This window comes from Streptomyces sp. NPDC086023, from assembly GCF_044540325.1.
Taxonomy (GTDB): domain Bacteria; phylum Actinomycetota; class Actinomycetes; order Streptomycetales; family Streptomycetaceae; genus Streptomyces.
This window is the reverse complement of sequence record NZ_JBITRX010000005.1, coordinates 292569-346593: the sequence shown is the minus strand read 5'-3', so window position 1 is coordinate 346593 and position 54025 is coordinate 292569. Positions and strand designations below refer to the sequence as shown.

At 72.4% G+C, this 54025-nt stretch carries 57 protein-coding genes and 1 riboswitch (2 of these 58 only partly in view); of the genes, 29 read left to right on the top strand and 28 right to left on the bottom strand.

All coding sequences use genetic code 11. The features are described 5' to 3' along the window. The 4 genes from ACIF6F_RS13185 to ACIF6F_RS13170 form a co-directional block, all read left to right on the top strand. On the top strand, nucleotides 1-380 hold the 3' portion of the coding sequence (locus ACIF6F_RS13185) for an NADP-dependent malic enzyme (RefSeq protein ID WP_399945341.1). The gene continues 820 nt to the left of window position 1, outside the view; the window shows 380 of its 1200 coding nt (coding positions 821-1200); its start codon lies off the left edge, out of view; the stop codon is at nucleotides 378-380. 172 nt (nucleotides 381-552) lie between these two features. Beyond that, nucleotides 553-1515: a zinc-binding dehydrogenase gene (locus ACIF6F_RS13180; RefSeq protein WP_399945338.1), complete on the top strand. Its 963-nt coding sequence runs from the start codon at nucleotides 553-555 to the stop codon at nucleotides 1513-1515. A gap of 68 nt (nucleotides 1516-1583) precedes the next feature. Next, complete coding sequence (locus ACIF6F_RS13175) at nucleotides 1584-1793, top strand: helix-turn-helix domain-containing protein (protein WP_037851906.1); 210 nt, start codon at nucleotides 1584-1586, stop codon at nucleotides 1791-1793. Further along, a complete protein-coding gene (locus tag ACIF6F_RS13170) occupies nucleotides 1793-2320 on the top strand; it encodes a Clp protease N-terminal domain-containing protein (RefSeq protein ID WP_399945335.1) in 528 nt (175 codons plus the stop codon). Before ACIF6F_RS13175 ends, ACIF6F_RS13170 begins: the two co-directional genes overlap by 1 nt. A gap of 48 nt (nucleotides 2321-2368) precedes the next feature. Here the strand turns inward: ACIF6F_RS13170 and ACIF6F_RS13165 are convergent, their stop codons facing one another. The 3 genes from ACIF6F_RS13165 to ACIF6F_RS13155 form a co-directional block, all read right to left on the bottom strand. After that, a complete protein-coding gene (locus ACIF6F_RS13165) occupies nucleotides 2369-3325 on the bottom strand; it encodes a helix-turn-helix transcriptional regulator (RefSeq protein ID WP_399945332.1) in 957 nt (318 codons plus the stop codon). A 1-nt stretch (nucleotide 3326) separates the two neighbouring features. Then, nucleotides 3327-4214 (bottom strand): DUF4097 family beta strand repeat-containing protein, encoded by an 888-nt coding sequence (locus ACIF6F_RS13160; protein ID WP_399945329.1) that lies wholly within the window; start codon nucleotides 4212-4214, stop codon nucleotides 3327-3329. Between the two features lie 525 nt (nucleotides 4215-4739). Next, nucleotides 4740-5675, bottom strand: a complete 936-nt coding sequence (locus tag ACIF6F_RS13155) for a LysR family transcriptional regulator (RefSeq protein WP_399945327.1) — start codon at nucleotides 5673-5675, stop codon at nucleotides 4740-4742. Nucleotides 5676-5925: 250 nt separating this feature from the next. On the opposite strand from ACIF6F_RS13155, the gene snpA reads away from it, so the two are divergent. After that, complete coding sequence (gene snpA, locus ACIF6F_RS13150) at nucleotides 5926-6606, top strand: snapalysin (protein ID WP_399945324.1); 681 nt, start codon at nucleotides 5926-5928, stop codon at nucleotides 6604-6606. A gap of 18 nt (nucleotides 6607-6624) precedes the next feature. Here the strand turns inward: snpA and ACIF6F_RS13145 are convergent, their stop codons facing one another. The 5 genes from ACIF6F_RS13145 to ACIF6F_RS13125 all read right to left on the bottom strand — a co-directional run bounded on the left by ACIF6F_RS13145 (nucleotide 6625) and on the right by ACIF6F_RS13125 (nucleotide 10868). After that, complete coding sequence (locus ACIF6F_RS13145; protein ID WP_399945321.1) at nucleotides 6625-6831, bottom strand: hypothetical protein; 207 nt, start codon at nucleotides 6829-6831, stop codon at nucleotides 6625-6627. Nucleotides 6832-6871: 40 nt separating this feature from the next. Next, nucleotides 6872-7456 carry a dihydrofolate reductase family protein gene (locus ACIF6F_RS13140; RefSeq protein WP_399945318.1) on the bottom strand — a complete coding sequence of 195 codons (585 nt, stop codon included), beginning with the start codon at nucleotides 7454-7456 and terminating at the stop codon, nucleotides 6872-6874. A 124-nt stretch (nucleotides 7457-7580) separates the two neighbouring features. Further along, nucleotides 7581-8174, bottom strand: coding sequence for a GNAT family N-acetyltransferase (locus tag ACIF6F_RS13135; protein WP_399945316.1), 594 nt, complete (start codon nucleotides 8172-8174; stop codon nucleotides 7581-7583). A 217-nt stretch (nucleotides 8175-8391) separates the two neighbouring features. Then, entirely contained in the window at nucleotides 8392-9459 is a 1068-nt protein-coding gene (locus ACIF6F_RS13130) for a family 2 encapsulin nanocompartment cargo protein polyprenyl transferase (RefSeq protein ID WP_399945581.1), read from the bottom strand. Further along, a complete protein-coding gene (locus ACIF6F_RS13125; protein WP_399945314.1) occupies nucleotides 9456-10868 on the bottom strand; it encodes a family 2B encapsulin nanocompartment shell protein in 1413 nt (470 codons plus the stop codon). The genes ACIF6F_RS13130 and ACIF6F_RS13125 overlap by 4 nt, the downstream gene beginning before the upstream one ends. A gap of 261 nt (nucleotides 10869-11129) precedes the next feature. Between ACIF6F_RS13125 and ACIF6F_RS13120 the strand changes: the two genes are divergently transcribed. The 4 genes from ACIF6F_RS13120 to ACIF6F_RS13105 all read left to right on the top strand — a co-directional run bounded on the left by ACIF6F_RS13120 (nucleotide 11130) and on the right by ACIF6F_RS13105 (nucleotide 14633). Beyond that, nucleotides 11130-11591, top strand: a complete 462-nt coding sequence (locus tag ACIF6F_RS13120; protein ID WP_399945312.1) for an RrF2 family transcriptional regulator — start codon at nucleotides 11130-11132, stop codon at nucleotides 11589-11591. A gap of 144 nt (nucleotides 11592-11735) precedes the next feature. Then, entirely contained in the window at nucleotides 11736-12935 is a 1200-nt protein-coding gene (locus ACIF6F_RS13115; protein ID WP_399945309.1) for a globin domain-containing protein, read from the top strand. Nucleotides 12936-13105: 170 nt separating this feature from the next. Next, on the top strand, nucleotides 13106-13696 hold the full coding sequence (locus ACIF6F_RS13110) for an N-acetylmuramoyl-L-alanine amidase (protein WP_399945306.1): 591 nt from the start codon (nucleotides 13106-13108) through the stop codon (nucleotides 13694-13696). Nucleotides 13697-13718: 22 nt separating this feature from the next. Next, nucleotides 13719-14633, top strand: coding sequence for a 1-aminocyclopropane-1-carboxylate deaminase/D-cysteine desulfhydrase (locus ACIF6F_RS13105; protein WP_399945303.1), 915 nt, complete (start codon nucleotides 13719-13721; stop codon nucleotides 14631-14633). A gap of 174 nt (nucleotides 14634-14807) precedes the next feature. Here ACIF6F_RS13105 and ACIF6F_RS13100 read toward each other — a convergent pair whose 3' ends face one another. Next, nucleotides 14808-16403 carry a Na+/H+ antiporter gene (locus ACIF6F_RS13100; protein WP_399945301.1) on the bottom strand — a complete coding sequence of 532 codons (1596 nt, stop codon included), beginning with the start codon at nucleotides 16401-16403 and terminating at the stop codon, nucleotides 14808-14810. A gap of 62 nt (nucleotides 16404-16465) precedes the next feature. On the opposite strand from ACIF6F_RS13100, the gene ACIF6F_RS13095 reads away from it, so the two are divergent. The 3 genes from ACIF6F_RS13095 (at nucleotide 16466) to ACIF6F_RS13085 (ending at nucleotide 18300) form a co-directional block, all read left to right on the top strand. Further along, nucleotides 16466-16726: a UBP-type zinc finger domain-containing protein gene (locus ACIF6F_RS13095; protein WP_399945298.1), complete on the top strand. Its 261-nt coding sequence runs from the start codon at nucleotides 16466-16468 to the stop codon at nucleotides 16724-16726. A 189-nt stretch (nucleotides 16727-16915) separates the two neighbouring features. Continuing rightward, complete coding sequence (locus ACIF6F_RS13090) at nucleotides 16916-17329, top strand: anti-sigma regulatory factor (protein WP_399945296.1); 414 nt, start codon at nucleotides 16916-16918, stop codon at nucleotides 17327-17329. A 26-nt stretch (nucleotides 17330-17355) separates the two neighbouring features. Next, on the top strand, nucleotides 17356-18300 hold the full coding sequence (locus tag ACIF6F_RS13085) for an RNA polymerase sigma factor SigF (protein ID WP_399945293.1): 945 nt from the start codon (nucleotides 17356-17358) through the stop codon (nucleotides 18298-18300). A gap of 63 nt (nucleotides 18301-18363) precedes the next feature. Here the strand turns inward: ACIF6F_RS13085 and ACIF6F_RS13080 are convergent, their stop codons facing one another. Then, a complete protein-coding gene (locus ACIF6F_RS13080; protein ID WP_399945291.1) occupies nucleotides 18364-18807 on the bottom strand; it encodes a hypothetical protein in 444 nt (147 codons plus the stop codon). Between the two features lie 75 nt (nucleotides 18808-18882). On the opposite strand from ACIF6F_RS13080, the gene ACIF6F_RS13075 reads away from it, so the two are divergent. Together ACIF6F_RS13075 and ACIF6F_RS13070 are read left to right on the top strand one after the other, a co-directional pair. Beyond that, the gene (locus tag ACIF6F_RS13075) at nucleotides 18883-19851 is read left to right on the top strand and encodes a diacylglycerol/lipid kinase family protein (protein WP_399945288.1); all 969 of its coding nucleotides are present in this window, start codon (nucleotides 18883-18885) and stop codon (nucleotides 19849-19851) included. A 316-nt stretch (nucleotides 19852-20167) separates the two neighbouring features. Further along, nucleotides 20168-20425, top strand: a complete 258-nt coding sequence (locus ACIF6F_RS13070) for a WhiB family transcriptional regulator (RefSeq protein ID WP_003953983.1) — start codon at nucleotides 20168-20170, stop codon at nucleotides 20423-20425. Between the two features lie 209 nt (nucleotides 20426-20634). Here ACIF6F_RS13070 and ACIF6F_RS13065 read toward each other — a convergent pair whose 3' ends face one another. Both ACIF6F_RS13065 and ACIF6F_RS13060 read right to left on the bottom strand, forming a co-directional pair. Further along, the gene (locus ACIF6F_RS13065; RefSeq protein ID WP_399945578.1) at nucleotides 20635-22104 is read right to left on the bottom strand and encodes a sensor histidine kinase; all 1470 of its coding nucleotides are present in this window, start codon (nucleotides 22102-22104) and stop codon (nucleotides 20635-20637) included. Between the two features lie 412 nt (nucleotides 22105-22516). Continuing rightward, the gene (locus tag ACIF6F_RS13060) at nucleotides 22517-23110 is read right to left on the bottom strand and encodes a TetR/AcrR family transcriptional regulator (protein WP_399945285.1); all 594 of its coding nucleotides are present in this window, start codon (nucleotides 23108-23110) and stop codon (nucleotides 22517-22519) included. An 80-nt stretch (nucleotides 23111-23190) separates the two neighbouring features. Here ACIF6F_RS13060 and ACIF6F_RS13055 point away from each other — a divergent pair, with 80 nt between their 5' ends. Further along, on the top strand, nucleotides 23191-23952 hold the full coding sequence (locus ACIF6F_RS13055) for an SDR family oxidoreductase (protein WP_399945282.1): 762 nt from the start codon (nucleotides 23191-23193) through the stop codon (nucleotides 23950-23952). Between the two features lie 48 nt (nucleotides 23953-24000). On the opposite strand, the gene ACIF6F_RS13050 is transcribed toward ACIF6F_RS13055, so the two are convergent. Beyond that, nucleotides 24001-25029: an SIS domain-containing protein gene (locus tag ACIF6F_RS13050; protein WP_399945576.1), complete on the bottom strand. Its 1029-nt coding sequence runs from the start codon at nucleotides 25027-25029 to the stop codon at nucleotides 24001-24003. Nucleotides 25030-25226: 197 nt separating this feature from the next. Here ACIF6F_RS13050 and nagB point away from each other — a divergent pair, with 197 nt between their 5' ends. After that, nucleotides 25227-26012 (top strand): glucosamine-6-phosphate deaminase, encoded by a 786-nt coding sequence (nagB, locus tag ACIF6F_RS13045; protein WP_399945573.1) that lies wholly within the window; start codon nucleotides 25227-25229, stop codon nucleotides 26010-26012. A gap of 213 nt (nucleotides 26013-26225) precedes the next feature. Here the strand turns inward: nagB and ACIF6F_RS13040 are convergent, their stop codons facing one another. The 4 genes from ACIF6F_RS13040 to ACIF6F_RS13025 form a co-directional block, all read right to left on the bottom strand. After that, nucleotides 26226-27734, bottom strand: a complete 1509-nt coding sequence (locus ACIF6F_RS13040) for a glycoside hydrolase family 3 protein (protein WP_399945279.1) — start codon at nucleotides 27732-27734, stop codon at nucleotides 26226-26228. 8 nt (nucleotides 27735-27742) lie between these two features. Further along, a complete protein-coding gene (locus ACIF6F_RS13035; protein ID WP_399945276.1) occupies nucleotides 27743-28606 on the bottom strand; it encodes a carbohydrate ABC transporter permease in 864 nt (287 codons plus the stop codon). Next, the gene (locus ACIF6F_RS13030) at nucleotides 28603-29598 is read right to left on the bottom strand and encodes a carbohydrate ABC transporter permease (protein WP_399945274.1); all 996 of its coding nucleotides are present in this window, start codon (nucleotides 29596-29598) and stop codon (nucleotides 28603-28605) included. Before ACIF6F_RS13030 ends, ACIF6F_RS13035 begins: the two co-directional genes overlap by 4 nt. A 78-nt stretch (nucleotides 29599-29676) precedes the next feature. Further along, entirely contained in the window at nucleotides 29677-30963 is a 1287-nt protein-coding gene (locus ACIF6F_RS13025) for an extracellular solute-binding protein (protein WP_399945271.1), read from the bottom strand. Between the two features lie 288 nt (nucleotides 30964-31251). Here ACIF6F_RS13025 and ACIF6F_RS13020 point away from each other — a divergent pair, with 288 nt between their 5' ends. The 4 genes from ACIF6F_RS13020 (at nucleotide 31252) to ACIF6F_RS13005 (ending at nucleotide 35248) form a co-directional block, all read left to right on the top strand. Continuing rightward, a complete protein-coding gene (locus ACIF6F_RS13020; RefSeq protein ID WP_399945268.1) occupies nucleotides 31252-32025 on the top strand; it encodes a GntR family transcriptional regulator in 774 nt (257 codons plus the stop codon). Between the two features lie 300 nt (nucleotides 32026-32325). Then, nucleotides 32326-34482, top strand: a complete 2157-nt coding sequence (locus ACIF6F_RS13015; RefSeq protein ID WP_399945569.1) for a carbon starvation CstA family protein — start codon at nucleotides 32326-32328, stop codon at nucleotides 34480-34482. After that, on the top strand, nucleotides 34479-34673 hold the full coding sequence (locus ACIF6F_RS13010) for a YbdD/YjiX family protein (RefSeq protein ID WP_399945264.1): 195 nt from the start codon (nucleotides 34479-34481) through the stop codon (nucleotides 34671-34673). Before ACIF6F_RS13015 ends, ACIF6F_RS13010 begins: the two co-directional genes overlap by 4 nt. A 77-nt stretch (nucleotides 34674-34750) precedes the next feature. Then, nucleotides 34751-35248: a GNAT family N-acetyltransferase gene (locus tag ACIF6F_RS13005; protein WP_399945261.1), complete on the top strand. Its 498-nt coding sequence runs from the start codon at nucleotides 34751-34753 to the stop codon at nucleotides 35246-35248. Nucleotides 35249-35257: 9 nt separating this feature from the next. On the opposite strand, the gene ACIF6F_RS13000 is transcribed toward ACIF6F_RS13005, so the two are convergent. Continuing rightward, nucleotides 35258-35842 carry a Uma2 family endonuclease gene (locus tag ACIF6F_RS13000; RefSeq protein WP_399945258.1) on the bottom strand — a complete coding sequence of 195 codons (585 nt, stop codon included), beginning with the start codon at nucleotides 35840-35842 and terminating at the stop codon, nucleotides 35258-35260. Nucleotides 35843-35989: 147 nt separating this feature from the next. Next, nucleotides 35990-36066: riboswitch (cobalamin riboswitch) on the top strand. A 164-nt stretch (nucleotides 36067-36230) separates the two neighbouring features. Between ACIF6F_RS13000 and ACIF6F_RS12995 the strand changes: the two genes are divergently transcribed. Both ACIF6F_RS12995 and ACIF6F_RS12990 read left to right on the top strand, forming a co-directional pair. After that, a complete protein-coding gene (locus tag ACIF6F_RS12995) occupies nucleotides 36231-38621 on the top strand; it encodes a ribonucleoside-diphosphate reductase subunit alpha (RefSeq protein WP_399945255.1) in 2391 nt (796 codons plus the stop codon). A gap of 56 nt (nucleotides 38622-38677) precedes the next feature. After that, nucleotides 38678-39634 carry a ribonucleotide-diphosphate reductase subunit beta gene (locus ACIF6F_RS12990; RefSeq protein WP_399945567.1) on the top strand — a complete coding sequence of 319 codons (957 nt, stop codon included), beginning with the start codon at nucleotides 38678-38680 and terminating at the stop codon, nucleotides 39632-39634. On the opposite strand, the gene ACIF6F_RS12985 is transcribed toward ACIF6F_RS12990, so the two are convergent. After that, nucleotides 39586-39780 carry a hypothetical protein gene (locus ACIF6F_RS12985; protein WP_399945252.1) on the bottom strand — a complete coding sequence of 65 codons (195 nt, stop codon included), beginning with the start codon at nucleotides 39778-39780 and terminating at the stop codon, nucleotides 39586-39588. The two genes, ACIF6F_RS12990 and ACIF6F_RS12985, sit on opposite strands and share 49 nt — an antisense overlap. A gap of 81 nt (nucleotides 39781-39861) precedes the next feature. On the opposite strand from ACIF6F_RS12985, the gene ACIF6F_RS12980 reads away from it, so the two are divergent. After that, the gene (locus ACIF6F_RS12980; protein WP_399945250.1) at nucleotides 39862-40848 is read left to right on the top strand and encodes a helix-turn-helix domain-containing protein; all 987 of its coding nucleotides are present in this window, start codon (nucleotides 39862-39864) and stop codon (nucleotides 40846-40848) included. Between the two features lie 16 nt (nucleotides 40849-40864). Here the strand turns inward: ACIF6F_RS12980 and def are convergent, their stop codons facing one another. From def to ACIF6F_RS12940, 8 genes are all read right to left on the bottom strand, one after another. Beyond that, a complete protein-coding gene (gene def, locus ACIF6F_RS12975) occupies nucleotides 40865-41503 on the bottom strand; it encodes a peptide deformylase (protein WP_399945247.1) in 639 nt (212 codons plus the stop codon). A 110-nt stretch (nucleotides 41504-41613) separates the two neighbouring features. After that, nucleotides 41614-42609, bottom strand: coding sequence for a tetratricopeptide repeat protein (locus tag ACIF6F_RS12970; RefSeq protein ID WP_399945244.1), 996 nt, complete (start codon nucleotides 42607-42609; stop codon nucleotides 41614-41616). A gap of 118 nt (nucleotides 42610-42727) precedes the next feature. Continuing rightward, nucleotides 42728-44032 (bottom strand): HD-GYP domain-containing protein, encoded by a 1305-nt coding sequence (locus tag ACIF6F_RS12965; RefSeq protein WP_399945242.1) that lies wholly within the window; start codon nucleotides 44030-44032, stop codon nucleotides 42728-42730. Nucleotides 44033-44043: 11 nt separating this feature from the next. Continuing rightward, nucleotides 44044-45462, bottom strand: coding sequence for an HD-GYP domain-containing protein (locus ACIF6F_RS12960; protein ID WP_399945239.1), 1419 nt, complete (start codon nucleotides 45460-45462; stop codon nucleotides 44044-44046). Nucleotides 45463-45672: 210 nt separating this feature from the next. Beyond that, nucleotides 45673-45990, bottom strand: coding sequence for a mycothiol system anti-sigma-R factor (rsrA, locus tag ACIF6F_RS12955; protein ID WP_399945236.1), 318 nt, complete (start codon nucleotides 45988-45990; stop codon nucleotides 45673-45675). Next, a complete protein-coding gene (locus tag ACIF6F_RS12950; RefSeq protein ID WP_399945234.1) occupies nucleotides 45987-46631 on the bottom strand; it encodes a sigma-70 family RNA polymerase sigma factor in 645 nt (214 codons plus the stop codon). Before ACIF6F_RS12950 ends, rsrA begins: the two co-directional genes overlap by 4 nt. A 400-nt stretch (nucleotides 46632-47031) precedes the next feature. Further along, entirely contained in the window at nucleotides 47032-47691 is a 660-nt protein-coding gene (locus ACIF6F_RS12945) for an alpha/beta family hydrolase (RefSeq protein WP_399945232.1), read from the bottom strand. A 16-nt stretch (nucleotides 47692-47707) separates the two neighbouring features. Beyond that, on the bottom strand, nucleotides 47708-48523 hold the full coding sequence (locus ACIF6F_RS12940) for an SOS response-associated peptidase (protein WP_399945230.1): 816 nt from the start codon (nucleotides 48521-48523) through the stop codon (nucleotides 47708-47710). Nucleotides 48524-48576: 53 nt separating this feature from the next. Here ACIF6F_RS12940 and ACIF6F_RS12935 point away from each other — a divergent pair, with 53 nt between their 5' ends. The 4 genes from ACIF6F_RS12935 to ACIF6F_RS12920 all read left to right on the top strand — a co-directional run bounded on the left by ACIF6F_RS12935 (nucleotide 48577) and on the right by ACIF6F_RS12920 (nucleotide 52185). Continuing rightward, nucleotides 48577-49290: a M50 family metallopeptidase gene (locus tag ACIF6F_RS12935; RefSeq protein ID WP_399945227.1), complete on the top strand. Its 714-nt coding sequence runs from the start codon at nucleotides 48577-48579 to the stop codon at nucleotides 49288-49290. 67 nt (nucleotides 49291-49357) lie between these two features. Continuing rightward, the gene (gene aroA, locus ACIF6F_RS12930) at nucleotides 49358-50698 is read left to right on the top strand and encodes a 3-phosphoshikimate 1-carboxyvinyltransferase (protein WP_399945225.1); all 1341 of its coding nucleotides are present in this window, start codon (nucleotides 49358-49360) and stop codon (nucleotides 50696-50698) included. A 4-nt stretch (nucleotides 50699-50702) separates the two neighbouring features. Beyond that, on the top strand, nucleotides 50703-51713 hold the full coding sequence (gene rsgA, locus ACIF6F_RS12925; RefSeq protein ID WP_399945222.1) for a ribosome small subunit-dependent GTPase A: 1011 nt from the start codon (nucleotides 50703-50705) through the stop codon (nucleotides 51711-51713). 148 nt (nucleotides 51714-51861) lie between these two features. Beyond that, entirely contained in the window at nucleotides 51862-52185 is a 324-nt protein-coding gene (locus tag ACIF6F_RS12920; protein ID WP_399945219.1) for a DMT family transporter, read from the top strand. Here the strand turns inward: ACIF6F_RS12920 and ACIF6F_RS12915 are convergent. Beyond that, entirely contained in the window at nucleotides 52151-52813 is a 663-nt protein-coding gene (locus ACIF6F_RS12915; protein ID WP_399945217.1) for a TetR/AcrR family transcriptional regulator, read from the bottom strand. The genes ACIF6F_RS12920 and ACIF6F_RS12915 overlap by 35 nt on opposite strands. A gap of 141 nt (nucleotides 52814-52954) precedes the next feature. Between ACIF6F_RS12915 and hisN the strand changes: the two genes are divergently transcribed. Together hisN and ACIF6F_RS12905 are read left to right on the top strand one after the other, a co-directional pair. Further along, nucleotides 52955-53758: a histidinol-phosphatase gene (gene hisN, locus ACIF6F_RS12910; protein WP_399945215.1), complete on the top strand. Its 804-nt coding sequence runs from the start codon at nucleotides 52955-52957 to the stop codon at nucleotides 53756-53758. Between the two features lie 159 nt (nucleotides 53759-53917). Continuing rightward, nucleotides 53918-54025, top strand: partial view of a cyclic nucleotide-binding/CBS domain-containing protein gene (locus tag ACIF6F_RS12905; RefSeq protein ID WP_399945212.1) — the 5' end (the start) only. It continues 285 nt past the right edge of the window; 108 of the gene's 393 nt are visible here — the first part of the coding sequence; it begins with the start codon at nucleotides 53918-53920; its stop codon lies off the right edge, out of view.

Below are 54025 nucleotides of genomic sequence, written 5' to 3'. Positions count from 1 at the left end.
GCGGCACCGTGGCCGAGGAGGCGGTGGCCACCATGGCCAAGGACGCCTTCGTCTTCGCCATGGCCAACCCGAACCCCGAGGTCCACCCGGACGTCGCGCACAAGTACGCGGCCGTCGTGGCCACGGGCCGCAGCGACTTCCCGAACCAGATCAACAACGTGCTGGCCTTCCCCGGCATCTTCGCCGGTGCGCTCAAGGTCCGCGCCTCCCGGATCACCGAGGGCATGAAGATCGCCGCCGCCGACGCCATCGCCGGCGTCGTGGGCGACGAACTCGCCGCCGACTACGTGATCCCCTCGCCCTTCGACGAGCGCGTCGCCGAGGCGGTCACCGCCGCCGTGGCCGCCGCCGCCCGCGAGGAGGGCGTGGCCCGGATCTGATCCGCGGACACCGCTCGCGAAAGGGCCGTGCCGGGTCCCCCAGGGGACCGGACGCGGCCCTTTTCGCATGCCGGGGCGTGCCGCGCGAGCACCCGGAGTGCGACGAAGAACTCACCCTCCGTCCGCCGGAAGGTCTGGAAGCGGGCGACTACCGGGCGGTAGCGTCCGGGGCATGTTCGCCGCCTATGCCGCCCGCATCGACCGTGACCAGCCGCTGAGCGGCCTTGAGCTGGGCGAGCGCCCGGCCCCCGAGGCCCGTCCCGGCTGGGTGACCGTGAACGTCAAGGCCGCCTCGCTGAACCACCACGACCTGTGGTCGCTGCGCGGGGTGGGCCTCGGCGAGGACAAGCTCCCGATGATCCTCGGCTGCGACGCCGCCGGGATCGACCAGGACGGCAACGAGGTCGTCCTGCACTCCGTGATCGGCCAGAGCGGCCACGGCGTCGGCCCGGACGAGCCCCGCTCCATCCTGACCGAGCGCTACCAGGGCACCTTCGCCGAGCAGGTCACCGTCCCCGCCTGGAACGTCCTCCCCAAGCCGGCCGAGCTGTCCTTCGAGGAGGCCGCCTGCCTCCCGACGGCCTGGCTGACCGCCTACCGGATGCTGTTCACCAACGCCGGCGTGCGTCCGGGCGACTCGGTGCTCGTCCAGGGCGCCGGCGGCGGCGTCGCGACCGCGGCGATCGTCCTGGCCAAGGCCGCGGGGCTGCGCGTCTTCGCGACCAGCCGGGACGAGGCCAAGCGCAAGCGCGCCGTGGAGCTGGGCGCGCTGGAGGCGTACGAGCCCGGCGCGCGGCTGCCCCAGCGCGTGGACGCCGTGATCGAGACGGTCGGCGCGGCCACCTGGTCGCACTCGGTGAAGTCCCTCCGGCCCGGCGGGACGATCGTGATCTCCGGCGCGACCAGCGGCGACCGCCCCTCGCACGCCGAGCTGACCCGGATCTTCTTCCTGGAGCTGAAGGTGGTCGGCTCCACGATGGGCTCCAAGGACGAGCTGGAGGACCTTCTCTCCTTCTGCGCCGCCACCGGGGTCCGGCCGGTCATCGACCAGGTGCTCCCGCTGGACCGGGCCCGCGAGGGCTTCGAGCGGATGGCCTCCGGCGATCTGTTCGGCAAGGTCGTGCTCACCGTCTGACCTCCCCACCCCCACCCGGCCGTCAACCAGGGTTGACATCCGTCATGACGTCAACCACAGTTGACGTCATGACGGATGCGACCGATCTCGCCGAGCGGGCCGGTGACCGTGACCCGCGTGTCGGGCTCCGGGCCGTGGCCGCGCTGCGGCGACTGCTGGAGCAGCTGGAGGCCGTACAGGTCCGCAGCGCCAGGAACCAGGGCTGGTCCTGGCAGGAGATCGCGGCGGAGCTGGGCGTCAGCAGGCAGGCCGTGCACAAGAAGTACGGGAGGCAGTGATGTTCGAGAGGTTCACGCGGGAGGCCAGGGAAGCCGTCGAGGGGGCGGTCGGGCACGCCGAGCGCACCGGCTCGGCGGTGGTCTCGGAGGAGCACCTGCTGCTGGCCCTGGCCGAGCGGGCGCCCTTCACCTCCCTGGGGGTGGACGCCGGGGCGCTCGCCGCCGCACTCGCCGAGAACCGGCGGCGCGGAGGGCTCGGCAGGGCCGACGAGGAGGCCCTCGCGGGCCTCGGGATCGATCTCACCGAGATCGTCTCCCGCGTCGAGGCGGCCCACGGCGCAGGGGCGCTGGCCGGCCCCGCGCCCCGCACCCGGCGCTGGCCGAACCACCGCAGGTTCACGGCCGGGGCGAAGTCGGTGCTGGAGCAGTCGCTGCGGGTCGCACTGGGCCGGCGCGACCGGCGCATCGGCACCGAGCACCTGCTGCTCGCCCTGATCGCCCGGCCGGGCGCCGTGGGCGACGTACTGGCCGACCAGGGGGTGACGTACGCGCGCGTGGAGCACGTACTCGCGGGCCCGGAGGCCTGAGAACCGGCCCCCGTCACCGGTGGTGACGGGGGCCGGCCCCCTTTGGACTCAGTGTTCGCGGAGAAGCGCGCCGAGCCGGGCGGCCGCGGTGGAGAGGTGCTCGCGGGCCTCGCGGAGCTGCTCGTCGGTGACCCCGTGGTCCCGGGCCGCGTCCCGCACGTCGTCGCGGAAGCGGTCCAGCAGGCGGTCGAGGTCGCGGGCCTGGTCACCGGACGGCGCCAGGTCGGCGGCCCAGTCGGGGGAGCCCTCGGGCGCCCGCTCGACGTCGACGGACCAGCCGGCCTTGGCGGACCCGTCCGCCGGTTCCGTCTTCAGGAAGGCGTTGGTCGCCTCCCGGGCCAGGTCGCCGAGCTGGGTGGTGAACTCGGAGAAGCCGCCACGGACCCCGGACCGCGTGAACTGCTCCTGCAGCTGGCGGGCGATCCGCTGGACGTCCTCGCGGGCCTTCTCCTGGGCCTCCCTGGCCTGGCGGCGCGCCGTCTGCGCCTCCTCGCGGGCCCGTCGGCTCTCGTCCTTGGCTCGGCGGGCCTGCTCCTTCCACTCCTGCTTGGCGCGGCGCAGCTCCTCCTTCGCCTTCAGCCAGGCCTCGCTCTCGGCGAAGCCCTCCTCGCGGCGGTGCTCCGAGGCCGCCGCCGCGGCCTTCATCTCGCGGCGCAGGTCACCGGCGGCGCCACGGACGTCGTCGCGGATCTCCGCGGCCAGCTCGGAGACCGACTCACGGATCTCCACCTCCAGGTCGGCCAGCTCGCCGCCGCGGCCGGCCAGCTCCTCGCGGCCGGCGTCGGTGATCGAGTAGACCTTCCGGCCGCCCTCGGTGGCGTGCGTGACCAGTCCCTCGGCCTCCAGCTTCGCCAGCCGGGGGTAGACGGTGCCCGCGGAGGGGGCGTACAGGCCCTGGAACCGCTCCTCCAGGAGGCGGATCACCTCGTACCCGTGACGAGGAGCCTCGTCGAGCAGCTTCAGGAGGTACAGGCGCAGACGGCCGTGGGCGAAGACGGGCGGCATGTCAGAGCACCTTCTTGTCGAGAGCGAGGGGCGTGGCGTCGGGGCCCTCCTCGGGGGAGCGCGGGCGGCGCAGCAGCGCGATGGAGCCCGAGACGGTGGATGCCTTGAGGGTGCCGGTGCCCGCGCCGAGGGTACCCGTGATGCGCTTGGCACCCCACTGACCGGAGACCCGCAGGTCGTCGAACGAGGTGGAGACGCTGCCGGTGGCGGTATTGGCCTCCACGCGGGTGTCGGCGGGGTGCGGCAGGCGGATGGCGACCTGACCGGAGACGGAGGTCAGCGCGATGTCGGCGGGGCCTCCGGAGGGGAGGTCGAGCACCATGTCGCCGCTGACCGACTCGCCGCGTACGGAGGAGCCGGTGCCGTCCACCACGGTGAGGTCGCCGGAGACCGAGTGGAAGCGCAGCTCGCCGGCGAGCGACTGGGCCTCGACGTCGCCCGAGACGGTGTCGGCGCGCACCTCGCCGGCCAGGCCGACCAACGTGCTGTCGCCGCTCACGCCGTGCAGAACGGTGCCGCCGCGGATGCCGGACACCACGGTCGCCGCGCCGACCGCGGCCAGCTCGACCCGGGCATCGGCCGGCACCGTGAGGGTGACCACGGCGCTGCGGCGCAGCTCCGTGCGCGCGTTGCGCCATTCCTTGGGGTCGAGCCACTTCTTCAGGCCCTGGCGGGTGAGGTCCTCGTACCCGACGGTCAGGGTGCCGCCGTCCTGCGTGACCAGCAGCGGCGTGCCCTCGACCCCGGCGATCTCCAGCCGGGCGGGGGCACCGTCGTCGGTACCGACGACATTCACCGCGCCGTTGACGACGCGCACGCGGACCTGGGTCACGGGTACGTCGAAGGTGAGCTTCTGGGCTTCGGCGACCGTCCACGTCGACTGTGTCATCGTGCTGATCCTCCTCTGTCGGGTCGACGCAACATATCGCGTCTCTCGTCAAACACGATATATCGCGCCAAGGAGAAGTCAAGCAGGAGCGCCGACCGCCGCACGGGCCCAACTGGCCGCCCGCCTGCGCCCTGCAAGCCCAGGGCGGCTTCACCTCAACCACGCTCCGGCCCACTTCCCCTTGGCCGCCCTGGTGGGTCGTGTGGTGTGTGGGGAAGGTGCTTGAGGCGTCGTGGCAGGCTGGTCCGGAGGCAGGCCCGGGCCTGGGGTGGCCGAAGGCCAGGGGCGAAGCCCCCTTGCCCCCGGGGTGGGCCTGCCGCTGGGGGCACCTCCCAGCGGTAGCTGGGGGAGGCCTGCAGGCCACGAGGGGTCAAGCACCGAGGGGACCCACACACCACACGACCCACCCCCGAAGCTCCGGCGGCCGTAACAGCCGGCAGCGCCGGCGACCACCCAAACCTCCGCCGGCCGGAACAGCCGGCAGCCTCGGCGGACCCCCAAACCCGTCCCCGACAGGCCCCCGCCTCAGGCCACCCCCAACAGCGGGCTCCCCACCCGCACCAACCACGACCGGTACCCCGCAGACGTGAGGGCCGCCTCTCGGTAGGCGGCCAGCAGGTCGGCGTAGACCGCGGGGTCGGCACCGGGCGGCTGGGCCAGCAGCAGCCGGACGGCCAAGGGGTCGCCCCGCAGCGGGCGGATGGCCATGTCCTCCCGTGGCCCGGACGTCGGCTGGCACGGCGCCACCGCGTCGCCCGTCACGATGAGCGCGGCCGCGGTGTGGTAATCCGCGTGCAGGTACGGCGGATCGAGCCCGGCGGCGGCCAGCACCCGGCGCAGCCCCGCCCACTCGCCGTCCACGGACGGGTCGACCATCCACCGGTCCCCCGCGAGGTCGGCCAGGTCCACCACCTCGTGCCGCGCGGCCGGATGGTCACGGGCCAGGGACACGAACTGCGGCTCGCGCTCGACCAGCACCCGCACGTCGAGCCCAGGCGGGATCCGCAGCGGGGAGCCCTCCACCTCGTGGACGAAGGCCACGTCCAGCCGGCCCGCCGCGACCATCCGCAGCAGGGCGTTGGCGGAGACGTCCACCAGCAGCGAGGTCTCGGTGTCCGGCAGCCGCCGGCGCAGCCGGCGCAGCCAGCCGGGCAGGGCGCGGCTCGCGGTGGAGCCGACCCGCAGCCTGGGCCCGCCCGCGGCCGCCCGCGCCTCGGCGAGCAGTGAGGCCATGCCGTCCAGCAGCGGCCGCGCGCGGCCCAGTACCTCGCGGCCGAAAGGCGTCGGGCGACATCCGGTCCGGTCGCGCAGGAACAGCTCGCCGTCCAGGGCGCGTTCGATACGCCGCAGTTGCGCCGTCAGAGAGGGCTGCGTCACGCCGAGCTGACGGGCCGCCTTGTGCAGGCTGCCCGTCTCCGCGATGGCGCACAGGGCGCGCAGATGCCTCACCTCGAGCTCCATGCACCGAGCGTAGGGCTGCCCCCTGAGCCGCACCAGCCACCGGTTAACCACCACTTTCCGCCAAATTCACGGAGGTTGACGACCAGGCATACGGCGCGAAAGGCACACCGGCAGCAGCCCCCCGACCACCCGCGTCATGGCGATAACCCCGCACTATCGGCAGCCGGCATCATCCGCGCGCGCCCGGGACTCCCCCACACTCCGGTACCGGAACGACCACCCCCCGCACCGGAACGAGTAGGAGCCCCCCATGCGCCACCCCCGAAGGACCGCACTCGCCTCCGCGTTAGGCCTCGGCCTGGCCCTCACCCTGGGCGCCGTCCCGGCCACCGCCGCCGCCAGCACGACGACCACCACCAGCAGCAGCGCCTCGCACACCGCCTCGCACACCGCCTCGTACACCGCCTACGAACGCTCCCAGGAGAACGCGACCGCCAACCAGGCGTTCTTCAAGGCCGTGATGAAGTCCGTCGCCGCCAAGCGTGCCGCCCACCCCGCGGCCGCCTCGGTGACCGTCTACTACAGCACCCGCAACGCCCCGTCCTTCCGCACCCAGATAGCCCGCAGCACCCAGATCTGGAACGGCTCGGTCGCGAACGTGAAGCTCGCCGAGTCGAGCAGCGGCTACGACTTCGCGTACTACGAGGGCAACGACTCCCGCGGCTCGTACGCGAGCACGGACGGGCACGGCAGGGGCTACATCTTCCTGGACTACCGCCAGAACCAGCAGTACAACTCCACCCGCGTGACCGCCCACGAGACGGGCCACGTGCTCGGGCTGCCGGACCACTACTCGGGTCCGTGCAGCGAGCTGATGTCGGGCGGCGGGCCGGGCACGTCCTGCACGAACGCGTACCCGAACTCGGCCGAGCGCTCACGCGTCGACTACCTGTGGCGGAACGGCCTCGCCGCCACGGCCACCAAGGGCTGACCAGGAGCACCGAGCCCCTCAGTGCCGGTGCCCGGCCTCGCCCCCCGGTGCGTAAGCGGGGCAGTCCGGGTTCCGGCAGGGGCCCGGGCCCCACTCCGGCACGAAGGCGCCCAGCACCTTCCGCCGGTGGACGATCTCCTCGACGGGCCGGCCGCAGACCGGGCAGTGGCGTTCCTGCCCCGGCGCGGTCCGCGGTTCGGCCGCCCTGTGTTCTTCGCCGCGCATACCTCCACGGTAGGCCCGCGGAGGCCGGGCGGCCCCTCCGTCACCGCTTCCGGGTGTACGAGCTGATCACGGCACCCATGTCGAGCACCTTGACGCCCGTCAGCTCCAGCCCGCGGGGCGCGAAGCCGGCCCGCGACATCGGGACGCCGTCACCCGCGAAGACCGGGTAGGTCTTCACGACGAACTCGTCGATCTCGTCCGCGAGCTGCCCGGCCAGGTCGGCGCCGCCCGCGAGGTAGATCCCCAGACCGCCCTCCTCGGCCTTCAGCTCCCGGACCTTGGCGACGACGTCGCCCGCCACCAGCTCGACCGCGGGGTCGGGCGAAACCTCCAGGGAGTGGGTGACCACGTACTGCCGCAGGTGGGCGAACGGGCTGGTGATACCGAACCGGTACGCGGCGTCGTACGTGGTGCGGCCCTGGATGATCGTGTCGAAGCGCTTGGGCTCGAACTCACCCAGCCCGAGCGGCTCGTGGAGGTGGGTCGGGAGCACCTCGGGGTGCTCGGCCTTGAAGTGCTCCACCAGTTCGGGGAGCACGTACGGGTCGAAGAACTCGACTCCGCCGTCCGGGTCCGCGATGAACCCGTCGATCGTCGTGCCGATGTAGTAGGTCAGCGTGCGCATACGGATCCTTCGCGGTTCGGCGACCGCCCCCCTGGCGACCACTGCACTCAAAGTAGTATGGGTGCAGTGGTTACGCAAGGGAATTGATCACCGGCGCGTCGCGCGGCCCCGCGCCGCGACCCCGTCACCCCCGCACCTTCCGCCACATCGGCCACATCAGCGGCCCCTCGGGCAGCCGCACGGGCGTGCCGGTGAACTCGAACCCGAGGCGCTCGTACAACGGCCGGCTGCGCTCGCTGCTCGCCTCCAGGTACGCCGCGACTCCCTCCCGGTCGCAGCGGTCGAGCACCGGCTGGATCAGTGCCGTACCCAGCCCCTCGCCCTGACGGGCCGGGTCGACGGCGATCATCAACAGGTACTCGTGCTCCTCGTGCGTGGGGTGGATCTCGCCCATCAGGCGGCCCACGAGCTCACAGCGCTCGTTGTCCGGGTCGGCGGTCTCCCGCATCAGGGCGGGTACGTCGACCTCCTCCTCGTGCACGCCCGCGGGGACCCGCAGCCACAGCGCCGCGGCCGAGCCGTCCGCCAGCATGTCGATCCGACCGCCCTCCAGCGTGACGTCGACGAACACGCCCAGGAACCTGCCGTGCACGGCACGGCGGTGGGCGGGGTCCGGGAAGACCCAGCTGCTCACCGGGTCGTTCTGGAACGCCTCGTCGAGCAGCTTCGCCACCGCGTCCCGGTCCGCCGGCCCCGCCTGGCGTATCTCAACTCCCACAGCACTTGCCCCTTCACTCCACGATCACGGTCAACATCGCCCGCTGATCCTAGAGTTGGGGACACGAAGAAGGCCCGCACGCGTGACCGAAAACCGTCGCACGCACGGGCCTCCGCACCCTCGGCGTCACCGGACCCGCATCTCGGCCCCACATCCGCACCCGCGAACGTCACCGAAACCGCATCACGGCACCCCCGTCACCGCGTCCCCCTCCCCCTCACCGCGTCCGCCGCGTCACGAACTCGGCCAGCGCCAGGAGCCCCCCGGCCGCCCCGAGGTCCGGAACGGCCCGCGAGAGCTGCTGCACCGCCCGGGCCATCCGGTCCGCGGCGTGGACCTGGGCCCAGTCCCGGCCGCCCGCCCGTTCCACGGCCAGCGCGGCCCTGCCCACGTCGTCCGGGGCGAGCGGTCCCGCGTACAGGGCGGCCAGCTCCTCGCCCGCGGGGGTGCCCGAGGTGAGCGCGGCCACCACGGGCAGGGACTTCTTCCGCGCGACCAGGTCGGCACCGGCCGGCTTGCCGGTGTGCTCCGGGTCGCCCCAGATGCCGATCAGGTCGTCGATCAGCTGGAAGGCGAGGCCCGCTTCGCGCCCGAAGGCGTCCATGGCCTCGACCTCCTCGGGGCCGGCCCCCGCGTACAGCGCCCCGAGCGCGCAGGAGCACCCGAGCAGCGCACCCGTCTTGGCCATGGCCATGGCCAGGCACTCGTCGAGGGACACCTCCGCCCGTTCCTCGAAGGCGCAGTCCGCCTGCTGCCCGGCACACAGCTCGACCACGCAGGCGGTGAGCCGCGCCGCGGCCGCGGGTGCCGCCGGGTGCGGGTCCTCGGCCAGCCTTTTCAGCGCGAGGGAGAGCATGGCGTCCCCGGTCAGCAGGGCGTCCGGGATCCCGAACACCGTCCAGGCCGTGGGCCTGCCCCGGCGCCGCGCGTCCTCGTCGATGATGTCGTCGTGGAGCAGGGTGAAGTTGTGCGCCAGCTCCACGGCCGCGGCGGCCCGCACCGCGTCGCCGGCGTGGCCGCCCACCGCCTGGGCGGCCGCCAGGACCAGGGCGGGCCTGATGGCCTTGCCCGCCGGGCCGGCGGACGGGGTGCCGTCCGCGCGCTCCCAGCCGAAGTGGTACATGGCCACCCGCCGCATCGAGCCGGGCAACTGCTCGACCGTCCTCCGGAGTTCCGGGTCGACGGCCTCCCTGGTCCGGTCCAGCAGGAAAGCGGCCTCCTGCCCGTCCGCGGTGCCGGTCGCGGCCGTCGTCGCCACGGGACGCCCGCCCGCCGCCGCGCTCAGCGCCACCGGCCGATCTCGACGTTCTCCAGGATGCCGAGTGCGTCCGGCACCAGGACCGCCGCGGAGAAGTACGCGGTGACCAGGTAGGAGATGATCGCCTGCTCGCTGATGCCCATGAAGCGGACCGAGAGGCTGGGCTCGATCTCGTCCGGGATGCCCGGCTGGTGGAGGCCGATGACGCCCTGCTCGTCCTCGCCGGTGCGCATGCAGAGGATGGAGGTGGTGCGCGCGTCGCTGACCGGGATCTTGCTGGACGGGAAGATGGGCACGCCCCGCCAGGCCGGCACGTGGTGGCCGTCGATCTCCACGGGCGTGGGGTAGATGCCGCGCTTGTTGCACTCGCGGCCGAACGCGGCGATGGCCTTGGGGTGGGCGAGGAAGAACTTGGAGCCGCGCCGCATGCTGAGCAGCTGGTCCATGTCGTCGGGGCTGGGCGCGCCGTCGTGCGGCTGGATCCGCTGGTCGTATTCGGCGTTGTGCAGCAGGCCGAAGCTGCGGTTGTTGAGCATCTCGTGCTCCTGGCGCTCGCGGAGCGCCTCGACCGTGAGCCGCAGCTGCTGCTCGGTCTGGTTCATGGGCTGGTTGTAGAGGTCCGCGACGCGGGTGTGCACGCGCAGCACCGTCTGGGCGATGCTCAGCTCGTACTCGCGGGGGTGGGCGTCGTAGTCGACGAAGGTGCCCGGCAGGACGGCCTCGCCGACGTGGCCCGCGGAGAGGTCGATCGCGGCCTCGCCGTACTTGTTGGTGCGCTGGGCCGGCAGGCTGCGCACGTGCGCCACGTGCTCGCGCAGGGAGTCCACGCGGTCGGCGAGGAGCAGGAAGTCCTGGCGGGTGAGGACCAGGGCGGTGCCCGAGGTGGCGGCGCGGGCGGTGTACTCCCAGATGGCCTCGTCGTCGAGCAGGCTCTGCTCGCCGAAGTAGGCGCCGTCGGCGACCGTTTCGAGGACGGCGTCCTCGCCGTACGGGCCGGGTCCGATCTGCTCGATTCGGCCGTGGGCCAGGAGGTAGACCTCCTCGGCGCGGCTGCCGAAGGAGGTGAGCTCGTCGCCGGCGGCGAAGTCGAGCTGGCGGCAGCGCTGGGCGAGCTCTCCGAGGACGTCGAGGTCCTCGTAGTCGCGCAGCAACGGGAGTTCGCCGAGCTCGGCGGGGATCACCTGGACCCGGTCACCGGTCTTGACGAACGTCACGCGTCCGTCGCCGACCGAGTAGCTCAGCCTGCGGTTCACCCGGTACGTGCCGCCCTGTACCGAGACCCACGGCAGTTTCTTCAGCAGCCACCGTGAGGTGATCTCCTGCATCTGCGGAGCGGACTTGGTGGTGGTTGCCAAGTTCCGCGCTGCCGCGGTACCGAGGCTGCGCTGCGGCTGAGCCTGGGCGTCACGGTTTTCGGAACCTGCCTGGACCGACATCTCATTCCCTTTCGATCACGCAAACGGCCTGCGAGCAGAAGCCTTTCAGCGCGCTGCGTGATGCGACCATTACACAAAAGGGTGGGACTACTCCGTCCGGGCGTGGGCAACCTGAGGGGTTCGGGAGTCACCCACAGGGACCCCATGCGTTTCGGCCACTCGTTGACGCCCCCTCCCGAAGGGCCAGGTCCGCCGGCGATCGCCCACTCAATCTGCCCACTTAATTTGATTCCAAGATGCAAGTTTCACTAGGGTGAGGCCATGCGGCTGACCCGATTCACCGACCTCGCCCTGCGCGTGCTGATGCGCCTGGCGGTCGAGGGGGACGACCTCCCCACCACCCGGGACGTGGCGGCGACCATGCGGGTCCCGTACACGCACACGGCCAAGGTCGTCGCCAGGCTGCGGCACCTCGGGCTGGTCGAGGCGCGGCGCGGGCGCGGCGGAGGACTCGCCCTCACCGCCGCCGGCCGGGCGGCCTCGGTCGGCGGAGTGGTCCGCGAACTGGAGGGCGCGGGCGACGTCGTCGAGTGCGAGGGCGCCGAGCCCTGCCCGCTGCGCTCCGCCTGCCTGCTGCGAGGGGCCCTCCGCCGGGCCCAGGAGGCCTTCTTCACGACCCTGGACCCGCTCACCGTCGAGGACCTGGTGGGCGCCCCGACGGGACCGCTGCTGCTGGGGATCGCGGGCACGTCGGGAGGGGTGCCCGAAAGGCCCGGCCCCTGAGGGCCCAATGGCCGATATCGATCTGCCGGACGCCCTGCCTACCATCCACCGACCCACCTGCTCGGACACACGTGCGCACCGCGGCGCACCCGCGTCCGCCGTTAAATCCGCATCTGAAATTCCAATTATCGCGAGGAGCCCGCCATGCTTTCCGAGAAGTCGACCGCGACCGTACGCGCCACCCTCCCCGCCGTCGGAGCGGCCATCGGCGACATCACGGAGCTCTTCTACGGCAAGCTCTTCGAGGCCCACCCGGAGCTGCTGCGCGACCTGTTCAACCGCGGCAACCAGGCGGCCGGGCTCCAGAAGCAGGCCCTCGCCGGCTCCATCGCCGCCTTCGCCACGTACCTCGTCGAGCACCCCGACACCCGCCCCGACGTGATGCTGGAGCGCATCGCGCACAAGCACGCGTCCCTCGGCGTCACCCGCGAGCAGTACCCGATCGTGCACCGGCACCTGTTCGCGGCCATCGTCGAGGTGCTCGGCGACGCGGTCACCCCCGAGGTCGCCGAGGCCTGGGACGAGGTCTACTGGCTGATGGCCAACGCACTGATCGCCATCGAGGAGCGCCTCTACGCGGGGCACCGGATCGCCGCCGGCGACGTCTGGCGGGACTGGACCGTCTCCGCCCGCATCGAGGAGACCGCCGACTGCACCACCTTCCAGCTGGTCCCCGCCGACGGCGGCCCGGCCCCGGTCCACCTGCCGGGACAGTACGTGTCGGTGCAGGTCACCCTGGCCGACGGCGCCCGCCAGATCCGCCAGTACAGCCTCTCCACCGCCCCCGGCTCGGCCGTGCGCGCCATCACCGTCAAGCGCGTCCACGGCGGCCCCACCCCCGACGGGGAGGTCTCCAACCACCTGCACGCCCACGTGCGCGCCGGCGACACCCTGCGCGTCTCCGCCCCGTACGGCGACCTGGTCCTCCACGACGCCTCCGCCCCGGTGCTGCTCGCCTCCGCGGGCATCGGCTGCACCCCGATGGTCGCGATGCTGGAGCACCTCGCCGAGACCGGTCACACGGCGCCGGTCACCGTCGTGCACGCCGACCGCTCCCCCGCCGACCACGCCCTGCGCGCCGACCACCGCCGGCTGACCGGCAAACTCGCCGACGCCGCCGCGCACTTCTGGTACGAGGACGACGCCGAGGAGTCCGAGGGCCACCGCACCGGGCTCGTCGACCTGACCGCGCTGCCCGACCCGGCCCCGGGCACCCGGGCGTACCTCTGCGGCCCGCTCCCCTTCATGCGGGCCGTGCGCGAGCAGCTGCTCGCGCGTGGGGTCCCGGCCTCCGACATCCACTACGAGGTGTTCGGCCCCGACCTCTGGCTCGCCACCGCCTGACGCACCACCGGCCCTGCGGCCCCGTACGCCCCGGCCGCCCCGTCACGGTCCGTGTCCGAATCGGCTCGCACACGGACCGAACGGGGTTTGCCGGAAGAGGGTGTTCCGGTACATCCCGGGTACGAGGCGGAGCGCGACCGGCGCCCGTCGCGTCGTCGAAGGAGGCCGCGATGGCCCGTCCGATGTCCGCGGAAGAGTTCAGGACCGCCCTGGTCGGCGAGGGCCTGACCGTGATCGGGGTCGGCAACTGGCGTACCCACAACCGCAACCACCGGGGTCCCTGGGGGCCCGTGCACGGCGTCATGATCCACCACACCGTCACCCGCGGCACCGCGGCCACCGTCCGTATCTGCCGCGACGGCCACAGCGACCTCCCCGGCCCCCTCTGCCACGGCGTGATCGCCAAGGACGGCCACGTGCACCTCGTCGGGTACGGGCGCACCAACCACGCCGGCTCCGGCGACCCCGACGTACTCGCCGCGGTGATCGCGGAGAAGGCCCTGCCGCCGGACAACGAGCGGGGAACCGACGGCAACCGGCACTTCTACGGCTTCGAGTGCGAGAACCTCGGCGACGGCAAGGACCCCTGGCCCCCCATCCAGCTGGACGCGATCGTGCGCGCCGCCGCGGCCGTCTGCCGACACCACGGCTGGACGGCGCGCTCGGTGATCGGCCACCGCGAGTGGCAGCCCGGCAAGGTCGACCCGGTGGGCTTCACCATGGCCTCGCTCCGCGACCGGGTGCACGAGCGGCTGAAGTGAGCCCCGCCCCGACAATGGGGGCATGACCAGGCAAGCGCTCGACCTGACGGCCCTGCGGCCACGGCTGCCCTCGCCGCTGACCGCGCTCCCGACCGAGGACGAGCGCTTCGCCCGCCACGGGGTCACACTGCTGCTCAAGCGGGACGACCTCATCCACCCGGAGCTTCCGGGCAACAAGTGGCGAAAGCTTTCGCTGAATCTGGCGGCAGCGCGCGAGCAGGGGTACGGGACGCTGGTGACCTTCGGGGGCGCGTACTCCAACCACCTGCGGGCCACCGCTGCCGCGGGCCGGCTGCTCGGCTTCCGGACGGTCGGGATCGTACGGGGCGACGAGCTGGCCGGCCGCCCCCTCAACCCCTCACTGGCCCGCTGCGCGGCCGACGGCATGCGGCTGCACTTCGTGGGCCGCGGGCCGTACCGGGAGAAGGGCTCCCCGGAGGGTCTGGCGCGGCTGCTGGCCGGGGCGGGCGCGCAGGACGCGTACGTCGTACCGGAGGGCGGCAGCAACGCGCTCGCCGTGCACGGCTGCGTGGAGCTGGGCCGGGAGCTGCGGGGCGCGGCGGACGTGGTGGCGGTGGCGTGCGGCACGGGCGGCACGCTGGCCGGCCTGGCGGCGGGGCTGGCACCGGGGCAGCGGGCGGTGGGGGTGCCGGTGCTGAAGGGGGGCTTCCTGGGGGAGGAGGTCCGGGCGCTCCAGACGGCCGCGTTCGGCGGGCCGCGGGGGGCGTGGAGCCTGGCAGAGGGCTTCGACGGGGGCGGCTACGCCCGTGTCCCCCCTCACCTGGAGGCGTTCGCGGCGGACTTCGAGGCCCGGCACGGCCTTGCCGTGGAGCGCGTGTACGTGGCGAAGCTGCTGTACGCGGTGCTGGCCCTCACGGAATCCGGCGCGTTCCCCCGGGGCACGGTCCTGACCGCCGTGGTGACGGGCACACCGTAACCCCGCGAGTCCCTCCCCCGGCTACCGCTGGGAGGTGCCCCCGGTTCGGGATGGGGGTCCCTCCGGACGAAGTCCGGGGGAGGGCGGGGTGGTGAACCAGCTCCGCGCAGCGGCAACGGCCCGCGCCACGCCCGGCCCCCCACCCGGCACGGGACCCGCACCGGGGGAGGGCACTCAGTCCGCGGACTCGCGGTACGCGGCGGCTTCCTCCAGGTCCAGCCGCCGCAGCAGCGTCCGCAGCATCTCGTCGTCGATCCGCCGCTCGTCCCGCAGGGCCACGAAGACCTCCCGCTCCGCCGAGATCATCTCCCGCGACAGCCTCCGGTACGTGTCGTCCGCGGACTCCCCGGTCTCCTCGTTGACCGCCCCCAGCCGTTCCCACACGGAGTTCCGCCGCCGCTCCATCACGGTCCGCAGCCGGTCCGCCAGCGGCGCCGGCAGCGCGTTGCGCCGGTCCTCCAGCAGTTCCTCCAGCCGGGCCTCCGCCGCCGCCGAGGCCGCGTTCTGGGCCTGCGCCTCCGCCAGCGTCTCGGCCTGCACGTCCCGCGGCGGCAGCCTGAGCAGCCGGATCAGCGGGGGCAGCGTCAGCCCCTGGACCACCAGCGTGCCGATCACCGTGGTGAAGGTGAGGAACAGGATCAGGTTCCGCGCCGGGAAGCCCTCCCCGTCCTCCACCGTCATCGGGATCGAGAAGGCGATGGCCAGCGAGACCACGCCCCGCATGCCGGCCCAGCCGACGATCACGGGTGACTTCCAGTTGGTCTCCGGCTCCCGCTCCCGCACCCGCGCCGAGATCCGCGGCAGGAAGGTCGCCGGGAAGACCCAGACGAAGCGGGCCGCCACCACCGCGAGGAACACCGCCACCGCGTACCAGGCCGCGTGCATCCCCTCGTACTCGCCCAGCCCCTCCAGGACCACCGGCAGTTGCAGGCCGATCAGCATGAAGACCACCGACTCCAGCACGAAGGCGATCATCTTCCACACCGCCTCCTCCTGGAGCCGGGTGGCGAAGTCGACCTGCCAGTTCCGGTGCCCGAGGTACAGCGCGACCACGACCACAGCCAGCACCCCCGAGGCGTGCACCCGCTCCGCCGCCGCGTACGCCACGAAGGGGATCAGCAGCGAGAGCGTGTTCTGCAGCAGCGGCTCCCGCAGGTGCGTGCGCAGCCAGTGGATCGGCACCATCAGCAGCAGGCCGACGCCCACCCCGCCCACCGAGGCCAGCAGGAACTCCGCGATACCGCCCGCCCAGCCCGCACCCGCGCCGACCACGGCGGCCAGCGCCACCTTGTAGGCGGTGATCGCGGTGGCGTCGTTCACCAGCGACTCGCCCTGGAGGATGGTCGTGATGCGCGGCGGCAGCCCGAGCCGCCGGGCGATCGCGGTGGCCGCCACCGCGTCCGGCGGCGCGATCACCGCCCCCAGCACCAGGGCCGCGGTCAGCGGCAGCCCCGGCACCACCAGGTAGGCCGCGTACCCCACCGCGAGCGTCGCGAAGAGCACGTACCCGACCGAGAGCAGGGCCACCGGCCGGATGTTGGCCCGCAGGTCCAGGTACGAGCTGTCGACGGCGGCGGTGTACAGCAGCGGCGGCAGCACCAGCGGGAGCACGATGTGCGGGTCCAGCGCGTACTCGGGGACGCCGGGCAGGTACGCCGCGGCCAGTCCGGCCGCGACCAGCAGCAGCGGCGCCGGCACCGGCGTCCTGCGTGCGATCCCCGCGACGGCGGCGCTCACCGCCACCAGTGCCACCAGCGGCACTACCTCCATCGTGGCCTTCCCTCGCTCTTCACCGGCCGTGACCGGGCCGGCGCCGACGTAACCTGGCAATCATGAGCGAGTGCACGCACGTTCCCGAACTGCCGCGCCCCGAGCCCGTACCGCGTGGGATGACCTGCCCGGATTGTCTGTCGCTCGGCAGCCACCCGGTGCAGCTCCGCATGTGCCTCTGGTGCGGCCACGTGGCGTGCTGCGACTCCTCCCCCCACCGGCACGCCACCGCGCACTACCAGGAGACGGGCCATCCGGTGATGCGCAGCTACGAACCGGGCGAGACGTGGCGGTGGTGTTTCGTCGACTCCTCGATCGTGTGAGGTCCCGTGCGGCAGGGTAGGTCAACCCTTCGCCGGTTCCCCTGAATTGGGCCCGCAGACCCCTAGCCACTGTGCGTACCCGTGGGCTTACCATCAGTCACGGCCGCGGGATGGGGGCGCCGCGACACGACCGCTCGGATCGCGATAGCGTCACCGGCGAACAGAGCTCGTACCACCTTGGAGGTGAGGGTGTCCCAGATCGCAGGCGAGCCCGGGACGCAGGACTTCGTGGAAGTCCGGCTGCCGGCCGCGGGTGCCTACCTGTCGGTGCTGCGCACGGCCACGGCCGGCCTCGCGGCACGTTTGGACTTCACCCTCGACGAGATCGAGGACCTGCGCATCGCGGTCGACGAGGCGTGCGCGATCCTGCTGCAGCAGGCCGTCCCAGGCTCCGTCCTCAGCTGTGTGTTCAGGCTGGTGGACGATTCGCTTGAGGTGACCGTGTCGGCCCCGACCACGGACGGGCGGGCGCCGGAGCGCGACACGTTCGCGTGGACGGTGCTGTCCGCCCTGGCGGGCAAGGTCGAGTCCACGGTCGCGGAGGACCGTACGGTCAGCATCAGCCTCTACAAACAGCGCGGCGCGGGACCCGGTCCGGCGTGAGCGGCGAGGACGTCCCGGTGCGGGGCATGGGTGTCCCCCCGGAGGAGGTCCGGGGGGTGTCCCGGGCGGCGCAGCACGCCGGCGGTGGCATCCCGGAGCAGCAGCACGCCCGGCCACACCCGGCGGAAGACGGCTTTTTGGACTCGGCGGAGCGACGGGCGGGCCCTATGAGCGAGAACGAGCGGCAGGACAACCACACGGCGGAACAGCAGGACCCCCGCGACCGCAGCGGCGCGCGGGCCCTCTTCGTCCGGCTGCGGGAGCTCCCCGAGGGCTCCCCGGAGCGGGCGGAACTGCGCAACCGGCTGGTGCGCATGCACCTGCCCCTCGTCGAGCACCTGGCCCGCCGGTTCCGCAACCGCGGCGAGCCGCTGGACGACCTCACCCAGGTCGCGACCATCGGCCTGATCAAGTCGGTGGACCGGTTCGATCCGGACCGGGGCGTCGAGTTCTCGACGTACGCGACCCCCACGGTGGTCGGCGAGATCAAGCGCCACTTCCGTGACAAGGGGTGGGCGGTACGCGTCCCCCGGCGCCTCCAGGAGCTGCGCCTGGCGCTGACCACGGCGACGGCCGAGCTGTCGCAGCAGCACGGCCGCTCCCCCACGGTGCACGAGCTGGCCGAGCGGCTGGGGATCTCCGAGGAGGAGGTGCTGGAGGGGCTGGAATCGGCCAATGCCTACAGCACGCTCTCCCTGGACGTGCCGGACACGGACGACGAGTCCCCGGCCGTCGCGGACACCCTGGGCGCGGAGGACGAGGCGCTGGAGGGGGTCGAGTACCGCGAGTCCCTCAAGCCGCTGCTGGAGGGTCTGCCGCCACGGGAGAAGCGGATCCTGCTGCTGCGGTTCTTCGGGAACATGACCCAGTCGCAGATCGCGCAGGAGGTCGGCATCTCGCAGATGCACGTGTCCCGGCTGCTGGCCAGGACCCTGGCGCAGCTGCGGGAGAAGCTCCTCGTGGAGGAGTAGGCGGGAAGCGGAGGGGCGCGGCGGTCCGTACGGGACCACCGCGCCCCTCCGCCGTTCCCGCGGCTATTCGCCGGCGGTACGGGGGCCCGCGCCCAGGGCCTCGGTCGCCGTGGGGTTCACCACGAGGACGACGACGGCGACGGCGGCCAGGGCCAGCGCGGCCGCGGCGGCGATCATCGCGCCGCCCGTGTTGTACAGGGTCCAGGCGACCGGCATCGCCATCAGCTGGGTCATCAGGGCGGGGCCCCGGCTCCAGCGGCGGCGCAGCCGCAGCCCGCGGGCGGCGACCAGCGGCAGGGCGGCGAGCGCGAGCAGCGTGATGCCGCCGGTCTCGGCCTGCTGCGGGGAGTCCGGGTCGCCCAGGACGCCCACCAGCAGCATGTAGACGCCGAGGCCGGCCAGGGCCAGGCCCTCCAGCGCGGTGAGCGCGGCGGCGGCGGTCAGCCGGGCGGGCACGGGACCGGAGGCGGCCGGTCCGGCGGGGGCGGGGGTCTGCTTCGTACTCACCCCAGCAGGGTAGCCGCGGCCCTTCCGGGGTGACCCGTATGGGCGGCCCCGGAACGGGTGGGTAATCTGGCGCTCATGCGTGCACTCCTCGTGGTCAATCCGGCGGCTACCACCACCAGTGCACGCGTGCGCGACGTGCTGATCCACGCCCTGGCCAGCGAGATGAAGCTGGAGGCGGTGACCACCGAGTACCGGGGGCACGCGCGGGACCTCGGCCGCAAGGCGGCGTCCGGCGAGGACATCGACCTGGTGGTCGCCCTGGGCGGCGACGGCACGGTCAACGAGGTGGTCAACGGTCTGCTGCACGACGGGCCCGACCCGGAGCGGCTGCCCGGCCTGGCCGTGGTGCCCGGCGGCTCGACCAACGTGTTCGCCCGGGCCCTGGGCCTGCCGAACGACCCCGTGGAGGCGACCGGCGCCATCCTCGACGCGCTGCGCGAGCGCCGGGAGCGGACCGTGGGCCTGGGCCTGGCCTCGGGCACGCCGGGCACGGAGGACGAGGCGGTGCCGTCCCGCTGGTTCACGTTCTGCGCGGGCTTCGGCTTCGACGCGGGTGTCGTGGGGCGGGTCGAACAGCAGCGGGAACGGGGCAAGCGTTCGACGCACGCCCTCTACATTCGACAGCTCGTACGCCAGTTCCTGGAGGAGCCGCACCGCCGGAGCGGGACGATCACGCTGGAGCGGCCGGACGCGGAGCCGGTCCGCGACCTGGTGCTGTCGATAGTGTGCAACACGTCACCGTGGACGTTCCTGGGGAACCGGCCGCTCTACGCCTCCCCCGAGGCCTCCTTCGACACCGCGCTTGACGTGCTGGGCCTGGACCGTTTGTCAACTCCGGCGATCGCGCGCTACGCGACACAGCTCCTGACCTCGACTCCTGAGCGCGGCCCGCAGGGCAAGCACGCGGTCTCTCTGCACGATCTGACCGACTTCACCTTGCATTCGAAGGTGCCGCTTCCTTTCCAGATGGACGGCGACCACCTCGGGCTGCGTACGAGCGTGCGGTTCACAGGCGTACGCCGTGCACTGCGTGTGATTGTGTGAGTAGAAGACCTCAAAGTCCTTGCACTCGAACGTTTAGGCGCGGGTCCACCCCATAGAAGTACGGCTGTGACCTAGTCGACACCGACGAATCAAAAAAAACTTTCCGGAAGGGGTTGTATCCCCGTCCGAGGTTTGCGAATCTCTACATGGCGATCGGGACAGCCCGCAGAACCGGCCCCCATGACCGCCAGAACCCCTCCACGAATCGGACCGCACCAGGAAAACCCCTGGGCGTCGGCCCTTCCCTCGCGAAGGGATTCGTGAAAGCGTTCACATTCACAAGCAACGTGCAAGTCACACAAGAGAGGTAGCAGCCATGGACTGGCGTCACAACGCCGTTTGTCGTGAGGAAGACCCCGAGCTGTTCTTCCCCATCGGCAACACCGGTCCTGCGCTGCTGCAGATCGAGGAAGCCAAGGCCGTCTGCCGCCGCTGCCCCGTGATGGAGCAGTGCCTGCAGTGGGCGCTCGAGTCCGGCCAGGACTCCGGCGTCTGGGGCGGCCTCAGCGAGGACGAGCGCCGCGCGATGAAGCGCCGCGCCGCCCGCAACCGGGCGCGCAACGCCAGCGCCTGACATCGACTTTCGAGCCTCGAGCCGCAGCGCGTAGCACCACCCATATAGCGCTCAGCAACGTGCTCTTGAGCCCCGGACCGGGAAATCGGTCCGGGGCTCAGTGCTTTTCCGGAACTTCCCGCCGGATTTCCGGCCCACAGAGCCGCGGACGGCCGCCCCCTCGGCATGATCACTCTGTGTGACAGGGCATATGCCCGGTTTCCGACGGGCTACTTCTGGGAGACAGCGGGGACGTCGAGCACGACCTTGGTGCCGCCCTCGGGGCGCGGCCGCATGTCGAAGCTGCCGCCGAGCTCGCCCTCGACGAGGGTCCGTACGATCTGCAGGCCGAGGTTCCCGGCGCGCTGCGGGTCGAAGCCCTCGGGCAGGCCCCGGCCGTCGTCCAGCACGGTGATCAGGAGCCGCGCGTCGTCCCGGCCCGTGCCGCTGCGCACCGCCCCGACCTCGACCGTGCCCCGCTCCCCCGGCGCGAAGGCGTGCTCCAGCGCGTTCTGCAGCACCTCGGTCAGCACCATCGACAGCGGGGTGGCGACCTCGGCGTCGAGGATGCCGAAGCGTCCGGTGCGCCGGCAGTCGACCTTCCCCGGCGAGATCTCGGCGACCATCGCGATCACGCGGTCGGCGATCTCGTCGAACTCCACCCGCTCGTCCAGGTTCTGAGACAGCGTCTCATGGACGATGGCGATCGAACCGACCCGCCGCACCGCCTCGTTGAGCGCCTCCCGGCCCTGGTCGGAGTCCATCCGGCGGGCCTGCAGCCGCAGCAGGGCCGCGACCGTCTGGAGGTTGTTCTTCACCCGGTGGTGGATCTCCCGGATGGTGGCGTCCTTGGTGATCAACTCGCGTTCGCGGCGCCGGAGTTCGGTGACGTCTCGGCACAGCACCAGAGAACCGATCCGGGTCCCCTTGGGCTTGAGCGGAATCGCCCGGAGCTGGATCACCCCGCCGTTGGCCTCGATCTCGGTCTCCCGCGGGGCCCAGCCGCTGGCCAGCTTGACCAGGGCCTCGTCCACCGGCCCGCGCGAGGGCGCCAGCTCGGCGGTGATGCTCCCGAGGTGCTGGCCGACCAGGTCCGAGGCGAGCCCGAGCCGGTGGTATGCCGAGAGTGCGTTCGGCGAGGCGTACGTGACGACGCCTTCCGCGTCGAGGCGGATCAGCCCGTCGCCGACGCGCGGCGAGGCGTCCATGTCGACCTGCTGGCCGGGGAACGGGAACGTTCCGGCGGCGATCATCTGGGCCAGGTCGGAGGCCGACTGGAGGTACGTGAGCTCCAGCCGGCTCGGGGTGCGCACCGTGAGCAGGTTGGTGTTGCGGGCGATGACGCCCAGGACCCGGCCCTCGCGCCGTACGGGGATCGACTCGACCCGTACGGGCACCTCCTCGCGCCACTCCGGGTCACCCTCGCGCACGATCCGGCCCTCGTCCAGGGCCGCGTCGAGCAGCGGGCGGCGGCCGCGCGGCACCAGGTGGCCGACCATGTCGTCCTGGTAGGAGGTCGGACCGGTGTTGGGGCGCATCTGGGCGACCGAGACGTAGCGCGTGCCGTCGAGGGTGGGGACCCACAGGACCAGGTCCGCGAAGGACAGGTCGGAGAGCAGCTGCCACTCCGAGACCAGCATGTGGAGCCACTCCAGCTCCGTCTCGCTGAGGGCGGTGTGCTGGCGTACGAGGTCGTTCATGGAGGGCACGCAGCCGAGGGTACCCGGGCTCTGGGCAGGAGTTTCGCAGCGGGAATACCCAGACGGCCGCGAGGCCGCGTATCTTGGAGGAAGTGACGGGCCTTTGGTCCCTGTCATTGGATGGACAGAACAGAATGGTCTAGTCCACAATGCTGAGGTAAGAAGAGACTTCCGCCCTCCCCGCACAGGAGGACGGAGTGAGGTAAGCCGCGCGTTCTGCCCTGACCGCGCAGGCACCTCCACCACCGGCCGCAGGGACCGCACACCCTTCGGCCGAAGCAACTCCGGGCCATGGTGCCGGACGGGTTGAGGGTCCCGTCCGACACCGTGGCCCTGGGGCTTTTCCGGGGGCCTTCCGGGTGGTTTCCGGGGGCCGTCCGGGGGTTTCCCCCGACGCTCTCCCCGACGCCGCCTACCGCGGCCAGGCCAGCATCGCCCGCTCCGCCAGCGCCTCCAGCTCCTCCCGCGTCGCGCCGTCCCGCGCCTGCTGGGACATGCCCTGCAGCACCGCCCCGCCGAAGCGGGCCAGCGCGGCCGCGTCCGTGCCGGCCGGCAGGAGTCCCGCCGCGACGTCGGCCCGGATCCGGCTCTCGAAGAGGGCGATGTTGGCGTTGCGCCGGCCCCGCAGTGCCTCCTCCACCTCGGGCGTGGCGCAGTTGGTCGCCGCACTGATGACCAGACAGCCGGGCGGGTGGTCGGGGCTCGTGTACGAGACGGCCGCCTCCCGCAGGGTGCGCTCCATCCCGGCGCGCGCCGTGGGCTCCTCGGTGAGGGCGCGGGCGCCGAAGGCCCCGTACGTGCCCGCGTACACCTCGACCACCTCGTCGAACAGCTTCCGCTTGTCGCCGAAGGCCGCGTACAGGCTGGGCGCGCCGATCCCCATGGCCCGGGTCAGGTCCGAGATCGAGGTGGCCTCGTAGCCGTGGACCCAGAAGGCGCGCATGGCCTCGTTCAGGGCCGCGTCGCGGTCGAAGGAGCGGGGCCTGCCGCGCTGTCCGGTCGCCATGCGCGAATTCTATAGCGGGCGCTAGTGAATCTGGTACGGTCCCTTTCTGTAGCGACCACTAGAGAAAAGGGGGGCGCGTCATGGGCGTGCTCAGCGGCAAGACGGCAGTGGTGACGGGCGGCAGCCGGGGCATCGGGCGGGCCGTCTCCGAGCGGCTGGCGCGGGACGGGGCGCTGGTGGCCGTCCACTACGGCAGCAACGAGAAGGCGGCCGAGGAGACCGTGGCCGCGATCACGGAGGCCGGCGGGCGGGCCTTCGCCCTGCGCGCGGAGTTCGGGACGCCGGGGGCCGCGGAGGCCCTCTGGGCCGCGTACGACGCCCACCCCGAGGCCACCGAGGGCGTGGACGTGCTGGTGAACAACGCGGGCGCGGCGACCTTCGCGACGCTCGCGGACACCGACGAGGAGACGTACGACCTGATCCACGCGGTGAACGCGAAGGCGCCCTTCTTCGTCACCCGGGCCGCGCTGTCGCGGCTGCGCGACGGCGGCCGGATCGTGAACGTCACCGGCACGCCGCACATCTCGCTGCCCGCGATCCTCGCCACGGTCATGGCCAAGGGGGCGGTGAACGCGCTGACCCGCTCGCTCGCGGCGGAGCTGGCGCCGCGCGGCATCACGGTGAACTCGGTGGGCCCCGGCATCACCGAGACCGACCTCAACGCCGCCTGGCTGGCCGATCCGGCCGCCCGTGCGCACGCCGCGTCCCGCTCGGTCTTCCACCGGATCGGCACGGTGGAGGAGGTGGCGGACGTGGCCGCCTTCCTGGCCTCGCCCGACTCCCGCTGGGTCACGGGCCAGCACCTCGACGCCACCGGCGGGCTCCAGATGAGCCTGCTCTGACCCGCGCGCCCGGGGCCGCCCCGCGCGCGCAGGGCGGCCCGGTGCGGGTCAGTGCGTCTCGGTGACCTTCGCCAGGGCGCGCGGGGCGTCCGGGTCCTGGCCCCGGGCGAGGGTCACCTCGTACGCCAGGAGCTGCAGCGGCAGGATCTCCAGGACCGGCTGGAGCTCCTCGGGCAGCCCGTCCACGGGCAGCACGAACCCGGCCGCGGCGGCCTCGACCTGGGGCCGGGGGCCCACCACGACGAGGTCGGCGCCCCTCCCCCGCAGCCGGTCGAGGACGGGCCGGAGGGCCTCGCCGCCCCGGCCCTCGGTGACCACGGCGATCACCGGGGAGACGTTGTCGACCATCGCCAGCGGGCCGTGCAGCAGGTCGGCGCCCGAGTAGGCGAGGGCGGGGATGTAGCTGGTCTCCATGAGCTTGAGCGCGGCCTCGCGGGCGGTGGGGTAGCCGAACCCCCGCGAGGTGATCACCATCCGCTCGGCGAACCGGTACCGGGCGGCGAGCGTCCTGACCTCCTCGCGCCGGGCCAGGATCCGCTCCGCCAGCTCCGGCACGGGTGCGGCGGTCCGCGCGGCCCCGTCGCCGCCCCGCAGCCCCTCGGCGAGGAGGTACAGGGCCAGCAGCGAGGCGGTGTACGTCTTGGTGGCCGGCAGGGCCCGCTCCGGGCCGGCGAGCACGTCGACGTGGTGCTCGGAGACCGCCGCCAGGGCGGAGTCGGGGTTGTTGGTGACGGCCAGCGTGACGGCCCCGGCGGCACGGGCGGCCTGGGTGGAGGCCACCAGGTCCGGGGAGCCGCCCGACTGGCTCACGGTGATCACCAGCACGTCCTGGAGCCGGGGGGTGGCCCCGTAGGCCGTCGTGGTGGACATGGAGCTGAGGCCGCAGGGCAAGCCCAGCCGCACCTCCAGCAGGTACTTGGCGTAGAGGGCCGCGTGGTCGGAGCTGCCGCGGGCGGCGAGCAGCACGAAGCGCGGGCGCTTCTGGGAGATGGCCTCGGCGGTGGCGCGGATCGCCTCCGCGCCCTCGTTCAACAGGCGGCGCAGTACGGCGGGCTGCTCGTCCATCTCGGCGGACATCAGCCGCCCGGGACGCTCCACGGCGCTCACCCGTCCAGTCTGTCGCGGCCACGGCCCGGCGGCACCCCCGGCGGGCGCGCGGGAGCGCCCGATCCGGCCCACGATGGAAGCTGCGCAGACCCGGGTGCGGAGGGCCAAGCTCTGCTAGATTGGTCTATACCACCAAGACTTCCTTCTCCCAGATCGGCAGGCCCAGCGTGGAAGTTGTCATCGTCCCGGACGCGAAGGCGGGCGGAGAGCTCATCGCGGAGGCCATGGCCTCCCTGGTACGCCGCAAGCCCGACGCCCTGCTCGGCGTGGCGACCGGCTCGACCCCGCTGCCCGTCTACGAGGCCCTCGCCGCCAAGGTCCGCGGCGGCGAGGTCGACGTCACCCGTGCCCGCATCTGCCAGCTCGACGAGTACGTCGGCCTGCCGGCCGGGCACCCGGAGTCCTACCGCTCCGTGGTCCTGCGCGAGGTCGTCGAGCCCCTGGGCCTGTCCGAGGCCTCCTTCATGGGCCCCGACGGCACCGCAGAGGACATCGTGGGCGCCTGCGAGGCGTACGACGCGGCGCTGGCCGAGGCCGGCGGCGTCGACCTCCAGCTGCTCGGCATCGGCACCGACGGGCACATCGGCTTCAACGAGCCCTGCTCCTCGCTCGCGTCGCGCACCCGCATCAAGACGCTCACCGAGCAGACCCGCGTGGACAACGCGCGCTTCTTCGACGACGACATCGACCAGGTGCCCCACCACGTCATCACCCAGGGCATAGGCACCATCCTCGACGCCCGCCACCTGGTGCTGCTGGCCACCGGCGAGGGCAAGGCCGAGGCCGTGGCCCAGACGGTCGAGGGCCCGGTCTCCTCGCTCGTCCCGGCCTCCGCCCTCCAGCTGCACCGGCACGCCACCGTCGTGGTCGACGAGGCGGCCGCCTCGAAGCTGAAGCTGGCGGACTACTTCCGGCACACCTTCGCCAACAAGCCCGCCTGGCAAGGCCTGTAGGCGCGAGGGCCCCACGGCCCCGCTCCGCTACGACGGAAGGGCCCGGCTCCTGGGGGAGCCGGGCCCTTCCGCGTGTCCGGGATGCGCCGCTGCCTGGGGGCGGTCCCGGTGCCTGGGGTCCGTACGAGCCGGGGGCCGTACGGTGCCTGGATACGGCGGGGACGGGGCGCCCCTCCTCGGGCGCCCGGCCCCCGCCGGGGTTCCGGGGCGGGGTCAGAGCCCCGCGATCACCTCGGCCGCGGCCGTGCCGCAGACGCGGGCGGCGCCGTGCGTGGCGATGTGCACCGCCCCACGGGGCTCGGCGCGCGGCAGGCCCATCTCGACCACGACCGTCCCGGGCCGGGCGGCGAGCACGGCGTCGAGGGCGGCGGTCATCCACGGGTGCCGGTGGGCGTCGCGCACGACGAGCACGACCGTGCGGTCGCCCGAGGCGGCCAGGATCGCGCCGGCCACGTCCGGGCCCTCGGCGTAGGTACCCGCGGTGGTGTCCGGCAGCAGGGCGGCCAGCGGTCCGGCGAGCCCCCAGGGGGTCTCGTCGCCGACCGCGATGTTCGCGACCGGGCTGAGCGTGGCGACGTACGGCGCCTTCACCGTCACCTCGGCGGTGCGGGTGACCCGTACCGCGCGGCGGGCCGCGACGAGGCCGATGTCCGCCGTGCCGGGCGCGTTCCCCTCCTTGCCGGACGCGCCCGGCCCGTCGGCGACCCGGGCCTGCCGGGTCCAGTCGGCGAGGGCGCGCACCCGTGCAGCGGCGTCGGCGAGCCGCTCCTCGGGCAGGCTGCCCTCGCGCACGGCCGCGACCAGCGCGTCGCGCAGTCGCAGCACGGTCTCCTCGTCGGCGAGCCCGCCGCCGACGCAGATCGCATCGGCGCCGGCGGCGATGGCGAGGACGGAGCCCCGCTCGATGCCGTACGTGCCGGCGATGGCGTTCATCTCCATGCCGTCGGTGACGATCAGGCCCTGGTAGCCCAGTTCCTCGCGGAGCAGGCCGGTGAGGATCTGCGGGCTGAGGGTCGCCGGACGGGTGGGGTCGAGCGCGGGCAGCAGGATGTGCGCGCTCATGACGGCCTTGGTGCCGGCGGCCATCGCGGCCTTGAAGGGCACGAGTTCGCGGGCGTAGAGGGTGTCCAGGTCCGCGTCGATGCGCGGGAGGGCGTGGTGGGAGTCCACGCTGGTGTCGCCGTGGCCCGGGAAGTGCTTGGTGCACGCGGCGACGCCGGCGGCCTGGAGGCCCTCGACGTAGGCGGCGGTGTGCCGGGCGGCGAGGTGGGTGTCGGCGCCGAAGGACCGTACGCCGATGACCGGGTTGTCCGGGTTGGAGTTGACGTCGGCCGACGGGGCCCAGTTGAGGTTGACCCCGCAGGCCGCGAGGCGGCGGCCGAGCTCGCGGGCCACCTCGTGGGTCAGGCCGGTGTCGTCGACCGCGCCGAGGGCGAGGTTGCCGGGGAAGGAGGAACCGTCGCGCACCTCCAGGCGCGTGACGTCGCCCCCCTCCTCGTCGATGGCGACGAGTACGTCGTCCCGCTCGGCCCGCAGCTGCGCGGTGAGCGCGGCCAGCTGGCCGGGCGAGGTGATGTTGCGGCCGAACAGGCCGACCGCGGTGAGCCCTTCGCCGACCCGGCGGAGCAGCCAGTCGGGGGCGGTGGTGCCCAGGAAGCCGGGCTGGAGCACGGCCAGGGCGTCGCGGGTCAGAGTGTCCGTCTGGTGGGCGGTGATCGTCATCGGGAGGGTCATCCCTTCACTGCGCCCGCGGTGAGGCCCGCGGCCATCTTGCGCTGGACGATGAGGAACAGCACGACGATCGGCACGGCCATCATGGTGGAGCCGGCCATCATCGGGGCGAACTCGGTGCCGTTCTTCGTGGTGAAGTTGCCGAGCCAGACGGTGGCCGTCTGGTTCTGCTGGCTCATCAGCATCAGGGCGTACAGGTACTCGTTCCACGCCTGGATGAAGCCGTAGACGGAGGTGGCGACCATGCCGGGGGCGAGCAGCGGGAAGACCACGCGGAGGAAGGCGCCGGTCGGCGTGCAGCCGTCGACCATCGCGGCCTCCTCCAGCTCCTTGGGGATGTTGACGATGAAGCCGCGGAGGGTCCACACCGTGAACGGCAGGATGAAGGTCAGGTACGTGATGATCAGGCCGGTGAGCTTGTCGTACTGACCGAGGTCGTTCAGCAGCAGGAAGACCGGGATGATCATCGCTACGAGCGGGACCATCTGGACGGCGAGGATGCCGACGATCACGATCTTCCGGCCGCGGAAGGCGAACCGGGAGATGGCGAGTGCGGCCAGCATGCCGACCAGGATGCCGATGACGACCACGACGGACGAGACCAGCATGGAGCGCCCGACCGGGCCCCAGAAGTCGGCGATGTCGAGCGCGCGCCGGAAGTTGTCCAGGGTCCAGGTGCGGGGGAAGAAGTGGGGCTCCGGGTCGATGGCGTCCTTGGCGGGCTTGAACGCCGTGTTGAGCATCCAGTAGACCGGGAAGCCGGCGGTGACGAAGACCAGGAGGCCGAGGAGGTTCCAGCCGAGCTTGGACTTCCTGAAGCCCTTGCGGCGGGCGAGGCGCGGGGTCGCGGCGGTCGAGGTCACTCCACCTCTCCGATCTTGAGCATCTGGCGCATGTAGACGGCGACGACGCCCAGCAGGAGCAGGACGGTCACGAGGGCGATCGCGGAGCCGCCGGAGTAGTCGTTGACGACGAAGGCCTTCTGGTACGAGTACGTCGTCAGCAGCTGGAACTCGGCCTCGGGGTTGCCGTTGCGCATGACGAAGACCTGCGGGAAGACACCCATGTCCCAGATCACCGAGAGGGTCGTCAGCATGACGATGATCGGCTTGAGGATCGGGAGGGTGACGTGGCGGAACACGCCCCACGCGCCGGCGCCGTCGAGGCGCGCGGCCTCCTCCAGCTCCTTGGGCACCTGGGTGAGGCCCGCGCTGAGGGTGATGACCACGAACGGGACCGCGCCCCAGACCACCAGGAGCATGATCACCGCGAGGCCCTGGGGGCCGCTGGCGAACCAGTTGTGGCCGATCATCTCGACGCCCGGCAGCTTGCTCAGCAGGTAGTTGAGCACGCCGTAGTCGGCGTCGAAGAGCCACTTGAAGACGGCGGTGGCCACGATGATGGGCATGCCCCAGCTCGCCACGAGGGCGATGCTGATGAGGGCCTTGACCCAGCCGGAGACCCGCTGGAGCAGCAGGGCGATCAGCATGCCGAGGACCATGGTCAGGACGACCGCGCCGCCGGCGAAGAGGACGGTGCGCAGGACCACGGCCCAGAACTCGCCGTCGCCGAGGATGGCGGTGAAGTTCTGGAAGCCGACCCACTCGGCGTCCTTGAAGCCCCACAACTCGGATTTGCCGAAGCTCTGGAAGGAGAGGGAGACCAGGCGCAGCAGCGGGTATCCCATGACCAGCACGATGACCAGCAGGCAGGGGGCCAGCAGCAGCCAGGGGGTCACGGAGCCCCCGCGGCGGTCCCCTCTGCGCGGCGTGCCCGTACTCCCGGTCGCGGCTTTGGACGAAGGCGTTTCCTTCGCCGGTGGCAGATCGGCGGTGGTGGTCTGTGCGGCACTCATCGCGCGCTCCTCAGCGGTCCCTCTCTTGGTACGGGCAGCAGGGCCCCGCCTTCAGCGGCGGGGCCCTGCCCGGTCAGGTCACTTGGTGTTGATGACCTTGTCGATCGCGGCGTCGGCGGCCTTGGCCGCGTCCTCGACCGACTTCTTGCCGGTGCCGATCTCCTGGAGCATGGTCTGCAGGACCTTGGCCTTCTCGACCTGGCCCCAGCCCGGAGCGGTGGGGACGAACCAGGAGGACTCGGCCGCGGTGGCGGCGACCTGGGTCTTCGGGTCGGCCTTCAGCGGGCCGAGGTCCGTCTTGTTGTTCGGCAGGTTGCCCTTGGCGATGAGGCCGGCCTGGCCCTTGGCGCCGGTGAAGGCGTTGATCCACTCGGCCGCGATGTCCTGCGCGTCGGACTTGGACGGGATCGCCAGGTCCGAGCCGCCGAGGAAGACGGGGAGGTTCTTGCCGTTCGGGCCGGGCATCACGAAGTTCTCGAGCTTGTCGGCGAGCTTGCCGACCTTGTCGTTCTCCGGGGTGGCCGCGGTGCCGCCCTCCCACGCCGCGGCGAAGATCGCGGCGGAGTTGCCCTGGCCGAAGACGACCGGGCGGTCGGCCTCGTCCTTGGTCTTGTCGGCGTGCATGTACTTGTCGAGGATCTCCTTGTACTGCTTGAGACCCTTGAGCGACTCGGGGGAGGACAGGGAGGACTTCCACTGGCCGCCCTCGTTCTTGGCGATGGCGCCGCCCGCGTCGTAGACGAAGGACATGGCCGCGTACCAGTCCGGCGAGGGCTGGTACCAGGCGCTGAACTTCGCGCCCTTCTTCTTCTGGATGGCGTCGAGCGCGGCGGTCAGCTCGGCCCAGGTCTTCGGGGCGGCCTTGACGCCCGCCTCGGCGGCGACGTCCTTGCGCCAGGTGCCGACGCGGCCACCGGCGTAGTAGGGGACGCCGTAGGTCTTGCCGTCGTACGTGACGGACTCCTTCAGGGCGTCGAGCCACTGCGCGGAGTTGTCGAACTTGGACGGGTCGACCTCGGCGAAGGCGCCGGTCGACATGTAGCCGATCATCTCGGAGTTGCCCATCTCGACAACGTCCGGGGCCTTGTCCGTGGCGAGCACGGCGTCGAGCTTGGCGTTCTTGTCCGGCCAGCCGTAGTACTCGTGCTTGACCTTCAGGCCCGGGTGCTTCGCGATGATCGCGTCGTCGGCGGCCTTGACCAGGTCCGGCCAGTTGTTCTGCGCGTCGACGGTCAGCCAGACGGTCAGCTCCTTGGCACCGGAGGCCTTGTCGCCGCCCTCCTTCTTGCCGTCGGTGCCACCGCACGCCGCCAGACCGATGACCATGCCCGCGACACCAACCGCCGCGATGAGCTTGCGCTTCACGCCACCCTCCTCAGGGATGCCTGCACTCCCCCTGCCCGCCGTACGTGAAATACGCCAAGTACTGCCGTGGGGCCGGGATCTGATCCATATTGGTTTAGACCAGTAGCCTGGAGCTTGGCCTAGACCTTTGGGGGTGTCAAGGGTCTAATAAACGAGGTGCCAGTCCGTTACCGGACCGACACCTCAGGGAGGGGCGACGTCCGTGCTCCGGCCCGTGTCACGATGTGACCGCAAGAGACGGAGGAGCCGGTGACGGCTGTGAAACTGGAGTCGGGAAGGACGGCGGCGATGGCCACCGAAGGGGCGCTTACCGAGCCCGAGGGCGGGGCGGCCACACGTACCGCCCGCGTGCCCAAGTACTACCGACTCAAGCGGCATTTGCTCGATATGACCGAAACGCTCCCTCCGGGCACCCCGGTGCCCCCGGAGCGCACCCTCGCGGCCGAATTCGACACCTCCCGGACCACCGTCCGGCAGGCGCTCCAGGAGCTGGTGGTCGAGGGCCGTCTGGAGCGGATCCAGGGCAAGGGCACCTTCGTCGCCAAGCCCAAGGTCTCCCAGGCGCTCCAACTGACCTCCTACACCGAGGACATGCGTGCCCAGGGCCTGGAGCCGACGTCCCAGCTGCTCGACATCGGCTACGTGACCGCGGACGACACCCTCGCCGGGCTGCTCAAGATCACCCCCGGCGGCCGCGTCCTGCGCATCGAGCGCCTGCGTCTGGCCAGCGGCGAGCCCATGGCCATCGAGACCACGCACCTCTCGGCCAAGCGCTTCCCGGCCCTGCGCCGCTCGCTCGTCAAGTACACGTCGCTCTACACCGCCCTCGCGGAGGTGTACGACGTCCACCTGGCGGAGGCCGAGGAGACGATCGAGACCTCCCTGGCCACCCCGCGCGAGGCCGGCCTGCTCGGCACCGACGTCGGCCTGCCCATGCTGATGCTGTCCCGGCACTCCCTCGACGCCGACGGCGAGCCGGTGGAGTGGGTGCGGTCGGTCTACCGCGGCGACCGGTACAAGTTCGTCGCGCGGCTCAAGCGGCCGGCGCCCCCGTCGGCCTGACGCATCCGGCGACCTGACGCGTCCGGCGACCTGACGCATCCGCCGGGCAGGCGCCCGGGCGGCCCGCCGCCTCCGGCGGCCTGACCTGCCCGGACACCGGGGACCCCGTACCGGATTGCGGACGGGGTCTTACGCCCGGCGGTCCGCTCCCCGTAGATTCCCTGCGATTGCGCAGATGATCACGAGGGGACGAGGGTCATGCCGGAACCGGAATCAACAGGTACACAAGGGAACACGGCGGGCTCGGCCGGTACGGCGGGCTCGCCTTCTCCGTCTCCGCGGCCGGGTCCGTCCGGCCGCCTGACGCCGAAGTCCGTCGCAGTCTGGGCACTGGTGGCGCTGGTCGGCGCGGCGGGCTGGACCGTGCTCGCGCTCTCCCGCGGCGAGGAGGTCTCGGCCGCGTGGATGCTTGCCGCGGCCCTGGGCTCGTACGCCATCGGGTACCGCTTCTACTCCCGCTTCATCGCCCACCGCGTACTCCGCGTCGACAAGACGCGGGCCACCCCCGCCGAACGCCTTGACAACGGTGTCGACTACCACCCGACGGACCGGCGGGTGCTCTTCGGGCACCACTTCGCCGCCGTCGCGGGCGCCGGCCCGCTGGTCGGCCCGGTGCTGGCGGCCCAGATGGGCTACCTGCCCGGCACCATCTGGATCGTCGTCGGCGTGATCTTCGCCGGCGCCGTGCAGGACATGGTGACCCTGTTCTTCTCCACCCGCCGCGACGGCCGCTCGCTCGGCCAGATGGCGCGCGAGGAGATCGGCCCGGTGGGCGGCGCCGCCGCCCTGATCGCGGTATTCGCCATCATGATCATCCTGCTGGCAGTGCTGGCGCTGGTCATCGTCAACGCGCTCTCGCACTCCCCGTGGGGCGTCTTCTCCATCGGCATGACCATCCCGATCGCCCTCTTCATGGGCGTCTACCTGCGCGTGCTGCGGCCGGGCCGGGTCACCGAGGTCTCCCTCATCGGCGTCGCCCTGCTGCTGCTCGCGCTCGTCGCCGGCGGCTGGGTCGCGGAGTCCTCCTGGGCCGCGTTCTTCACCCTGAAGCCGACCACGCTGGTGCTCTGGATGGTCGGCTACGGCTTCCTGGCCTCGGTGCTGCCGGTCTGGCTGCTGCTCGCCCCGCGCGACTACCTGTCCACCTTCATGAAGGTCGGCACCATCGCGCTGCTGGCGCTGGGCGTGGTCATCGCGATGCCGACGCTGAAGATGGACGCGGTCACGTCGTTCGCGTCGCGCGGCGACGGGCCGGTCTTCGCCGGGTCGATGTTCCCGTTCGTCTTCATCACCATCGCGTGCGGCGCCCTCTCCGGCTTCCACTCCCTGGTCTCCTCGGGCACCACCCCGAAGATGGTCCAGAAGGAGACCCAGGTCCGGATGATCGGCTACGGCGCGATGCTGACCGAGTCCTTCGTGGCCGTGATGGCCATGATCGCGGCCTGCATCATCGAGCCCGGCCTCTTCTTCGCGGTCAACTCCCCCGCGGGCGTGGTCGGCACCACCGTGCAGTCCGCCTCGGAGGCCATCGCGGGCCTGGGCTTCACCATCTCCCCGGAGGCCCTGGCGCAGGCCGCCAAGGACGTGGAGGAGGCCACCCTGCTCTCGCGCACGGGTGGCGCGCCGACCTTCGCCCTGGGCATGTCCGAGATCTTCTCGGCCGTGGTCGGCGGCGCCGGGATGAAGGCCTTCTGGTACCACTTCGCGATCATGTTCGAGGCGCTGTTCATCCTCACCACCCTGGACGCGGGCACCCGCGTGGGCCGGTTCATGCTCCAGGACACCCTCGGCAACGTCTACAAGCCGTTCCGCCAGGTCAGCTGGAAGCCCGGCGTCTGGATCGCGAGCGCGCTCGTCTGCGGCGCCTGGGGCTACTTCCTGTGGGTCGGCGTGAACGACCCGCTGGGCGGCATCAACCAGCTCTTCCCGCTCTTCGGCATCGCCAACCAGCTGCTGGCCGCCGTCGCCCTGGCCGTCTGCACCACGCTGCTGGTGAAGTCCGGCCGCCTGAAGTGGGCCTGGGTGACGGGCGTCCCGCTGGCCTGGGACGCGGCCGTGACGCTCACCGCGAGCTACCAGAAGGTCTTCTCAGAGGACCCGCGGGTCGGCTTCTTCGCCCAGCGCGACAAGTACCTGGCCGGCATCGACGCGGACAAGGTGCTGCCGCCCGCCAAGTCCATGGACGACATGCACACGGTGGTCACCAACTCCACGGTCGACGGCGTGCTGTGCGCGCTGTTCGCGATCCTGATCCTGGTGGTGCTGTTCGACGCCCTGTGGGTGTGCCTGAAGGCCGTCCGCAAGCCGGAGTCGGTGGTGCTGCACGAGACGCCGTACGTCGAGTCGAAGATCATCGCCCCGGCCGGTCTGATCGCCACGGCCGAGGAGAAGGCCGAGCTCGCCGCCGCGGGCCTCGACTCGGGCGGCGGCCGCGTGAAGGAGCCGGTCTCCTCATGACCGCGGCAGGCCTGCTGGGCCGGATCCGGTTCTACGTCCGCGAGTTCACCGGCGAGGCGGCGTACGAGCGCCACGTCGCCCACGCCCGCGGCCACGACCCGGACGCCCCCGTGCCGACCCGCCGGGAGTTCGAGCGGGCCCGCACGGACGCCCGCGAGGGCGACCCGCGCGAGGGCTTCCGCTGCTGCTGAGCACGACCGTACGGAGGGCCGTCCCCGCACCACGCGGTGGCGGCCCTGCGCCGTACGGCTGCTGCACACTGGACGCCATGGACATCGTGATCAGGGAAGCCCGGCCGGACGAGTACGCGGAACTGGGCGAGATCACCGCCCAGGCCTACCTGAAGGACGGCCTGCTCGACCAGAACGAGACGGACGACTACGCGAACACCCTGCGGGACGTGGCCGGCCGGGCCTCCCACGGCGAGATCCTGGTCGCCGTCGCGGACGACCGCCTGCTGGGCGGCGTCGCCTACGCGCCCCCGGGCAGCGAGCTGTGCGACATCGCCGGCGCGGGCGAGGCGGAGTTCCGGATGCTGGCGGTGGCCCGCGAGGGCCGCGGCCGGGGTGCCGGCGAGGCCCTCGTACGCGCCTGCATCGACCGCGCCCGCGCCACCGAGGGCGTCACGCGGCTGGTGATGTCCACCCAGCCGGCGATGCGGGGCGCCCAGCGCCTCTACGAACGCCTGGGCTTCACCCGCACCCCGGAGCGCGACTGGTCGCCGGTCCCGCAGCTCAGGCTGCTGACGTACACGCTGGAGCTGTGACGCAGGGGGTCAGCGCACCCAGTCCTTGAGCGCCTCGGTCTGGAGGGTGATGCCGACGGGGTCGGGCAGCTTGATCTCCTTGCCGAAGGGAACCGTGCGAACGGTCTCATAGCCCGCACCGTCCGGGTCGCTGTGGACCACGACCTGGCACTTGAGACGGTCGATGAGCAGGTAGACGGGGATACCGGTCTCCGCGTAGGCGCGCGGCTTCTCAATGCGGTCGCGCCGCTCGGTGTCGGAGTCCCACGAGGTCACCTCGACGGCCATCAGGATCGGACTCGGATCCACCCAGTCACCCTGCCCGACGAACGCGTCCTCGTGGGCCAGGACCCCGTCCGGAATGGCCCGGCCCTCACGGTACTGTTCCGCCTTGATTCCCTGCCCCGGGTGCAGCCAGAACTCCGGGTGATGCTGCATGCAGATGCGCGTCAGCCAGAGGATGATCCGTCCGTGGTCCCCGTCTGGCATGGCCTTGCTCCTCAGCACCCCACCGATGAATTCCAGTCGCAGCCCCTCAGCCTCACGGGCTGCTATACGCGCCAGGTGCTCGAAGTCTTCGGTCGACATGTGGGGACGGTCAGTCATGACGGTCATGCCTCGCTCGCCTTCCATCGATGGTGCTGTCTCCGACGATAGCGGAGAGGCACGACACAAGGACTCCCCGTCGCGGCCGACACAACATGTAGGGGGTCACTCAGACCGGCGCCCCCACATGTATGCTCATCCTCGCTGTCGCCGCAGGGGAATCCGGTGCGAATCCGGAACTGTCCCGCAACGGTGTGAAGTACACGCATATGCGCCTTCCCAGTCCGAAGACCTGCCGACAGCGCGCCCGGGTCGACCGAACCGGGCGCCGACCACGTCCGGGCCTCGCGGTTGGGCCGGTGGACGCCATGCGGAGCACGCGCACCTGCCACGCCCGCATGCGCCCCCGCACGCCCCGCCCCGAAGGCCGGAGCCGAGCGAGGGAGAGCCCCCCATCGTGACCATCGCGCCTGCCGCACCGCGCGCCGAGTCCGACCCGTCCGAGGCCGAAGGCCCCGGCACCGCGCTGCTGCGAACCCTCACCGACCTCACCGCCGACCTCCCCGACACGGACCCCGGCCGGGTCGCCGCCGCCGCGCTCCGCGGCCGGAGCGCCGACGCGGACGAGGCCGAACTGCGGGGGCTCGCCACCGAGGCCGCCGCGGGGCTCATCTCCGAGGACCCGGCCTACTCCCGGCTCGCCGCCCGGCTCCTGACCCTCGCCATCGCCGACGAGGCCACCGGCCAGGGCGCGACCTCCTTCTCCGCCTCCGTCGCCGTGGGCCACCGCGAGGGCCTGATCGCCGACCGCACCGCCGAGTTCGTCAGCCTCCACGCGGCCCGCCTCGACTCCCTCGTCGAGGCCGCCACCGCCGAGGGCGCCGACGACCGCTTCGGCTTCTTCGGCCTGCGCACCCTGCACAGCCGCTACCTGCTGCGCCACCCGATCACCCGCCAGGTCGTCGAGACCCCCCAGCACTTCATGCTGCGCGTGGCGTGCGGCCTCGCCGCGGACGACAGCATCGAGGCGGTCGAGGAAGTCGCCTCGCTGTACCGCCTGATGAGCCGCCTGGACTACCTCCCGTCCTCGCCGACGCTCTTCAACTCCGGCACCCGCCACCCGCAGATGTCCTCCTGCTACCTGCTGGACTCCCCGCTGGACGAGCTGGACTCGATCTACGGCCGCTACCACCAGGTGGCGCGCCTGTCGAAGCACGCGGGCGGCATCGGCCTCTCGTACTCCCGCATCCGCGCCCGCGGTTCGCTGATCCGCGGCACCAACGGCCACTCCAACGGCATCGTGCCGTTCCTGAAGACCCTCGACGCCTCCGTCGCCGCGGTGAACCAGGGCGGCCGCCGCAAGGGCGCCGCCGCGGTCTACCTGGAGACCTGGCACGCGGACATCGAGGAGTTCCTGGAGCTCCGCGACAACACCGGCGAGGACGCCCGCCGCACCCACAACCTCAACCTGGCCCACTGGATCCCGGACGAGTTCATGCGCCGCGTGAACGCCGACGCCGAGTGGTCGCTGTTCTCCCCGGCCGACGTGCCCGAGCTGGTCGACCTGTACGGCGACGAGTTCGACGCCGCCTACCGCAAGGCCGAGGCCGCGGGCCTGGCCCGCAAGACCATGCCCGCCCGCGACCTGTACGGCCGGATGATGCGCACCCTCGCGCAGACCGGCAACGGCTGGATGACCTTCAAGGACGCCTCCAACCGCACCGCGAACCAGACCGCGCTGCCCGGCCGCGTCGTGCACTCCTCGAACCTCTGCACCGAGATCATCGAGGTCACCAACGACGACGAGACCGCGGTCTGCAACCTGGGCTCGGTCAACCTCGGCGCCTTCGTCCACCCGGAGATCCAGGACATCGACTGGGCCCGCCTGGACGAGACCGTCCGCACCGCCGTGACCTTCCTCGACCGGGTCGTGGACATCAACTTCTACCCGACCGAGCAGGCCGGCCGCTCCAACTCCAAGTGGCGCCCGGTCGGCCTGGGCGCGATGGGCCTCCAGGACGTCTTCTTCAAGCTGCGGCTGCCGTTCGACTCCCCCGAGGCCAAGGCGCTCTCCACGAAGATCGCCGAGCGGATCATGCTCGCCGCGTACGAGGCCTCCTGCGACCTCGCCGAGCGCAGCGGCCCGCTGCCGGCCTGGGCCGAGACCCGCACCGCCCAGGGCGTGCTGCACCCCGACCACTACGGCGTCGAACTGCACTGGCCCGAGCGCTGGGACGCGCTGCGCGCCCGCGTCGCGAAGACCGGCATGCGCAACTCGCTGCTCCTGGCCATCGCCCCGACCGCGACGATCGCGTCCATCGCCGGCGTCTACGAGTGCATCGAGCCCCAGGTCTCCAACCTCTTCAAGCGCGAGACCCTCAGCGGCGAGTTCCTCCAGGTCAACGCCTACCTGGTGGAGGAGCTGAAGAAGCTCGGCGTGTGGGACGCGCAGACCCGCGAGGCGCTGCGCGACGCCTCCGGCTCGGTGCAGGGCTTCAACTGGATCCCGGCCGAGGTGCGCGAGCTGTACCGCACCGCCTGGGAGATCCCGCAGCGCGGACTCATCGACATGGCGGCGGCCCGTACGCCGTTCCTCGACCAGAGCCAGTCGCTGAACCTGTTCCTGGAGACGCCCACCATCGGCAAGCTCAGCTCGATGTACGCGTACGCCTGGAAGCAGGGCCTGAAGACCACGTACTACCTGCGCTCGCGCCCGGCGACGAAGATCGCCCGCGCGGCCTCCGGCACGGCCGTCCCCGCCGCCGCCACTCCCCTCCCGCAGGCCGTCGACGCCGACGCGCTGGCCTGCTCCCTTGAGAACCCCGAGTCCTGCGAGGCCTGCCAGTGAGCACCACCCGATCCCAGAACCTTCTCGACCCGGGCTTCGAGCTCACCCTCCGCCCGATGCGCTACCCGGACTTCTACGAGCGCTACCGGGACGCGATCAAGAACACCTGGACGGTGGAGGAGGTCGACCTCCACTCCGACGTGGCCGACCTCGCCAAGCTCAGCCCGGCCGAGCAGCACATGATCGGCCGCCTGGTCGCGTTCTTCGCGACCGGCGACTCGATCGTGGCGAACAACCTGGTCCTGACGCTGTACAAGCACATCAACTCCCCGGAGGCGCGCCTGTACCTGTCGCGCCAGCTCTTCGAGGAGGCCGTGCACGTCCAGTTCTACCTGACGCTGCTGGACACCTACCTGCCCGACCCGGAGGACCGCGCGGCGGCCTTCGCGGCGGTCGAGAACATCCCCTCGATCCGCGAGAAGGCTCAGTTCTGCTTCAAGTGGATGGACTCGGTCGAGAAGATCGACCAGCTGGAGACGGCCGCCGACCGCCGCCGCTTCCTGCTGAACCTGATCTGCTTCGCGGCCTGCATCGAGGGCCTGTTCTTCTACGGCGCCTTCGCGTACGTGTACTGGTTCCGCTCGCGCGGCCTCCTGCACGGCCTGGCCACGGGCACGAACTGGGTCTTCCGCGACGAGACCATGCACATGAACTTCGCGTTCGAGGTCGTGGACACGGTCCGCAAGGAGGAGCCTGAGCTCTTCGACGACGCGCTCCGGCAGCAGGTCACCGACATGCTCAAGGAGGCCGTCGAGGCCGAGCTGCAGTTCGGCCGTGACCTGTGCGGCGACGGCCTGCCGGGCATGAACACCGAGTCCATGCGCGAGTACCTCCAGTGCGTGGCCGACCAGCGCCTGGTCCGCCTGGGCTTCGCCCCGGTCTACGGCTCCGAGAACCCCTTCTCCTTCATGGAGCTCCAGGGCGTCCAGGAGCTGACCAACTTCTTCGAGCGCCGCCCGTCGGCCTACCAGGTCGCCGTGGAGGGCACCGTCGACCTGGACGAGGACTTCTGAGTCCGAGCCGGAACCGTCTCCGCCCCGGACCGGCCGGCGGCTGCACCGCGCAGCTGCCGGTCGGTCCGGCGTTCGCGGTGGAGACCGTACAGGGCGGGGGCCGACAGGAGGGTGAGGACGGCGAGGTAGTCCAGGAACGTGTTCATGTGCCCACTCTCCGGCGCCGGCGAAGATCCGGACAGTGGCAGGACTGTCGTAGGACATCGAATTACTGCCACACTGGGCGCATGCTGAAGGCCGCTGCTCCCGAACTCAAGAACGTCGCCGTCGCCCTGGTCGACGGAGTCGCCCCCTTCGAACTCGGCATCTTCTGCGAGGTCTTCGGGATCGACCGCGGCGAGATGGGGCTGCCCGTCTACGACTTCGCGGTCTGCGGGGTCGAGGATCCCCAGGTGGTGGGCGGCGACCAGTTGTTCACGATCGCCACCCGGTACGGGACCGAGCGGCTCGCCGAGGCCGACCTGATCTGCCTGCCCGCCGACCGGCAGGCTCCCGCACGGGACTACCCCGAGCCCCTGCTGGCCGCGCTGCGCGCCGCCGTGGACCGGGGGGCGCGCGTACTCAGCGTGTGCAGCGGGGCGTTCGTGCTGGGGGCGGCCGGGCTGCTCGACGGGCGCCGGTGCACCACGCACTGGATGCACGCCGCCGCGCTCCGGGAGAAGTACCCGCTGGCCCGGGTGGACCCCGACGTGCTGTACGTCGACGAAGGCCCGGTCGTCACGGCGGCCGGCACGGCCTCGGGCATCGACGCCTGCCTGCACCTGGTCCGGCAGGCGCACGGGGCGGAGGTCGCCAACACCATCGCGCGGCGCATGGTCGTACCGCCGCACCGGGACGGCGGCCAGGCCCAGTACATCCAGCGGCCGCTGCCCCGCACCGCCTGCGACGTGGTCGGGGACACCCTCGACTGGATGGTCCGGCACCTCGACGAGGAGATCACCGTCGAGCAGCTCGCCGAACGCGCGCACATGTCCCCGCGCACCTTCGCCCGGCGCTTCCTCCAGGAGACCGGGACCACGCCGTACCAGTGGGTCCTGCGCCAGCGGGTGCTGCTGGCGCAGGAGTTGCTGGAGTCGACGGACGACACGGTCGACGCGATCGCCGGCCGCTGCGGCTTCGGCAGCGCGGCGGCGCTGCGCCACCACTTCCTGCGGGCGCTGGGCACCACGCCCAACGCCTTCCGCAGGACCTTCCGCGGCCCGCGGGCCGCCTGAGACCGCGAAGCGGCGACTACGCGTTCGGGACCGTCTCGTAGCGCGGCGTGCCCTCTTCCATCTGGCGCAGGGCGTCCTTGCGGTCGCGCTTCGAGAGCCGGTCGATGTAGAGGTAGCCGTACAGGTGGTCCGTCTCGTGCTGGAGGCAGCGGGCGAAGTAGCCGGTGCCGCGGACCTTGATCGGGTTGCCCTGGGCGTCCTGGCCGGTCACCTCGGCGTAGTCCGGGCGGGCCAGCGAGGCGTACGCGGTGGGGACGGACAGGCAGCCCTCGTTCGAGTCGTCCAGGACCCGCTGCGAGGCCGGCAGCTCGACCAGCTTCGGGTTGATCACGACACCGGTGTGCCGCACGCCCTCGTCGTCCGGGCAGTCGTACACGAAGACCTTCAGGTCCACGCCGATCTGGTTGGCGGCCAGGCCCACGCCCTCGGCGGCCTTCTGGCTGGCGAACATGTCGTCGATCAGCGAGGCGAGCTTGTCGTCGAACTCGGTGACGTCCTTGCACTCGCGGTGCAGGACGGGGTTCCCGACCACGGTGATCGGGCGGGCGGTGCCGCGCTCGCGGTGGGCGAGCTCGCGCGCCTCGCAGTCCTCGGTGTCCACGACGTATCCGTCGTTGACCTCGTCGACCTGCTGCTCCGTCTCCTGCTGGGCCATGTCCGCGCTACGCCTTCCCTCAAGTCACCGTCTGTACCCGTACAGCCTACGGGCAGGCGCCCGCCCAAGGGCACCTGCCGGGGGCCCCTCCGGAGCGGGGTCCTGCGAGGTCAGCAGACCTCTTCGAGGTCCCGCCACTCCCGGGTGTCGGGGCTGTCGGCCACCCAGCCGTCCAGGAGACCGCGCACCAGCCCCGCGGGGGCGGCGATGCCGCACTCGCGCTCCGGTACCCACAGGGAGCCGGATCCGGCCGTACGGTGCCCCAGGGGGCCGGGATGGCCCGGTTCGCTGTGGTCGTGCGGGTCCACGTGCTCGCCGTCGCCCTCGCCGCTGGGCATGGCGCTCTCCGAGCAGGTCCGGCAGAGCAGCCGCACGGACGAGGACCAGTCCTCCGCGGCGAAGCCGGCGTCCGAGGCCAGCTGCTCCAGGGCGTCGCGGTCCGCCTCGGTGGCCGCCTCCAGCAGCACCACCCAGGTGGGCACCGGCGAGGGCGCCCAGAGCTCGATCTCGTCGAAGACCGGGTACGAGGGCCCGGCGGCCGTCACGCGCTCGCCGTGCGGGACGCCGTCGTGCAGGACCACCTCGCCCCAACGGCGCCCGGAGGACGGCAGCGGGATCGAGAGGACCTCCATCCGGGCCGGATCGAGCCTCCGGCCCCACACGACCTCCGCCTCGCCCTCGGGCGACAGGCGCACCGCCGCGCTGCCCAGCTCCATGCCCACGGGCTCGCCCGTGGACGCCCCGCCGCGGGGGTCGCCGGGCACCTTCAGGCCGTACGCCTGCCAGGCGCGCCGGGCCAGCGGCCAGTCCTGGAGCGCGGTGGCCGCGATCCCCACGTTCCACCAGTCGGGGGCACCGGCCTCGCGGTCGAGCAGGGCCACGGCCCGCAGTCCGGCGGCCCGGGCCTGTTCCCAGTCGTGCCGGAACTTGTGCAGCAGGGCCAGGTTGAACCAGGACTCGGAGAGCCAGGGCTCCAGGTCCGCGGCACGCGTCAGCAGCGCCCCGGCGTCGTCGTACCGGCCGTCGCCGATCAGCGTGAACGCGCGGTCGGTCGCCTGCCGCCACGAGGCGGAGGGCCGATGCCGTACCTTCCCGAAGATCCTCACAATTCCCGCCTATGGGGGCACCCCCAGTGCTACCTGGGGGACCTACGGTGCAGCCTTGCGGACTCTCTCACTTCGCATCCAACCATGCCCACTCGGACGGCCGCTCATTACCCATGGGTTACCCGTGCGGGAAGGCGCTGACTCCGGCCCTCCCCGACGGGCCCCCGCCGCGCTGCAGCACCCGCGCCAGGCACTCGACGACTTCCGGCTGGTAGTCGTGCGCGGTGCCCAGCCTGAGGTGCTCCAGGGCGGCCAGCGAACCGCCCGGGTGGCGGCCCGGGCCCACGAGGTCGTCGTACGCGTTGACCGCCCGGACGATCCTGGCCGCGACCGGCTGCTCGCGGTACGGCTCGGCCTGCCGCTCCACGACGACGGCCACCTCCGCGGGCACCCCGGTCTGGCGGGCGACCTCGCCGCCGAGCCGGGCGATCCGCTCCCGCTCGACGGCGGGCAGCACGGCGGTGGCTCCGCTCGGGACCGGGTCGACCAGGGAGAGCTGGCCGATGTCGTGCATCAGCGCCGCGTACTCCAGCACCGTCAGCTCGCGCTCCGACAGACCCAGTTCGCGGCCGACCGCGCAGCTCAGGGCGGCGACCCGGCGGGAGTGGCCCGGCCGCGTGTAGCCGGCGATCTCGGTGGCCCGGGCCAGGGAGGTGATGGTCTGGCGGTACGTCGTGCGGATCGCGGAGATCCGCCGGAAGGACAGCTGGGTGAGCAACAGCGGCACGCTGAACACGGGCAACGCCCACAGGCCCGCCACCGCCACGCCGAGGGCCATCACCACTCCGCTGGCGCAGATCGCCGAGCCGATGCCGAGCAGGGCGCGCAGCTCGTCGCGGAGCAGGGGCCCGTACGGCCAGCCCGTGCGCGCCCCGGCCAGCGCGGCGGCCAGCACCGCGTCGCACAGGGCGGTCAGCCCGAGCAGCAGGACGAGGTACACCGCGAGCAGCGGGCCCTGGCCGAGCAGGTCCCCCAGCCGGCCGGAGTTGTAGAGGGGCTGGAAGCAGACGGCGGCGAAGGTGACGGTCAGCACCCGGCGGGCCACGTGGTCCAGGGCGGGGCCGCGCCCGAGGGCCACGTGCGGGACCACCCCGACCAGCGCGGCGGCCACGACCACGGCCACGATCTGGAGCACCCCGTGGTGGGTGGGCTGCCCGGCGTTCTGGCCGAGCAGGGCGTACGCGAGGGCCCCCGCGGAGCCGAGCGGCGCGGGCTGGCGGCCGCCGGCCGGGGCGTGCCCGGCGCCGTCGGCGGAGTCGCGGCGGGCCAGCTCGCCGATGGTGATCAGGACGCCGAAGGCGAGGGCGGTGCCCGGTTCCACGACGCCGTGCCAGGCCGTCCACCCGAGTCCGGCCACGGTCAGCGCCCCGGCCGCGCCCCGCACCAGGGCGACGGTGGCACCGCAGGACCGGACGGTACGCACGCCCGCGGCCCTCACCGGCCCCCTCCCCCGGGGCCCCCGGTGCCGTGCCCGGCCCCCCGGCCCGCGGGCGGCACCGCGGGCCCGCCGGGGCGGGGCACCGGCACGTTGCCGCGCGGGGCGGCCACGGCCACGGTGTCCTCGTCGGAGGTGACCGAGGGGTGCCAGCCCTCCCGCTCGACGGCCCGCAGCAGCGCGCCGACCATCGCGGGGTCGAACTGGGCTCCCGCGCACCGCAGCAGTTCCGCGAGCGCGGTCTCCACCGGCCGGGCCCTGCTGTAGGAGCGGGTGGAGGTCATCGCGTCGAAAGCATCCGCCACCGCCACCACGCGCGCCAGCTCGGGGATCTGTTCCCCGGTCAGCCCGTAGGGGTAGCCGGAGCCGTCGACCCGCTCGTGGTGGTGCAGGATCGCGGCGCGGGCCTCGCCGAGGAAGCCGATGCCGCGCACCATCTCGTGGCCGTACTCGGGGTGGAGTTCGATGACGCGGCGCTCCTCCGGGGTGAGGGGGCCGTCCTTGCGCAGCAGCCGGGTGGGGACGCCGAGCTTGCCGACGTCGTGCAGGATGCCGGCGAAGCGCACGACCTCCAGCCGGTCCTCCGGCATGCCCAGCTCGCGGGCGATCATCGCGGAGGCCTGGCCGACCCGCTCGCTGTGTCCCCGGGTGTAGCGGTCCTTGATGTCGACGGCCTGGACGAGGGCGCGGATGGTGGCCTGGTGGGCGGCGCGCTCACGGTGGTACTGGGCGAAGACCCAGCAGGAGATGTACATCGGGAGCAGCACGAGCAGCGCCGCGGGCGCCCCGTAGGGGCTGTGCCAGAGGACGGCCATCATCAGCCCGGCGAGGCCGTGTACGCAGAACGGGGCGAGGGAGCGCAGCAGCAGCCCGCGCCAGGCGGTGCGGACCGGCCGGCGCTCGGCAAGGGCCAGGACGCCGCCGTCCAGGGCGGTGAGCACGAGGCAGAAGGCGGCCGCGGCGGCCGCGGCCGGCAGAAGCAGGTACGGGAAGTCGGGGACGCGCGCCGGACCTTCGCCGCCGAGGGCCGCGGGCCCGCGCAGGAGTCCGTACGCCTGTCCGGCGGCCCAGGCGGCCACGGCCTGCTGGGCGGCGTGCCAGACCCTGCGGACCTTCGCGGGCCGCTGCTCGACCTTGCCGGCGAAGGCGCCCGGCGCGGCGACGAGGGCCGCGGCGGCGGGCGGCAGGAGGAAGACGGCGGCCAGGACGACGGGGAAGAAGGCGCCCATGCCCTGCGGCACCCGGCTCCCGAGGAACGGGCAGACCCGGACCAGCTCCACGGCGAGGTAGAGCGCGGCGAGCAATCCCACGGTCACCCAGGGGGTGCCGGCATCGGACAGCGCGGGAGCGGCACAGCAGAATGCGCCGAGAACGGCGCACAGGATATAGACACGCGCCCTCGGCGGAAGTGCCCGCATGGCGCTCTCCTCCCCGTGTGCCTGGGCAAGCCCGGTACCGAATGGAAACGGCAGTACCGAATGGGGAGAATATGGGGCCCGACCACCTGTCGGGCCGCATTTTCACATTGCGCCGTCCGGGTGCCCCCTGATTAGCACCTTCGGGTGAACGACGTTGCGTTCCGGGGGCGTCCGCCGGGGGGAACACCCGGGTGGAAACCGAGCGGGCGTTCAGGTCGTGGCGGGTCCCGCCGCGGCGGGACCCGCGGTGATGTCCTGGTCGGGAACGACCTGGCCGGAGCGGATCAGCTCGATCCGGCCCATCACCTTGGACCGCAGGTCACTGGGGACGTCGTCCGACCCGCAGCAGCGCTTCACCAGCTTCTTCACGGCCTGTTCGAGGCCGTACTTCTCCAGGCAGGGCGAGCATTCGCCGAAGTGCGTTTCGAACTTCGTGCAGTCGCTGTCCGGCATCTCGTGGTCAAGGAACTCGTAGAGGTGGTCCAGGACCTCAGAGCAGTCCGTCTCGTGCGGCTCTCCGCAGCTCATGAGCCCGAGCCTTTCCGATCGTTCGACTCTCCCGCGCCGGCCGGGACCAGCCCGCGGTCACGGGCGTAGTCCTCGAGCATTCCGCGGAGTTGGCGGCGGCCACGGTGCAGTCGCGACATGACCGTACCGATGGGTGTACCCATGATGTCCGCGATCTCCTTGTACGCAAAGCCCTCTACGTCGGCGAGATAGACGGCGATGCGGAACTCCTCCGGAATGGCCTGGAGGGCTTCCTTCACGTCCGAATCGGGCAGGTGGTCGAGCGCCTGCGATTCGGCGGAACGCAGACCGGTCGACATGTGCGACTCGGCGCGCGCCAGCTGCCAGTCCTCGATCTCCTCCGCCGCACTGCGCTGCGGCTCGCGCTGCTTCTTGCGGTAGGAGTTGATGAAGGTGTTCGTCAGGATGCGGTACAGCCACGCCTTGAGGTTGGTGCCCTCGCGGAACTGGTGGAAGGACGCGTACGCCTTCGCGTACGTCTCCTGTACGAGGTCTTCCGCGTCGGCGGGGTTGCGCGTCATGCGCAGCGCGGCCGAGTACATCTGGTCGAGGTAACCGAGGGCGTCCCGCTCGAAGCGCGCATTGCGCTCGGCGGCCGTCTCCTCCACGTGGCCGTCGTCGGTGCCAGTGACAGGACCCACCTCCTCCAACGCCGTGGCGGGGCCGAATGCGGACCCGCTCGAATCGGAGAATAGTCGACCCTCCCGGCCGTCCGCCGCCCGGACAGGGGCCTTCTTGGGCGCCGGGAGTACCGTGCGAGCCCAGCCATCGCTGGAGGATGCCCCCAGGTCAGCGGCCTGCGGGCGGTCCGGGCAGATGGTCGAACCCATGCGGTCCCTCTCCTCTGGCGAGCTTCGTGTACGTACCGACGTCTGGGACAACAGAGGGGTCCTTCGGCACATTCCCCCGGGCCCCCGGGTTTGTCAGGTGTCGGTCACCACACGCCGGCCGGGAATGGACCGGGGCCTTCCGGAACACCTCCGCCCCGCCCGCACCGCGGCGGGCCGCCACCGCGGTGCGTACGGGCGGTCCGCGTCCGGCTCAGGGCACCAGCCGCTCCAGCCAGTCCCCGACCGCCCCGGCGATCAGTTCCAGGGCCGCCTCCTGGCCCGGCTCCGCCTTCTTCGGCACGGCGAATCCGTGGTCGCCGAAGGGCACCTCGACCAGCTCGTACGTGCCCTCCGGGAACTCCTCCGGCCGTCCGAAGGGGTCCCGGGCACCCTGGACCACCAGGGTGGGCAGGCCCGCGCCGGTGAGCTCGTCGGCCCGGGACTTCTCCGGCCTGCCCGGCGGGTGCAGCGGGAAGCCCAGCGCCAGTACGGCGTGCGCGCCCAGCTCGGCCCCGGTGCGGCAGGCCACCCGGGCGCCGGCGCTGCGGCCGCCGGCGACGACGGGCGGGCCGGGCTCCGCGAGCGCGGGCCAGAGCGCCCGCCAGCCTTCGTCGAGGACCTTCGGCGCTGCGGCCACCTTCTTGCCGGCCACGCGCCAGGGCTGTTCGACCAGCGCCACGGTGATCCCGCGGGCGGGCAGGGCCGCCGCCAGGGCCTGGAGGTCGCGGGCCTCGATGCCGCCGCCGGCGCCGTGGCCGAGGGCCAGGACGAGTCGGGCGGAGCGGGCCGGGTGCCAGGTGATCCTGGCCTCGCCCGCGGGGGTGTCCACGGTCTCGGTGCGGGGTGCGGTGCGGGGTGCGGAGGGCGTCACGGGGCCATCCTGCCCGTCACCAGAGGGTGCCCAGCTTAGGCGCGTCGAGCTCGTGGAGCAGTTCGGGGCCGTTGTTGCGGACGTTGCTCACGGCCGTGGCGACCGGGTAGGCCCGCATCAGGCCCGCGGCGGGCGGGGCCAGCAGGCCGCGCAGCCGGTCCAGGTCGGTCTGCCGGGGGTCGAGCCAGGCGTCCCAGCGGTCCGGGGTGAGCATCAGGGGCATCCGCGGGTGTATCTCGGCCAGGGACGCGGGGCCGTCGGCCGGGGCGACCCCCAGCGGGGCGGTCTCCGCCTCGGTGGTGATCACCGAGCAGGTGACCCACCAGGCCGCCGGGTGGTCGTCGGGCAGGGTCCGGTCGCGCCAGAACTCGTATATCCCGGCCATCGCGAAGACCGACCCGTCGGCCGGCAGCACGAAGTACGGCTGCTTGCGCGGGCGCTTGCGCTTCCCCTCGACCTCCAGCTGCCGCTCGTCCGTGCCGGTGACCCACTCGTAGTAGCCGTCGGCCGGGACGATGCAGCGGCGCTGGGCGAAGGGGCGCCGGAAGGAGGGCTTCTCGTGCAGGGACTCGGCCCGTGCGTTGATCATCCGGGCGGCGCCGTCCGGGTTCTTCGCCCAGGAGGGGACCAGTCCCCACTTGAGCGCGCGGAGCTGGCGAACCGGGCGCGGGTCCTGCGCGTCCTTCAGAGGGCGGTCGAGGACGACGTACACCTGCTTGGTGGGCGCCACGTTGTAGTCGGGCTCCAGGGCCTCGGTGGGCTCCCACTTCTCGATCCCGAAGACCTCTGCCAGGTCCTCCGGCCCGCGACTGGCTGCATAGCGTCCGCACATGCCTGTCACACTGCCATGGCCCCAGACCCCGAAGGCAAGGAGTGAGCCACCAGATGGACAGCAACGCGATAGGCGGCCTCTGGGACCGGCTCACCGGGCTCCAGCCCGCACCCGACACGTGGCTGGTCGTGGCCACGGCCCTGGCCGCCCTGGCCGTCGTCGTGCCGCGGCCCGTGTGGCGCCTGTCGCGCAACGCGATCACCATCGCGCACGAGGGCGGCCACGGCCTGGTCGCGGTGCTCACCAACCGCCGGCTGTCCGGGATCCGGCTGCACTCGGACACCAGCGGCCTGACGGTCAGCCGCGGCCGCCCGACCGGTCCCGGCATGATCCTCACGGCCGCCGCCGGGTACACCGCTCCCCCGCTGCTGGGCCTCGGCGGCGCCTGGCTGCTGTCCGGGCACCGGATCACGCTGCTCCTGTGGGCGGCGACGGCCCTGCTCGCCGCGATGCTGGTGATGATCAGGAACGCGTACGGGATGCTGACGGTGGTCCTGACCGGCGGCGCCTTCCTGCTGGTGTCGTGGCTCGCGCCGACGGACGTCCAGGCGCTGTTCGCGTACGGGGTGGTGTGGTTCCTGCTGCTCGGCGGGGTGCGGCCGGTCTTCGAGCTGGGCGCCCAGCGGCGGCACGGGGGCGCGCCCGACTCGGACGCCGACCAGCTGGGCCGGCTCACCCACGTGCACCCGGTGGTGTGGCTCCTCTTCTTCCACGCCGTTTCCCTCTGCTCGCTGACCGGGGGCGGGCGCTGGCTGCTCGGCCTGTGAGTTCAGGGCGTGAGACGACCCGCTTCCGGGCAAGGGGGCGCGGTGCCGAGCAACTAAAGTGAGGGGCATGACCCAGACCCCCGCGCTTCCCGCCCTCTGGCCCGCCCCGCTCGCGGACGGGCCCGTCCGTGCCACCGTGACCGTGCCGGGGTCCAAATCGGTCACGAACCGCGCCCTGGTGCTGGCCGCGCTGGCCTCGGAGCCGGGCTGGGTGCGGCGCCCGCTGCGCTCCCGTGACTCGCAGCTGATGTCCGACGCGCTGCGCGCCATGGGCGTGGGCATCGAGGAGACCGTCTCCTCCAGCTCCGCGGGGGCCGGGGAGAGCGGCGAGGCCTGGCGGGTCATCCCGGCCGGACTGCACGGCCCGGCGACGGTGGACGTGGGCAACGCGGGTACGGTCATGCGCTTCCTCCCGCCGGTCGCGGCCCTCGCCGACGGCCCCATCCGCTTCGACGGCGACCCCCGTTCGTACGAGCGCCCCCTCGGCCAGGTCATCTCCGCGCTGCGGGCGCTGGGCGCCCGTATCGACGACGAGGGCCGCGGCGCCCTCCCGATGACCGTGCACGGCGGCGGGGCCCTGGACGGCGGCACGGTCGAGATCGACGCCTCCTCCTCGTCCCAGTTCGTCTCGGCCCTGCTGCTCTCCGCCCCCCGCTTCAACCAGGGCGTCGAGGTGCGGCACGTGGGCGAGACCCTGCCGTCGCTGCCGCACATCCGGATGACGGTGGAGATGCTGCGCGCGGCCGGCGCCCAGGTCGACACCCCCGAGGCGGGCGGCGAGAAGAACGTCTGGCGGGTCTCCCCCAGCGCCCTGCTCGGCCGGGACCTGGTCGTGGAGCCGGACCTGTCGAACGCGCAGCCGTTCCTGGCCGCCGCGCTGATCACCGGCGGCACGGTCACCGTTCCCGACTGGCCGCGCCGCACCACCCAGCCGGGTGACGAGCTCCGCCGCATCTTCACGGAGATGGGCGGCTCCTGCGAGCTGACCGACGACGGCCTGGTCTTCACCGGCTCGGGCCGGATCCACGGCATCGACGTGGACCTCGGCGAGGTCGGCGAGCTGACCCCCGGCATCGCGGCGGTGGCTGCCCTGGCGGACTCCCCGTCGACCCTGCGGGGCGTGGCGCACCTGCGGCTGCACGAGACGGACCGGCTGGCCGCCCTGACCAAGGAGATCAACGAGCTGGGCGGCGACGTCACGGAGACGGCAGACGGCCTGCACATCCGTCCGCGCCGCCTGCACGGCGGGATCTTCCACACGTACGACGACCACCGGATGGCCACCGCCGGTGCGATCATCGGTCTGGCCGTCGAGGGCGTGGAGATCGAGAACGTGGCGACGACCGCGAAGACCCTCCCGGACTTCCCGGCCATGTGGACGGGCATGCTCAAGGGTTCGGGAGCCTGACGCGATGCGCCGGTACGGCAAGCACACCGACGAGGACGACATCCGGGCCCGCCCCAACCCGAAGGGCAACCGGCCCCGGACGAACATCCGGCCCAAGCACGAGGACGCCTCCGAGGGGTTCGTCCTGACCGTCGACCGCGGCAGGCTGACCTGCCTGGTCGAGGACCGCACCGTCACCGCGATGAAGGCCCGTGAACTGGGCCGGAAGGCCGCGGTGGTGGGCGACCGGGTGGGGCTCGTCGGCGACCTGTCCGGCAGGAAGGACACCCTGGCGCGGATCGTGCGCATCGAGACGCGCAAGTCGGTGCTGCGCCGCACCGCGGACGACGACGACCCGTTCGAGCGGGTGGTCGTCGCCAACGCCGACCAGCTGGCGATCGTGACGGCGCTGGCGGACCCGGAGCCGCGCCCCCGGCTCATCGACCGCTGTCTGGTCGCGGCGTACGACGCGGGCCTGGAGCCGCTGCTGGTGCTGACCAAGTCGGACCTGGCGCCCGCGGACAAGCTCCTGGAGACCTACGCGACGCTGGGCCTGGCGCACGTGGTGGTCAACCGCGACGAGCTGCACAACGGGGACGCGGCGGACCGGGTGCGGGAGCACCTGACGGGCCGGATCACGGCCTTCGTCGGCCACTCCGGCGTCGGCAAGACGACCCTGGTCAACTCGCTGGTCACGGAGGACCGGCGGCGCGCGACCGGCCATGTGAACGCGGTGACCGGCCGCGGCCGGCACACCACCACCTCCGCGCTGGCGCTGCCGCTGCCGTCGGGGGACGGCTGGGTCATCGACACGCCCGGCGTCCGGTCCTTCGGCCTGCACCACGTCGACCCGTCGCGCGTGATCCTGGCCTTCCCCGACCTGGTGGAGGGGACGGAGGGCTGCCCGCGCGCGTGCAGCCACGACGAGCAGGACTGCGCGCTGGACGAGTGGGTGGCCGAGGGGCACGCGGACCCTGCGCGGCTGTACTCGCTGCGGCGGCTGCTGGCCACGCGGGAGCGGCGCGAGGGCGACTGATCCCCCCGGGCCGACGGATCCGCCGGGGCCGCCGGCCTTCCCGGGCCCGGCGCGTGGCAGGCCGACGTTTGCCGGGCGGGGGGTCTGGTAAATGCATAATCGCACCAAGTGACGCGAAGCGGTCACCGAATGCGGGGAGGCATGCATCATGGCGTGGCTGCTGGTCGTGGTCGCGGGGATCCTGGAAACCGGTTTCGCGGTCTGCCTCAAGCTCTCGCACGGCTTCACCCGCCTGTGGCCGACGATCGCCTTCGCGTGCTTCGCGCTGGGGAGCTTCGGACTGCTGACGCTGGCCCTGAGGAAGCTGGACGTGGGCCCGGCGTACGCGGTGTGGACGGGCATCGGGGCGGCCGGCACCGCCATCTACGGAATGGTCTTCCTCGGGGACCTGGTCTCCACCCTCAAGATCGTCTCGATCACGCTGGTGATCGTCGGGGTCATCGGCCTCCAGCTCTCCGGCTCCTCGCACTGAACCCGCCGGGCGGGCCCTGCCTGAGCTCTGCCGCCCGGAGCTCGCCCGGGCGTTCGGCGATCCCGAGGAGTTCGCGCAGGGCCGCCTCGCCGGGCTCCTCCGGCGGCGCGATCACACAGGACAGGGCGACGCGTACGGCGAGTTCGCAGCGGCGCCTGGTGCCCTCCCCCGGCTCCAGTGCGGCAGCGGCCCGGTCCCGCACCGCCCTGGCCAGCTCGGCCGGCCCCGGCACCCCGGCGTCGGCCCGCCGCTGCGCCGGCACCGCGGAGGGGGCCCGCGCGGGGCCCGGGCGCGGCACCGGGAGCCGCTCGTCCCAGCAGCCGGTGAGCAGGGCCCGTACGAGCGGGTGGGCGCGGGCTGCGCGTACGGTCCACTCCGCCACGGCCAGCAGGCGTTCGCGGCCGGCCGCGTGGGAGCCCAGGGCCCGGTCCACCCCGTCGAGGTACCAGTCGGTCTCGCGTCGCAGCAGGGCTCTGGCGAGGCCGTCCTTGCCGCCGAACTCGTTGTAGAGGGTCTGCCGCGACACCCCGGCGGCAGCCGCCACGTCCACCATCCGCACGACCGGCCAGGGCCGGGCCGTGAGCGCCGCCCGTGCGGCTTCCAGCAAGGCTTCCCGCGCTGTCGGCATCCCGCGCCTCCCTCCCCGGCACGGCCGGGTAGCCCACGTCCTCGCCAGCGTTGACGGGCCCGCCGAAGCTGTCAAGGAGTGCCGCAGGGGTGAGCGCGGGGCCGTGTGGTCGGCCCCCTTCCGGGCCGATACTGTTCGGCCATGCCCGAGTATGACGATGATCTGCGCCTTGCCCATGCCCTGGCGGACGCCGCCGACGAGGTCACGATGGCCCGCTTCAAGGCCCTGGACCTGAAGGTGGAGACCAAGCCGGACATGACTCCGGTGAGCGAGGCGGACACGGCCACGGAGGCCGTGGTGCGCCGGCTGATCGAGGAGGCCCGGCCCACGGACGCGATCCTCGGTGAGGAGTACGGCCTGGTCGGCGACGGTCCCCGGCGCTGGGTCGTCGACCCCATCGACGGCACGAAGAACTACGTCCGCGGGGTGCCGGTCTGGGCGACCCTGATCTCCCTGATGGCGGCGGACGAGAACGGCCGGTTCCGGCCGGTGGTCGGCGTGGTCTCCGCGCCGGCGCTGGGCCGCCGCTGGTGGGCCGCCGAGGGCGCGGGCGCGTTCGGCGGCGGGGCCCTGGCGACGGAGGGCCCGATCGGCGTCTCCAAGGTGGCCTCGCTGGGCGACGCCTCCTTCGCCTACTCCTCGCTCACCGGCTGGGAGGAGCAGGGCCGGCTGCCGGGCTTCCTGGACCTGACCAGGGCCTGCTGGCGGACCCGCGGATACGGGGACTTCTGGCCGTACATGATGGTGGCCGAGGGTTCGCTGGACCTGTGCGCGGAGCCGGAGCTGAACCTGTGGGACATGGCCGCCGTCGCGGTGGTCGTCCAGGAGGCCGGCGGCAGGTTCACGAGCATCGACGGCGAGGACGGGGTGGACGGCGGCAACGCGGCCGCGTCGAACGGTCTGCTGCACGACGAGATGCTCCGGCACCTGCGCCCCCGCGACTGACGGCCGCCCCCGCTCACCGAGCGTGCCCCCTTGTTGACCCCGGGCCGCCGTGGGAATCTGAGAATCCTCCGCTTGTGCGCTTGTGAATCCGTTCTCTAGGGGCGGCGGAACCGGCGCTCCGCCCGAGCGGGGGTCTCACCCTAGGAGGTGGCTCTCTTCATGCTCGTCCGCGACGCCATGAGCACACTGATCCTGACCCTCGGCCCCGCCCACACCCTCAGGCAGGCGGCCTGCCTGATGTCCGGCCGCAGGGTCGGGGCGGCCGTC

Coding starts and splice junctions, on each gene's coding strand:
- ACIF6F_RS13180 (WP_399945338.1), top strand. CDS start 553: ATGTTCGCCGCCTATGCCGCCCGCATCGACCGTGACCAGCCGCTGAGC.
- ACIF6F_RS13175 (WP_037851906.1), top strand. CDS start 1,584: ATGACGGATGCGACCGATCTCGCCGAGCGGGCCGGTGACCGTGACCCG.
- ACIF6F_RS13170 (WP_399945335.1), top strand. CDS start 1,793: ATGTTCGAGAGGTTCACGCGGGAGGCCAGGGAAGCCGTCGAGGGGGCG.
- ACIF6F_RS13165 (WP_399945332.1), bottom strand. CDS start 3,325: ATGCCGCCCGTCTTCGCCCACGGCCGTCTGCGCCTGTACCTCCTGAAG.
- ACIF6F_RS13160 (WP_399945329.1), bottom strand. CDS start 4,214: ATGACACAGTCGACGTGGACGGTCGCCGAAGCCCAGAAGCTCACCTTC.
- ACIF6F_RS13155 (WP_399945327.1), bottom strand. CDS start 5,675: ATGGAGCTCGAGGTGAGGCATCTGCGCGCCCTGTGCGCCATCGCGGAG.
- snpA (WP_399945324.1), top strand. CDS start 5,926: ATGCGCCACCCCCGAAGGACCGCACTCGCCTCCGCGTTAGGCCTCGGC.
- ACIF6F_RS13145 (WP_399945321.1), bottom strand. CDS start 6,831: ATGCGCGGCGAAGAACACAGGGCGGCCGAACCGCGGACCGCGCCGGGG.
- ACIF6F_RS13140 (WP_399945318.1), bottom strand. CDS start 7,456: ATGCGCACGCTGACCTACTACATCGGCACGACGATCGACGGGTTCATC.
- ACIF6F_RS13125 (WP_399945314.1), bottom strand. CDS start 10,868: ATGTCGGTCCAGGCAGGTTCCGAAAACCGTGACGCCCAGGCTCAGCCG.
- ACIF6F_RS13120 (WP_399945312.1), top strand. CDS start 11,130: ATGCGGCTGACCCGATTCACCGACCTCGCCCTGCGCGTGCTGATGCGC.
- ACIF6F_RS13115 (WP_399945309.1), top strand. CDS start 11,736: ATGCTTTCCGAGAAGTCGACCGCGACCGTACGCGCCACCCTCCCCGCC.
- ACIF6F_RS13110 (WP_399945306.1), top strand. CDS start 13,106: ATGGCCCGTCCGATGTCCGCGGAAGAGTTCAGGACCGCCCTGGTCGGC.
- ACIF6F_RS13105 (WP_399945303.1), top strand. CDS start 13,719: ATGACCAGGCAAGCGCTCGACCTGACGGCCCTGCGGCCACGGCTGCCC.
- ACIF6F_RS13100 (WP_399945301.1), bottom strand. CDS start 16,403: ATGGAGGTAGTGCCGCTGGTGGCACTGGTGGCGGTGAGCGCCGCCGTC.
- ACIF6F_RS13095 (WP_399945298.1), top strand. CDS start 16,466: ATGAGCGAGTGCACGCACGTTCCCGAACTGCCGCGCCCCGAGCCCGTA.
- ACIF6F_RS13085 (WP_399945293.1), top strand. CDS start 17,356: ATGGGTGTCCCCCCGGAGGAGGTCCGGGGGGTGTCCCGGGCGGCGCAG.
- ACIF6F_RS13075 (WP_399945288.1), top strand. CDS start 18,883: ATGCGTGCACTCCTCGTGGTCAATCCGGCGGCTACCACCACCAGTGCA.
- ACIF6F_RS13070 (WP_003953983.1), top strand. CDS start 20,168: ATGGACTGGCGTCACAACGCCGTTTGTCGTGAGGAAGACCCCGAGCTG.
- ACIF6F_RS13065 (WP_399945578.1), bottom strand. CDS start 22,104: ATGAACGACCTCGTACGCCAGCACACCGCCCTCAGCGAGACGGAGCTG.
- ACIF6F_RS13060 (WP_399945285.1), bottom strand. CDS start 23,110: ATGGCGACCGGACAGCGCGGCAGGCCCCGCTCCTTCGACCGCGACGCG.
- ACIF6F_RS13055 (WP_399945282.1), top strand. CDS start 23,191: ATGGGCGTGCTCAGCGGCAAGACGGCAGTGGTGACGGGCGGCAGCCGG.
- ACIF6F_RS13050 (WP_399945576.1), bottom strand. CDS start 25,029: ATGTCCGCCGAGATGGACGAGCAGCCCGCCGTACTGCGCCGCCTGTTG.
- ACIF6F_RS13040 (WP_399945279.1), bottom strand. CDS start 27,734: ATGACGATCACCGCCCACCAGACGGACACTCTGACCCGCGACGCCCTG.
- ACIF6F_RS13030 (WP_399945274.1), bottom strand. CDS start 29,598: ATGAGTGCCGCACAGACCACCACCGCCGATCTGCCACCGGCGAAGGAA.
- ACIF6F_RS13020 (WP_399945268.1), top strand. CDS start 31,252: ATGGCCACCGAAGGGGCGCTTACCGAGCCCGAGGGCGGGGCGGCCACA.
- ACIF6F_RS13010 (WP_399945264.1), top strand. CDS start 34,479: ATGACCGCGGCAGGCCTGCTGGGCCGGATCCGGTTCTACGTCCGCGAG.
- ACIF6F_RS13005 (WP_399945261.1), top strand. CDS start 34,751: ATGGACATCGTGATCAGGGAAGCCCGGCCGGACGAGTACGCGGAACTG.
- ACIF6F_RS13000 (WP_399945258.1), bottom strand. CDS start 35,842: ATGACCGTCATGACTGACCGTCCCCACATGTCGACCGAAGACTTCGAG.
- ACIF6F_RS12990 (WP_399945567.1), top strand. CDS start 38,678: ATGCGCTACCCGGACTTCTACGAGCGCTACCGGGACGCGATCAAGAAC.
- ACIF6F_RS12985 (WP_399945252.1), bottom strand. CDS start 39,780: ATGAACACGTTCCTGGACTACCTCGCCGTCCTCACCCTCCTGTCGGCC.
- ACIF6F_RS12980 (WP_399945250.1), top strand. CDS start 39,862: ATGCTGAAGGCCGCTGCTCCCGAACTCAAGAACGTCGCCGTCGCCCTG.
- def (WP_399945247.1), bottom strand. CDS start 41,503: ATGGCCCAGCAGGAGACGGAGCAGCAGGTCGACGAGGTCAACGACGGA.
- ACIF6F_RS12960 (WP_399945239.1), bottom strand. CDS start 45,462: ATGCGGGCACTTCCGCCGAGGGCGCGTGTCTATATCCTGTGCGCCGTT.
- rsrA (WP_399945236.1), bottom strand. CDS start 45,990: ATGAGCTGCGGAGAGCCGCACGAGACGGACTGCTCTGAGGTCCTGGAC.
- ACIF6F_RS12940 (WP_399945230.1), bottom strand. CDS start 48,523: ATGTGCGGACGCTATGCAGCCAGTCGCGGGCCGGAGGACCTGGCAGAG.
- ACIF6F_RS12935 (WP_399945227.1), top strand. CDS start 48,577: ATGGACAGCAACGCGATAGGCGGCCTCTGGGACCGGCTCACCGGGCTC.
- aroA (WP_399945225.1), top strand. CDS start 49,358: ATGACCCAGACCCCCGCGCTTCCCGCCCTCTGGCCCGCCCCGCTCGCG.
- rsgA (WP_399945222.1), top strand. CDS start 50,703: ATGCGCCGGTACGGCAAGCACACCGACGAGGACGACATCCGGGCCCGC.
- ACIF6F_RS12920 (WP_399945219.1), top strand. CDS start 51,862: ATGGCGTGGCTGCTGGTCGTGGTCGCGGGGATCCTGGAAACCGGTTTC.
- ACIF6F_RS12915 (WP_399945217.1), bottom strand. CDS start 52,813: ATGCCGACAGCGCGGGAAGCCTTGCTGGAAGCCGCACGGGCGGCGCTC.
- hisN (WP_399945215.1), top strand. CDS start 52,955: ATGCCCGAGTATGACGATGATCTGCGCCTTGCCCATGCCCTGGCGGAC.